This is a genomic window from Paenibacillus sp. Y930 (genome assembly GCF_056786375.1).
The window spans coordinates 288,358-346,028 of record NZ_JBXCIX010000004.1; the positions used below are offsets into that span (position 1 = coordinate 288,358).

60 protein-coding genes and 2 pseudogenes (2 of these 62 only partly in view) are annotated in these 57,671 nt (G+C 40.7%); 55 read left to right on the forward strand and 7 right to left on the reverse strand.

What is annotated here, in order from left to right; translation table 11 throughout:
- The 21 genes from spoIIIAE to spo0A all read left to right on the forward strand — a co-directional run.
- Positions 1–540 carry the 3' portion of a stage III sporulation protein AE gene (gene spoIIIAE / locus AC1TO5_RS13685; protein WP_482063380.1) on the forward strand. 669 nt of this gene lie to the left of the window's left edge, so only the last 540 of its 1,209 coding nucleotides appear in the window; the start codon falls outside the window, past its left edge; it ends in the stop codon at positions 538–540.
- A 580-nt stretch (positions 541–1,120) separates the two neighbouring features.
- Positions 1,121–1,840 (forward strand): stage III sporulation protein AF, encoded by a 720-nt coding sequence (gene spoIIIAF, locus AC1TO5_RS13690; RefSeq protein ID WP_482063381.1) that lies wholly within the window; start codon positions 1,121–1,123, stop codon positions 1,838–1,840.
- A 29-nt stretch (positions 1,841–1,869) separates the two neighbouring features.
- The gene (spoIIIAG, locus tag AC1TO5_RS13695; protein WP_482063382.1) at positions 1,870–2,496 is read left to right on the forward strand and encodes a stage III sporulation protein AG; all 627 of its coding nucleotides are present in this window, start codon (positions 1,870–1,872) and stop codon (positions 2,494–2,496) included.
- A 22-nt stretch (positions 2,497–2,518) separates the two neighbouring features.
- Positions 2,519–3,139, forward strand: coding sequence for a SpoIIIAH-like family protein (locus AC1TO5_RS13700; protein WP_482063383.1), 621 nt, complete (start codon positions 2,519–2,521; stop codon positions 3,137–3,139).
- Positions 3,140–3,296: 157 nt separating this feature from the next.
- Positions 3,297–3,788, forward strand: a complete 492-nt coding sequence (accB, locus tag AC1TO5_RS13705; RefSeq protein WP_482063384.1) for an acetyl-CoA carboxylase biotin carboxyl carrier protein — start codon at positions 3,297–3,299, stop codon at positions 3,786–3,788.
- Between the two features lie 46 nt (positions 3,789–3,834).
- Positions 3,835–5,190, forward strand: a complete 1,356-nt coding sequence (gene accC / locus AC1TO5_RS13710; protein ID WP_482063385.1) for an acetyl-CoA carboxylase biotin carboxylase subunit — start codon at positions 3,835–3,837, stop codon at positions 5,188–5,190.
- A gap of 121 nt (positions 5,191–5,311) precedes the next feature.
- Positions 5,312–5,716, forward strand: coding sequence for an Asp23/Gls24 family envelope stress response protein (locus tag AC1TO5_RS13715; protein WP_482063386.1), 405 nt, complete (start codon positions 5,312–5,314; stop codon positions 5,714–5,716).
- 78 nt (positions 5,717–5,794) lie between these two features.
- On the forward strand, positions 5,795–6,352 hold the full coding sequence (amaP, locus tag AC1TO5_RS13720; protein WP_482063387.1) for an alkaline shock response membrane anchor protein AmaP: 558 nt from the start codon (positions 5,795–5,797) through the stop codon (positions 6,350–6,352).
- A 13-nt stretch (positions 6,353–6,365) separates the two neighbouring features.
- Positions 6,366–6,596, forward strand: coding sequence for a DUF2273 domain-containing protein (locus AC1TO5_RS13725; protein WP_482063388.1), 231 nt, complete (start codon positions 6,366–6,368; stop codon positions 6,594–6,596).
- Positions 6,597–6,695: 99 nt separating this feature from the next.
- The gene (gene nusB / locus AC1TO5_RS13730) at positions 6,696–7,136 is read left to right on the forward strand and encodes a transcription antitermination factor NusB (protein WP_482063389.1); all 441 of its coding nucleotides are present in this window, start codon (positions 6,696–6,698) and stop codon (positions 7,134–7,136) included.
- Between the two features lie 137 nt (positions 7,137–7,273).
- Entirely contained in the window at positions 7,274–8,128 is an 855-nt protein-coding gene (gene folD / locus AC1TO5_RS13735; RefSeq protein ID WP_482063390.1) for a bifunctional methylenetetrahydrofolate dehydrogenase/methenyltetrahydrofolate cyclohydrolase FolD, read from the forward strand.
- A 7-nt stretch (positions 8,129–8,135) separates the two neighbouring features.
- On the forward strand, positions 8,136–9,479 hold the full coding sequence (gene xseA / locus AC1TO5_RS13740; RefSeq protein ID WP_482063391.1) for an exodeoxyribonuclease VII large subunit: 1,344 nt from the start codon (positions 8,136–8,138) through the stop codon (positions 9,477–9,479).
- Between the two features lie 235 nt (positions 9,480–9,714).
- Complete coding sequence (gene xseB / locus AC1TO5_RS13745) at positions 9,715–9,969, forward strand: exodeoxyribonuclease VII small subunit (RefSeq protein ID WP_482063392.1); 255 nt, start codon at positions 9,715–9,717, stop codon at positions 9,967–9,969.
- Positions 9,970–9,973: 4 nt separating this feature from the next.
- The gene (locus AC1TO5_RS13750) at positions 9,974–10,888 is read left to right on the forward strand and encodes a polyprenyl synthetase family protein (RefSeq protein WP_482063393.1); all 915 of its coding nucleotides are present in this window, start codon (positions 9,974–9,976) and stop codon (positions 10,886–10,888) included.
- Between the two features lie 133 nt (positions 10,889–11,021).
- A complete protein-coding gene (gene dxs, locus AC1TO5_RS13755) occupies positions 11,022–12,980 on the forward strand; it encodes a 1-deoxy-D-xylulose-5-phosphate synthase (RefSeq protein WP_482063394.1) in 1,959 nt (652 codons plus the stop codon).
- Positions 12,981–12,994: 14 nt separating this feature from the next.
- Positions 12,995–13,831, forward strand: a complete 837-nt coding sequence (locus AC1TO5_RS13760; RefSeq protein ID WP_482063395.1) for a TlyA family RNA methyltransferase — start codon at positions 12,995–12,997, stop codon at positions 13,829–13,831.
- Between the two features lie 144 nt (positions 13,832–13,975).
- Positions 13,976–14,440, forward strand: a complete 465-nt coding sequence (locus tag AC1TO5_RS13765; protein WP_482063396.1) for a hypothetical protein — start codon at positions 13,976–13,978, stop codon at positions 14,438–14,440.
- Positions 14,441–14,461: 21 nt separating this feature from the next.
- Positions 14,462–14,914 (forward strand): transcriptional regulator AhrC/ArgR, encoded by a 453-nt coding sequence (ahrC, locus tag AC1TO5_RS13770; protein WP_482063397.1) that lies wholly within the window; start codon positions 14,462–14,464, stop codon positions 14,912–14,914.
- 101 nt (positions 14,915–15,015) lie between these two features.
- The gene (gene recN, locus AC1TO5_RS13775) at positions 15,016–16,722 is read left to right on the forward strand and encodes a DNA repair protein RecN (protein ID WP_482063398.1); all 1,707 of its coding nucleotides are present in this window, start codon (positions 15,016–15,018) and stop codon (positions 16,720–16,722) included.
- 89 nt (positions 16,723–16,811) lie between these two features.
- Positions 16,812–18,173 (forward strand): SpoIVB peptidase, encoded by a 1,362-nt coding sequence (spoIVB, locus tag AC1TO5_RS13780; protein ID WP_482063399.1) that lies wholly within the window; start codon positions 16,812–16,814, stop codon positions 18,171–18,173.
- Between the two features lie 248 nt (positions 18,174–18,421).
- Entirely contained in the window at positions 18,422–19,237 is an 816-nt protein-coding gene (spo0A, locus tag AC1TO5_RS13785) for a sporulation transcription factor Spo0A (RefSeq protein WP_482063400.1), read from the forward strand.
- A 205-nt stretch (positions 19,238–19,442) separates the two neighbouring features.
- On the opposite strand, the gene AC1TO5_RS13790 is transcribed toward spo0A, so the two are convergent.
- From AC1TO5_RS13790 to AC1TO5_RS13800, 3 genes are all read right to left on the reverse strand, one after another.
- Complete coding sequence (locus tag AC1TO5_RS13790) at positions 19,443–19,703, reverse strand: hypothetical protein (RefSeq protein ID WP_482063401.1); 261 nt, start codon at positions 19,701–19,703, stop codon at positions 19,443–19,445.
- Positions 19,704–19,764: 61 nt separating this feature from the next.
- Positions 19,765–20,112 carry a hypothetical protein gene (locus AC1TO5_RS13795; protein WP_482063402.1) on the reverse strand — a complete coding sequence of 116 codons (348 nt, stop codon included), beginning with the start codon at positions 20,110–20,112 and terminating at the stop codon, positions 19,765–19,767.
- A 207-nt stretch (positions 20,113–20,319) separates the two neighbouring features.
- Entirely contained in the window at positions 20,320–20,559 is a 240-nt protein-coding gene (locus AC1TO5_RS13800; protein WP_482063403.1) for a helix-turn-helix domain-containing protein, read from the reverse strand.
- Positions 20,560–20,696: 137 nt separating this feature from the next.
- Between AC1TO5_RS13800 and AC1TO5_RS13805 the strand changes: the two genes are divergently transcribed.
- The 18 genes from AC1TO5_RS13805 (at position 20,697) to AC1TO5_RS13890 (ending at position 31,783) form a co-directional block, all read left to right on the forward strand.
- Positions 20,697–21,026, forward strand: coding sequence for a hypothetical protein (locus AC1TO5_RS13805; RefSeq protein ID WP_482063404.1), 330 nt, complete (start codon positions 20,697–20,699; stop codon positions 21,024–21,026).
- A 72-nt stretch (positions 21,027–21,098) separates the two neighbouring features.
- Positions 21,099–21,380, forward strand: a complete 282-nt coding sequence (locus AC1TO5_RS13810; RefSeq protein ID WP_482063405.1) for a hypothetical protein — start codon at positions 21,099–21,101, stop codon at positions 21,378–21,380.
- 340 nt (positions 21,381–21,720) lie between these two features.
- Entirely contained in the window at positions 21,721–22,026 is a 306-nt protein-coding gene (locus tag AC1TO5_RS13815) for a hypothetical protein (RefSeq protein ID WP_482063406.1), read from the forward strand.
- Positions 22,027–22,625: 599 nt separating this feature from the next.
- The gene (locus AC1TO5_RS13820) at positions 22,626–23,213 is read left to right on the forward strand and encodes a hypothetical protein (RefSeq protein ID WP_482063407.1); all 588 of its coding nucleotides are present in this window, start codon (positions 22,626–22,628) and stop codon (positions 23,211–23,213) included.
- Between the two features lie 72 nt (positions 23,214–23,285).
- The gene (locus tag AC1TO5_RS13825; RefSeq protein WP_482063408.1) at positions 23,286–23,447 is read left to right on the forward strand and encodes a hypothetical protein; all 162 of its coding nucleotides are present in this window, start codon (positions 23,286–23,288) and stop codon (positions 23,445–23,447) included.
- A 19-nt stretch (positions 23,448–23,466) separates the two neighbouring features.
- On the forward strand, positions 23,467–24,861 hold the full coding sequence (locus AC1TO5_RS13830) for a TOTE conflict system archaeo-eukaryotic primase domain-containing protein (protein WP_482063409.1): 1,395 nt from the start codon (positions 23,467–23,469) through the stop codon (positions 24,859–24,861).
- A 126-nt stretch (positions 24,862–24,987) separates the two neighbouring features.
- Complete coding sequence (locus AC1TO5_RS13835) at positions 24,988–25,485, forward strand: hypothetical protein (protein WP_482063410.1); 498 nt, start codon at positions 24,988–24,990, stop codon at positions 25,483–25,485.
- A 94-nt stretch (positions 25,486–25,579) separates the two neighbouring features.
- Positions 25,580–25,816, forward strand: a complete 237-nt coding sequence (locus AC1TO5_RS13840; protein ID WP_482063411.1) for a helix-turn-helix transcriptional regulator — start codon at positions 25,580–25,582, stop codon at positions 25,814–25,816.
- Between the two features lie 404 nt (positions 25,817–26,220).
- Positions 26,221–26,424 carry a hypothetical protein gene (locus tag AC1TO5_RS13845; RefSeq protein WP_482063412.1) on the forward strand — a complete coding sequence of 68 codons (204 nt, stop codon included), beginning with the start codon at positions 26,221–26,223 and terminating at the stop codon, positions 26,422–26,424.
- Positions 26,425–26,930: 506 nt separating this feature from the next.
- Positions 26,931–27,122, forward strand: coding sequence for a hypothetical protein (locus AC1TO5_RS13850; RefSeq protein WP_482063413.1), 192 nt, complete (start codon positions 26,931–26,933; stop codon positions 27,120–27,122).
- A 5-nt stretch (positions 27,123–27,127) separates the two neighbouring features.
- Positions 27,128–27,352, forward strand: a complete 225-nt coding sequence (locus AC1TO5_RS13855; protein ID WP_482063414.1) for a cold-shock protein — start codon at positions 27,128–27,130, stop codon at positions 27,350–27,352.
- Positions 27,345–27,761, forward strand: a complete 417-nt coding sequence (locus AC1TO5_RS13860; protein ID WP_482063415.1) for a hypothetical protein — start codon at positions 27,345–27,347, stop codon at positions 27,759–27,761. The genes AC1TO5_RS13855 and AC1TO5_RS13860 overlap by 8 nt, the downstream gene beginning before the upstream one ends.
- 48 nt (positions 27,762–27,809) lie before the next feature.
- Positions 27,810–27,968 carry a hypothetical protein gene (locus tag AC1TO5_RS13865; protein ID WP_482063416.1) on the forward strand — a complete coding sequence of 53 codons (159 nt, stop codon included), beginning with the start codon at positions 27,810–27,812 and terminating at the stop codon, positions 27,966–27,968.
- The gene (locus AC1TO5_RS13870; protein WP_482063417.1) at positions 27,968–28,453 is read left to right on the forward strand and encodes a hypothetical protein; all 486 of its coding nucleotides are present in this window, start codon (positions 27,968–27,970) and stop codon (positions 28,451–28,453) included. Before AC1TO5_RS13865 ends, AC1TO5_RS13870 begins: the two co-directional genes overlap by 1 nt.
- Positions 28,454–28,466: 13 nt before the next feature.
- The gene (locus AC1TO5_RS13875; RefSeq protein ID WP_482063418.1) at positions 28,467–29,126 is read left to right on the forward strand and encodes a hypothetical protein; all 660 of its coding nucleotides are present in this window, start codon (positions 28,467–28,469) and stop codon (positions 29,124–29,126) included.
- A 75-nt stretch (positions 29,127–29,201) separates the two neighbouring features.
- Positions 29,202–30,872, forward strand: a complete 1,671-nt coding sequence (locus tag AC1TO5_RS13880; RefSeq protein WP_482063647.1) for a phage tail spike protein — start codon at positions 29,202–29,204, stop codon at positions 30,870–30,872.
- Between the two features lie 58 nt (positions 30,873–30,930).
- A complete protein-coding gene (locus AC1TO5_RS13885; protein ID WP_482063419.1) occupies positions 30,931–31,434 on the forward strand; it encodes a hypothetical protein in 504 nt (167 codons plus the stop codon).
- Positions 31,435–31,495: 61 nt separating this feature from the next.
- Complete coding sequence (locus AC1TO5_RS13890; protein WP_482063420.1) at positions 31,496–31,783, forward strand: phBC6A51 family helix-turn-helix protein; 288 nt, start codon at positions 31,496–31,498, stop codon at positions 31,781–31,783.
- Positions 31,784–31,958: 175 nt separating this feature from the next.
- Here the strand turns inward: AC1TO5_RS13890 and AC1TO5_RS13895 are convergent, their stop codons facing one another.
- From AC1TO5_RS13895 to AC1TO5_RS13905, 3 genes are all read right to left on the reverse strand, one after another.
- A complete protein-coding gene (locus AC1TO5_RS13895; protein ID WP_482063421.1) occupies positions 31,959–32,546 on the reverse strand; it encodes a recombinase family protein in 588 nt (195 codons plus the stop codon).
- A 388-nt stretch (positions 32,547–32,934) separates the two neighbouring features.
- The gene (locus AC1TO5_RS13900; protein WP_482063422.1) at positions 32,935–33,354 is read right to left on the reverse strand and encodes a hypothetical protein; all 420 of its coding nucleotides are present in this window, start codon (positions 33,352–33,354) and stop codon (positions 32,935–32,937) included.
- Positions 33,355–33,572: 218 nt separating this feature from the next.
- On the reverse strand, positions 33,573–34,607 hold the full coding sequence (locus tag AC1TO5_RS13905) for a tyrosine-type recombinase/integrase (RefSeq protein WP_482063423.1): 1,035 nt from the start codon (positions 34,605–34,607) through the stop codon (positions 33,573–33,575).
- A 150-nt stretch (positions 34,608–34,757) separates the two neighbouring features.
- Between AC1TO5_RS13905 and AC1TO5_RS13910 the strand changes: the two are divergent.
- The 6 genes and pseudogenes from AC1TO5_RS13910 to AC1TO5_RS13935 all read left to right on the forward strand — a co-directional run.
- Positions 34,758–34,895, forward strand: a pseudogene (locus tag AC1TO5_RS13910) (sporulation initiation factor Spo0A C-terminal domain-containing protein); the annotation flags it as partial.
- Between the two features lie 606 nt (positions 34,896–35,501).
- Complete coding sequence (locus tag AC1TO5_RS13915; protein WP_482063424.1) at positions 35,502–36,065, forward strand: sigma-70 family RNA polymerase sigma factor; 564 nt, start codon at positions 35,502–35,504, stop codon at positions 36,063–36,065.
- Positions 36,062–37,099, forward strand: a complete 1,038-nt coding sequence (locus AC1TO5_RS13920) for a DUF4179 domain-containing protein (RefSeq protein WP_482063425.1) — start codon at positions 36,062–36,064, stop codon at positions 37,097–37,099. The genes AC1TO5_RS13915 and AC1TO5_RS13920 overlap by 4 nt, the downstream gene beginning before the upstream one ends.
- A 110-nt stretch (positions 37,100–37,209) precedes the next feature.
- Entirely contained in the window at positions 37,210–37,908 is a 699-nt protein-coding gene (locus tag AC1TO5_RS13925) for a hypothetical protein (RefSeq protein WP_482063648.1), read from the forward strand.
- A 126-nt stretch (positions 37,909–38,034) separates the two neighbouring features.
- A complete protein-coding gene (locus AC1TO5_RS13930) occupies positions 38,035–39,162 on the forward strand; it encodes a DUF4261 domain-containing protein (RefSeq protein ID WP_482063426.1) in 1,128 nt (375 codons plus the stop codon).
- A gap of 177 nt (positions 39,163–39,339) precedes the next feature.
- Positions 39,340–40,506, forward strand: a complete 1,167-nt coding sequence (locus tag AC1TO5_RS13935; RefSeq protein ID WP_482063427.1) for a PD-(D/E)XK nuclease family protein — start codon at positions 39,340–39,342, stop codon at positions 40,504–40,506.
- Positions 40,507–41,088: 582 nt separating this feature from the next.
- On the opposite strand, the gene AC1TO5_RS13940 is transcribed toward AC1TO5_RS13935, so the two are convergent.
- Positions 41,089–42,327 carry a copper amine oxidase N-terminal domain-containing protein gene (locus AC1TO5_RS13940; protein ID WP_482063428.1) on the reverse strand — a complete coding sequence of 413 codons (1,239 nt, stop codon included), beginning with the start codon at positions 42,325–42,327 and terminating at the stop codon, positions 41,089–41,091.
- Between the two features lie 454 nt (positions 42,328–42,781).
- On the opposite strand from AC1TO5_RS13940, the gene AC1TO5_RS13945 reads away from it, so the two are divergent.
- The 10 genes and pseudogenes from AC1TO5_RS13945 to AC1TO5_RS13990 form a co-directional block, all read left to right on the forward strand.
- Entirely contained in the window at positions 42,782–43,108 is a 327-nt protein-coding gene (locus tag AC1TO5_RS13945; RefSeq protein ID WP_482063429.1) for a transposase, read from the forward strand.
- A 234-nt stretch (positions 43,109–43,342) separates the two neighbouring features.
- Positions 43,343–43,546, forward strand: a pseudogene (locus AC1TO5_RS13950) (spore photoproduct lyase family protein); the annotation flags it as partial.
- Positions 43,547–44,097: 551 nt separating this feature from the next.
- Positions 44,098–49,020 carry a rhamnogalacturonan lyase family protein gene (locus AC1TO5_RS13955; RefSeq protein WP_482063430.1) on the forward strand — a complete coding sequence of 1,641 codons (4,923 nt, stop codon included), beginning with the start codon at positions 44,098–44,100 and terminating at the stop codon, positions 49,018–49,020.
- 469 nt (positions 49,021–49,489) lie between these two features.
- A complete protein-coding gene (locus AC1TO5_RS13960) occupies positions 49,490–50,506 on the forward strand; it encodes a LacI family DNA-binding transcriptional regulator (RefSeq protein WP_482063431.1) in 1,017 nt (338 codons plus the stop codon).
- A 171-nt stretch (positions 50,507–50,677) separates the two neighbouring features.
- Positions 50,678–51,556, forward strand: a complete 879-nt coding sequence (locus tag AC1TO5_RS13965) for a carbohydrate ABC transporter permease (RefSeq protein WP_482063432.1) — start codon at positions 50,678–50,680, stop codon at positions 51,554–51,556.
- A complete protein-coding gene (locus tag AC1TO5_RS13970) occupies positions 51,546–52,427 on the forward strand; it encodes a carbohydrate ABC transporter permease (protein ID WP_482063433.1) in 882 nt (293 codons plus the stop codon). Before AC1TO5_RS13965 ends, AC1TO5_RS13970 begins: the two co-directional genes overlap by 11 nt.
- A gap of 98 nt (positions 52,428–52,525) precedes the next feature.
- Positions 52,526–53,854, forward strand: coding sequence for an ABC transporter substrate-binding protein (locus AC1TO5_RS13975; RefSeq protein WP_482063434.1), 1,329 nt, complete (start codon positions 52,526–52,528; stop codon positions 53,852–53,854).
- Entirely contained in the window at positions 53,854–54,570 is a 717-nt protein-coding gene (locus AC1TO5_RS13980; RefSeq protein ID WP_482063435.1) for a histidine phosphatase family protein, read from the forward strand. Before AC1TO5_RS13975 ends, AC1TO5_RS13980 begins: the two co-directional genes overlap by 1 nt.
- Positions 54,571–54,654: 84 nt before the next feature.
- Positions 54,655–55,458 carry a metallophosphoesterase gene (locus AC1TO5_RS13985; protein ID WP_482063436.1) on the forward strand — a complete coding sequence of 268 codons (804 nt, stop codon included), beginning with the start codon at positions 54,655–54,657 and terminating at the stop codon, positions 55,456–55,458.
- 966 nt (positions 55,459–56,424) lie between these two features.
- Positions 56,425–57,671, forward strand: partial view of an extracellular solute-binding protein gene (locus AC1TO5_RS13990; RefSeq protein ID WP_482063437.1) — the 5' portion only. It continues 385 nt past the right edge of the window; 1,247 of the gene's 1,632 nt are visible here — the first part of the coding sequence; the start codon lies at positions 56,425–56,427; its stop codon lies beyond the right edge, outside the window.

Genomic DNA, 57,671 nt, shown 5'->3' on the forward strand with positions numbered 1-57,671 from the left:
TTCTTCTCAGCAGTTTTACATATTGTTAGTGCAATGACAGATCGTTTCAAAGTAACTCAGTTAGCCAATATGTTACGCGGCATTGCAGTTACAGTTTTAGGAGTTCTACTAACGGTGTTTCTTGGAGTCATCTCCGTACAAGGAGCGACCAGTTCCATTACAGATGGGGTTGCACTTAGAACTGCGAAGTTTGTAACAGGCAATTTTGTACCCGTTGTAGGAAAGATGTTCTCAGATGCAGCGGATACTATCCTTTCAGCATCGTTGGTAGCGAAAAACGCGATTGGACTAGCAGGTGTAACTGTTCTACTCATAATTTGCGCTTTCCCTGCGATCAAAATAATTGCCCTGGCCATGATTTATCATATTGCAGGAGCGATTATGCAGCCGCTCGGAGATTCGCCGATTGCCGCCTGCCTGCAAACGATTGGTAAGACAATGCTGTATGTATTTGCAGCACTGGCAGCAGTAAGTTTAATGTTTTTCCTAGCTGTCACAATTATTATAACAGCAGGGAACGCCACCGTGATGGTGCGGTGACTGCCATATTCGCAGTCGAGTAAGCTTAGAGGTCATACATCATAATCACTAGTGATCATGATGAACTACTCAGGTCTTTGCAGAGATGTGCTGATTTGTTGGTGTATGGACATCTGTAGCGCCAAAATTGGTGTTACAAAGCGAGACTAGCAGGATATGGACATCTGTAGCGCCAATTTTGGTGTTACAGACCGAGAGTAGCACGGTATAGACATCTGTAGCGCCAAAAATGGCGTTACAGAGCGAGAAAAGCACGGTATAGACATCTGTAGCGCCAAAAAAGGCGTTACAGAGCGAGAAAAGCACGGTATAGACATCTGTAGCGCCAAAAATGGCGTTACAGAGCGAGAAAAGTGCGGTATAGACATCTGTAGCGCCAAAAATGGCGTTACAGAACGAGAGTAGCACTGTATAGACATCTGTAGCGTCAAAATTGGTGTTACAGAGCGAGAGTAGCACGGTATATACAGCTGTAGTGCCAAAAATGGTGTTACAGACCGAGACTAGCACGGTATATACAATTATGAAGAACAAAGTAGAAACGAATAATTTGAACTACCGATAAGGAGGTGAGGATAATGTGTTAGCTTGGCTTGCAGACTGGCTACAAAGTATTATTGCAGTAGTTTTGTTGGCCGTTATTGTTGAATTAGTATTACCAAACAACAAGATGCTTCGCTATTCGCGATTAGTCATTGGATTAATATTGCTACTCACGATGCTCAATCCGTTATTGAATCTCTTCCAGAAAGATTTTCACTCACAATTGGCGGCAGGCTACTCCTTATGGGATGAACAGTTTCAAGCGGATAAGTTAAATGTCCCCACGCTCGATGAAATTAACGAGCGCGCCTCACAATTGAAAGCGGATCGCGAGCAAGCATCAGAACAATTGACAATACGCGGATTAGAAGAAGCGATGAAGCAGCAATTGCTACACCAAAGTGATGCAAAGGTTCAACAGGTTTCTGTTCAATTAGGCTGGAACAAAGGCAGAGGTGCAGAGCAATCTCCATATATAGCTTCGATTACGGTTACGATTAAGCAAGAGCTAGCCGAGGATCAAGTGGAGGATGTTGCTACGCTAGAAGAGATTGTCGTGAACGATATTCAAGTACAGGTGGAAACATCTGATATTGAAGGTTCCGAAACTACAGAGCAGCAAGAAGTTGAACAATTACCAGAACTACAGCGTGGGTACTATGCAGTTCAAGATGAGCAAGCTATGCAAATCATATCCATCCTGACAGAAGGCTGGAATGTTAATGGAAATCAAATTTACGTACAAGCCAAAAGTTAGCGGTATATCAAATCGGGAGACATAAGGTGGTGAAATGGTTGAAATTTATTGAAAAGTGGTTTGGTGGCGGCCCGGGTGGAGAAAAACGAGTGAAGGTTATTCAAGGATTAGTTATCGTCGGAGCAATCGGCATATTCCTAATGCTTATTAACTCATTTTTCTCACTCGAAAAAATCGATACGGTTGACCAACAACCACCTACCGTTTCTGCTACAGAGGAAGTTTTCCGTAATGGCGATACCGCTGCTTCATCCTTTGCAACAGTTGAGGGTCCATTAGAAGAAAGACTTAAGGAGATCCTTGAGAAAATGGTTGGTGTCGGAAAAGTCAGCGTTATGGTTACGGTTGAATCTACAGAAGAAAAAGTCGTTGAGCGAAATTTGAATACGAGTGAGAGCTCGACAGAAGAAAACGATCGTAACGGCGGAACGAGACATATTACGACAGTAACCTCAGATGGACAGGTCGTATTGTATCAGGCAAGTGGCGGTCAACAGCCTCTCATTACAAAAATTATTAACCCACGCATTCGTGGAGTATTAATTGTAGCAGAAGGCGCAGAGGATGCAGCTGTACGGAAATTGATTATACAAGCTGTTGAAAAAGGAATGAATGTAGTACCGACAAGAATTTCGGTAGTGCCAAGTAAAAAATAATGATCATATGGAGGGTTTCATAATGAATACAAAAAGACAAACAATTTGGTTAGTTTCAATGCTTAGTTTGATGGTGGTATTATCCGCATACTATTTGTTCACACAAGATATTGGTGGGAAAGATCAAGTAACAGATGCTACTAATTTACAAAATGTAGCTGAAGTGAGTACGCCAGAAGATGGACTTGCGACAGAGGTATCAGGAACGAATGAGGACGGTTCTAGTTACATGATAAGTGAATTGGATCAAGAAGTTTTGCAACAATTACAAGCAGAAGGCTATTTTGAAGGTGGTGAGTTCAGTGAATTGCTTACAAAACGCGAGCAGCAATATGAGGCAGAAGAAAATCGGATTATGTCAGTTGTTGCCGATGTAAGTGTAGATGAAGCAATATCTGTCGCAGCATTCGCTGAGTTGGCACAATTGGAAGAGAAAATGGCAAAAGTAAAGCAACTTGAAGATGAACTAATGCTTACGTATGAGGTTGCTCTAGTGTCTGAAGAAATGAATGATAAATATAAAGTAGTCGTAACAAGTGATGTACTAGAGAAGAAGCAAGCTGCGCAAATTATTGATCAAGTCATTACAGTAATGGAAGTAAGACCAGAACAAGTGTCAGTAAAATTTGTTCCGAATCCATAGGGAACGGTAATCACTTCTGTTGATAACTCCAGTATGAAGTGGGTTAAATATGCTTATAATGGAGTTATCTTCAACCCTCATAAAAAAAAATTCGTCTTATCGTCTATTTGTGCTATAATATTAGACGTTATGTGAAAAATGAGGAGTGATTACGTTCATGTTTAAGTTGAGCGAGATTAAAGAAATAATCAAGCTGGTAGATCAAACATCCGTTGAAGAGCTCGAGATCGAAAATGAAGGCATGCGTCTGCATATTCGTAAACCTAGCAAATCTGAAGTGGTTACTGTTCAAACGGCTCCAGTTATGCATACATATACGCAACCAGCTGTTTCGCAGCAGTCTACTGTAAGTCAACCTGTCGTACAAGCTGAAGTAGCTCCTGTTCAAGAGGTAGCAGCTTCCGAACAGCATCACAAAATTACATCTCCAATGGTAGGAACATTCTACAGCTCACCAACACCAGATACTGCTGTGTTCGTTAAAGTTGGCGATCGAGTGAATACGAAATCAGTGGTATGTATTCTAGAAGCAATGAAGCTTATGAACGAGCTAGAAGCAGAAGTTAATGGCGAAATCGTTGAAATTTTAGTAACGAATGGCCAACTGGTTGAATTTGGTCAACCATTGTTCCTAGTGAAAGCGGACTAATCGTTTACACTACAAGAATTTAATGGTTGAAAGGGGTTCGTCATTCGTGAAATTTCAAAAAATATTAATTGCGAATCGCGGAGAAATTGCGGTTCGAATCATTCGTGCTTGTCGCGAATTAGGAATTCAAACGGTAGCCGTCTATTCAGAAGCAGATCGTGATTCATTACATGTGAAGCTGGCAGATGAGGCTTACTGCATTGGTCCAATTGCTTCTAAGGACAGCTATTTAAATCTAACAAATATTATGAGTGTTGCAACAATTACGGAATGTGATGCTATCCACCCAGGCTATGGGTTTCTGGCTGAAAACGCTGATTTTGCTGAAATTTGCGAATCATGCAATATTACATTCATCGGTCCTTCTCCTGAGGCAATTAGTAAAATGGGAGATAAAGCAGTTGCCAAGCTTACGATGAAAAGTGCTAACGTGCCAATCATTCCTGGTTCAGATGGTCTTATTGAAGATATGGATGAAGCTATTATGATTGCCCGTGACATCGGATATCCTGTCATTATTAAGGCTACAGCAGGCGGCGGTGGTAAAGGGATTCGAATTGCTGATGATGAAGATAGTTTGATTACACAAATTTCTACTGCACAACAGGAAGCTCAAAAAGCTTTCGGTAATGGCGGAGTATATTTGGAAAAATATTTGACTGGTATGAAGCATGTTGAAGTTCAAATTATGGCTGATAAGCATGGTAATGCGGTTCATCTGTTTGAACGAGATTGTTCTGTACAACGTCGTCGTCAGAAGTTGATTGAGGAAGCTCCTTGTACTACGCTTTCACCTGAACTTCGTACGAAGATGGGGCAAGCAGCCGTTCGTGCAGCACTTGCAGTTAATTATTCTGGAGCAGGAACATTAGAGTTTCTTCTAGGTCCGGACGATCAATTCTATTTCATGGAAATGAATACACGTATTCAAGTTGAACATCCTGTTACAGAGATGATCACGAATACTGATCTTATTAAAGAAATGATCTCAGTAGCTGAAGGTAATCTACTTTCTCTATCTCAAGATGATCTAAGTATAAATGGTTGGTCGATTGAATGTCGGATCAATGCAGAGGACTCTGAACGTAACTTCATGCCATCTGCAGGTCATATTTCATTCTATTTACCACCTGGAGGAAATGGTGTTCGTGTTGATAGTGCAGTATATCCTGGCTACACCATCTCACCACATTATGATTCTATGATTGCAAAACTGATTGTGTGGGCACCAACTCGTAATGAGGCGATTAGTCGTATGAAACGTGCCCTGCAGGAATTTGCAATTGATGGAATAAAGACAACTATTCCGTTCCATTTGAAAGTGCTTGAGCATGAGAAGTTCATTAGTGGCGATTTTGATATTATGTTCCTTGAGGAATATGATATTAATGGTACTGCTTAAGCCGTCAATACACTATGCAATATAGTTTGTCATAATTCTTACTGAATGTTATAGTATAGAAATAAGTAACGAAGTAAGCAGGACCTTAGGCAGGTATTGATTATTTGGAGGTGTAACCAGCATGAGTATTATTGCTGAATATGAGAAAACAGACATGGGTACAATTCAAATTGCCCCAGAAGTCATTGAAGTAATTGCGGGACTAGCAACGGTTGAAGTTGACGGTATTGCAGGTATGAGTGGTGGCTTAGCTGGTGGTATTGCTGAGCTGCTTGGGAAGAAAAACGTTGCTAAAGGCGTTAAAGTTGAAGTTGGACAAAAAGAAGCAGCAGTTGATGTTTCTGTTATTATTCAATACGGCTATAAAATTCCTGAAGTTGCAAATAATGTTCAAGAAAATATTAAACGCTCCATTGAAGTTATGACCGGACTTTCTGTTGTTGAAGTGAACGTACATGTACATGATGTTCATCTTAAACCAGATGAGAAAGTCGACAATGATGATCAAGCAAAGCGTGTAAACTAGAACAATTAACCCCCTTAGAATTGGGCAGCAGTGCTCGGTAAAGGGGGTTGATTACATTAATCGAGAGGATGAAGAACATTGATCAGAGTAGTAGACAAGCTATTGTTGTTTTTGTACAGCATTGTTATTGGAATCATCTCGGTAGTATTCGTATGTGTAGGCTTCGCTTGGATTAACGAAACACTTTCCGCTGATTTCATTGAAACGCTGTATTCCAATACTAATTATCTTATTGCGCTAGCTATTGTCGGTATCGTAATGTTCTTGATTAGTTTGCGATTTTTTGTAGTCTCACTTTCTCGCAGTACACTTTCTTCCCAATCTGTGGATCAGCGTACTGAGTATGGTGACATCCGTATCTCGATTGAAACAATGGAAAACCTTGCACTTAAAGCAGCTATGAAGATACGTGGTGTAAAAGATTTGAAAGCTAGGGTGAATGCTACAGATACGGGTATGGACATTGTGCTTCGTACTGTTGTGGACGGTGAAGTTTCTATTCCACAATTAACAGAGGAAATTCAAATCTCTGTGAAAAATTATTTGGAAGAAATTACTGGTATCCCTGTGACTAATGTATCTGTATATATAGCGAACATTATTCAAACGAATACGATTAAAAGTCGCGTAGAATAGAGGTGAGCTATCTATGTGGAAGGATTTTTGGCCTGTATATTGGAAAAGAATAATAGGTGCTAGTGTTGGTCTTTTCTTTGGTATTCTTTATTTGCTTGTTGGTTTTTGGGATATGCTATTTGTAGCATTGCTTGTAGCAGTTGGTTACTGGTTTGGAAAAGAGAAGGAATATGCTTCGCATCCACTAGCACCACTAGAACGTCTATGGCAAACTTTCTTAAAGCTATTTAAGCCGTACCGTTAGAGCTGTGGTCTGCTCCGTACTTCGGATATTAATATATTCGGGGCAGGGATGAGATCATAGATTAGATGTTGATTTTCAGCAAATTGTTGTGGAGGGCATATGAAACGTAGATTAGCGAGAGAAATGGTAGTAGCAAGTTTATATCAATTAGAGCTTAACGATGTGCAAGTGTTTGAAGCTTTAGAAATGATTATCGAAGAAATTAAAGCAGACGACGAAGTTAGTGTCAAAGTAAGTGATGATGCGACTAATGAATTTGCACGTAAGTTATTGTTAGGTGTGAATGAACATAAAGTAGCGATCGATGATTTGTTAACGACTCATTTAACAGGTTGGCAGGTTGACCGACTTTCAAAAGTTGATTTACAAATTTTACGACTTGCATGTTTTGAAATGGTATTTAGCAAAGATGCCCCACCGAAAGTAGCAGTGAACGAAGCTATCGAGCTTGCAAAGCATTTTGGTACTGAGGAATCAGGAAAATTCGTTAATGGAGTACTTGCAAGACTACTGCAAAACCTAGATTCAGAAAAAGCATAAGCTTGTCGCGAATGATGCGATAAGCTTCTTTCGTTCTAAGGCATCTATATGAAAAGTTGGAGATAAAGCTTTCGATGTACTTTTTATTAACGAGAAGTATATTAAGAATGTATATGAAAAGTTGGAGGAGATAATTTATGAGTGCACAAATTATTGACGGAAAACAGATTTCTGCTGATATTCGTGGTGAGATGGTTGATGAAGTTGCTGAATTGAAACAAAAAGGAGTAACTCCTGGCCTAGCAGTAATATTAGTTGGCGAAGATGCTGCTTCTAAAGTATATGTAGGCTCGAAAGAAAAAGCTTGCGTACAATTAGGGATGTATTCTGAAGTGCATCGTATGGCTGCTGACAGCTCGGAAGAGCAAGTGCTAACGCTTATCGATAAGCTGAATAATCAAGATTCTATTAATGGTATTCTTGTACAGTTACCTCTTCCAAAACATATTAACGAGAAAGCAATTATTGATGCGATTCGTGTAGATAAAGACGTTGATGGCTTCCATCCTGAAAGTGTTGGTAATCTAGTTATCGGTGATGATAGCTTATTGCCATGCACGCCAGCAGGCGTTATTGAATTAATTAAGCGCAGTGGAGTAGATATTGCAGGCAAGCATGCTGTTGTTATTGGGCGCAGTAATATCGTTGGTAAGCCCGTTGCAATGCTGCTGCTTCGTGAAAATGCGACAGTAACGATTTGTCACTCACGCACTGCTAATCTTGAAGAGATTGCGAAGCAAGCGGATATTTTAGTTGTTGCGATTGGACGAGCTAATGCGATTGATAGCAAATTTGTAAAACCAGGTGCGGTCGTTGTTGATGTTGGTATTAATCGACTTGATACTGGTAAATTAGCTGGAGATGCTGACTTTGAAAGCTGTAAAACTGTGGCTGGACATATAACACCAGTGCCAGGCGGCGTAGGCCCTATGACGATTACGATGTTAATGAAAAATACAATAACAGCTGCCAAAAAAGCAAACGGGATGTGAGACATTCATGAGAAATGAGCCTCATGTTTATACGATAAAGGAAGTCAATAAATATATTCGGATGGCAATGGATGTAGATCCAGTATTGTCTGATGTATGGCTTAGAGGCGAGGTATCTAACTTTACGCATCATTCAAGTGGTCATATGTATTTCACATTGAAGGATAAGGACAGTCGTATCAAATGTGTAATGTTTGCTTCTCATAATGCCAAAATGAAATTTATACCGCGAGAAGGGACGAAAGTTCTAGCTCGCGGTACCATTTCAGTATTTGAGCGAGATGGTGCATACCAGTTTTATGCGAATGCGATGCAGCCTGATGGTCTTGGTAGCTTGTATCTTGCATATGAACAATTGAAAGCTCGATTAGAAGAGGAGGGATTGTTTGCACAGACACGCAAACGAGCACTTCCTCTTTTTCCTAAGAGCATCGGCATCATTACTTCGCCAACTGGCGCAGCAGTTCGAGACATCATTACTACGATACAACGTCGTTATCCGGTAGCGAATATGTTAATAGCACCTGTACAAGTGCAGGGGGAATTAGCAGCTCCATCGATTGTTAAAGCAATCCAAATGATGAATGAAGCTTCGCAATGCGATGTAATAATTGTCGGACGCGGTGGCGGTTCACTTGAAGAGCTATGGGCATTTAACGAAGAAGTGGTTGTAAGAGCGATCGCTACTTCTCGTATACCGATTATTAGTGCAGTTGGGCATGAAACAGACTTCACGATTTCTGATTTTGTTGCTGATGTTCGTGCAGCTACTCCAACGGCTGCTGCGGAACTAGCGGTCCCTCATGTTAAAGAACTGAATGCTATCGTTACAAGACATAATGAAAAGCTTCATTATGCGATGAATACGAAGCTAGAAAGACTGACGGAGAGACTTCGTAGAGCGCAGCAAGCTCCGACATTTATCCAACCCAAAAGATTCTTTCTACAACAAGCAGAAAGAGTAGACTATTTGCAAACGGGACTTAAAGTGAATTTGCGAAAACAATTGGATAGTCATAAACTTAAGCTGTCCGCACAAGAAAGCAAGCTAGCTCGACTACATCCAGAACATCGGATTAAGCTATTAGCACGGAATGTAAATGTGTTAAGAAATCAATTAGATGATCAGATGAAGCGTGTACTTGATGGGAAAAAGATACAAATTATTACGAATATGAAGCAATTAGATGCACTAAGTCCACTTAAAGTAATGGCCCGTGGCTATAGCTTGACCTATACAGATAATGAACAACTGTTGAAAAATATAGATCAGGTTAAAGTTGGGAATCATATTGAAGTGAGATTAGCGGATGGAACATTGAATTGTGAAGTTCAGCAAATTAATAGATGATGTTCAAAAAGCGGACTTTGATAACGAAGTTATACAAGGTGCTTAATCGGCATCGCATCTGAAGTGAATTTTGGTAGTCCGGTACGCATGTACCAAGTACGTACATTTACGTTTCCTCCTACCTAAAATTGACTTCACCTGCTCGATTCTGAAAGCCCGCTTTTTGAACTTGCACTAATAGTTAGTGAAAAAGGACGTTACTGGAATAAGTGAAAAGTCTTGGGAGGGATTCATAATGGTTAAAAAGCAAGAGCAGGAGCAAAGCTTTGAACAGGCATTAGAGCGCCTTGAAACGATAGTCGCACAACTGGAAAATGGTGATGTGCCACTAGAGCAAGCGATTGAATTATATCAAGAAGGTATGTTGCTTTCTAATCTTTGTAACGGTAAATTAAAGCAAGTGGAAGCAAAAATAGAAATGCTGATTGAAACGGACAATGGTACAGAGACGAAACCATTTCCAACTGCTCAATTAGAAAAAGGAGAGTAGTCTAGTGAATGACTCAATTACGATACAAGAGCATGTGAATACAATAGCAAAACAAGTTGGTCAGCAACTTCTATTGTCACTTAACGTACTGGAAGGAGCCCCTTCTACTCTTATAGAGGCGATGGAGTATTCACTAACGGCTGGGGGTAAACGTATTCGTCCTTACCTCGTATTGGCATCTGCTTATGCGATTCGCGGCGAAGCCGACATCTATGAAAAAGCATATGGTGCTGCATGCGCAATTGAGTATATACATACCTATTCACTAATTCATGACGATCTACCTGCAATGGATAATGATGATTTTCGTCGTGGTAAGCCAACCAATCATAAAGTTTATGGTGAGGCAATGGCTATTTTAGCTGGTGATGCTTTACTTACGCAAAGCTTTGGTTTTGTGACGGACATGGCCAAAAAAGGTTATATTAGTGCTGCGGTCGCAATAGATATCATTGATGATCTCGTTAAGTATGCTGGTGCAAAAGGGATGGTTGGTGGACAAGTGGCTGATATTCAAGGAGAACAAGGGATAACCTCGATTACTCAGCTTGAATATATCCATGAACATAAGACAAGTGATCTTATCGTTTGTTCTGTACTTGCAGGTGCAAGAACTGCTGGTGCTAGTGCGTTCCAGATTGAAAAACTAGAATTATACGGTAGAAATATCGGATTAGCTTTTCAAATTCAAGATGATATTCTTGATGTCGTTGGAGATGTACAAAAGCTTGGCAAGCCGGTTCATAGTGATATTGAGCAACAAAAAGTGACTTATCCTTATCTATTAGGATTAGACGAAAGTATTGCTCTTGTTCAGAGGCTTACCGAGCAAGCGAAGACAGCGATTATTGAAGCTAACTTACAGCAACCGAGTCAGTTGCTTGAAATCGCAGATTACTTAGTACATAGAGAGTCTTAATAGAGGAAGTTCAAAACATCCACTTGTGATCACGATGATATGCAAACGTAGCTTAGTCGGCGGCGAATAGGTAGCATAACAGTTACATTTCTGAGCTGCAATTAGGCAGTATTCGATGTATGTGTTATAATATATGGTAATGATTAAAGGGATTGGGTTCACAATCTTTTTTGAAGGCGAGGAAAGCAATGTGCTTTTAGAACATGTAGATGGCCCCGAGGATTTGAAGCATTTATCTATAGACCAATTAGAACAATTGGCGGAAGAAATTCGTCAATTTTTAATTAGTCAATTATCTATTACTGGTGGTCATCTCGCTCCAAATCTTGGAGTTGTTGAACTTACTCTAGCAATGCATTATTTATTTGACAGTCCTAACGATAAATTTATTTTTGATGTTGGACATCAGTCATACGTTCACAAAATTATTACTGGTCGTAAAGATCAATTTGATACATTACGGAAATATAAAGGTTTATGTGGGTTTGTAAAACGCAACGAAAGTGAACATGATGTGTGGGAAGCTGGACATAGCAGTACCTCACTATCTGCAGCGATTGGTATGGCAATGGCACGCGACTTTAAAGGCGAAGATAATCGCGTTGTTGCAATGATCGGTGATGGTGCTTTAACTGGTGGTATGGCACTCGAAGCATTGAATCATATTGGCCATGAGAAGCGTAAATTGATCGTTATTTTGAATGATAATGAAATGTCAATTGCTCCTAATGTTGGTGCACTCCATCAGTATTTAAGCAAGATTCGTACTGGTCGCCAATATCAGAAAGCTAAGGAAGAGGTTAATCAATTGCTCAATAGGATTCCTGCCATTGGTGGGAAGCTTGCTGAAACGGTAGGAAGATTCAAGGATAGCTTGAAATACCTATTAGTGAGCGGCATTCTTTTTGAACAATTTGGGTTATCTTACCTTGGACCTGTTGATGGGCATGATATGGAAGCATTATTAGAAACATTGAAGCAAGCCGATAACATCAATGGTCCTGTACTAGTACATGTCATTACGACAAAAGGTAAAGGCTATAAGCCTGCTGAAAATGATTCTCATACATGGCATGGTGCATCTCCTTATAAGATTGAATCAGGAAAAATGGTCAAAGCAGTTGGACCACCAATGTATACTAAAATTTTCGGTGATGTATTAATTGAGTTAGCTGAAAACGATGATCGTATTGTTGCGGTAACACCAGCAATGCCAGGCGGTTCAGGCTTACTTGATTTTGCAAAACGTTTCCCAACTCGAATGATTGATGTCGGGATTGCCGAGCAGCATGCAGCTACAATGGCAGCAGCACTTGCAATTGAAGGAATGAAGCCTGTCTTTGCAGTGTATTCTACGTTCTTGCAACGTGCCTATGATCAAGTCGTTCATGATATTTGTCGTCAAAATCTTAATGTAATTTTTGCTATTGACCGAGCTGGATTTGTTGGACCGGACGGGGAAACTCATCAAGGCGTGTACGATATACCTTTCTTACGTCATGTACCAAATATCGTTATTATGATGCCTAAAGATGAGAATGAACTACGTCAAATGATGAAAACAGCTGTTGAATATAATGATGGACCGATTGCTATAAGATATCCGCGTATTAATGTTGAAGGTGTTGAGCTACTGCCGGAACTAACAACGCTTCCGATTGGATCTTGGGAAGTGCTGAAAGAGGGAGAATCTGAATTCGCAATATTGGCGCTTGGTCCAATGATTAAAGTTGCGAAGGAAGCAGCAGAGCAGTTGAAACGCGAAGGTATCGATGTTGAGATTATTAATGCTCGTTTTGTTAAGCCGTTGGATCATGAAATGCTTCAGCGACTAGCCAAACAACATAAAAAACTTATTGTTATTGAAGAAAGTGCTGAACTAGGCGGACTAGGAAGCGCAATTCTTGAACATTATTCGCAACAACATATTGATGATATGGTTATTCGTCTGATGGGTATACCTGATCTATTTGTTGAGCATGGAAGTATTGCTGAGCAACGAGATGAGATTGGGTTGAATGCTACAAGCGTTATAAAAGTCGTTCAAGATATGTTGCCAAAGCGTAAGAAAAGTGCTAATTTGCACAATTGATAGGTAGGGATACAATGACAGCAGTTCCAAAGGAACGGATAGATGTATTACTTGTTGAGCTTGGTTACTTTGATAGTCGTGAGAAGGCTAAGAAAGCTTTAATGGCTGGACTTGTCCTTGTCGACGAAGAACCAGTTGATAAAGCTGGTATGAAAGTTGCTCGTTCTTCTGCTATTAAAGTAAAAGGCTCGATACATCCGTATGTTAGTCGAGGCGGTTTGAAATTAGAAAAAGCAATTAAAAGCTTTGAACTAAATATGCAAGATGTAACGATGCTTGATATTGGAGCCTCAACGGGTGGATTTACAGATTGTGCTCTACAGCACGGAGCTTCTTATGTGTATGCAATAGATGTTGGGTATAATCAATTGGACTGGTCACTTCGCCAGCATGAGCAGGTCAATGTAATGGAAAGAACGAATTTTCGTTATCTAACTGTAGATGAATTACAAGGTCCGAAGCCGAATTTTGCGAGCATTGATGTATCATTCATCTCATTGAAACATATTATGCCCACCTTATCTACATTATTCCCAGTTGGCTCTTCAGTAGTTGCACTAATTAAACCACAATTCGAAGCCGGTCGTGAAAAAGTCGGTAAATTAGGTGTTGTGCGTGAGCCAAGTGTTCATAAAGAAGTATTAGTAAAAGTGCTTAGTATGGCTAATGAGATCGGCTACTCACTTAAAAACTTGACGTTTTCTCCGATTACAGGCGGTGAAGGAAATATTGAGTTTCTAGCCCAGTGGACTTGGGAGAATACTCCTAACAGTGAAGAAGTACCTCTTGATCGTATTGAAGAAATCGTACGAGAAGCCAATGAAACATTTAAAGTAAGTTCAAAAAAATAATATACTCCAAGAAGGATGCTAATCGGTAATTATTTATCGTGAGGCATCTTTTCTCTTTACAGGTAGTTAGTCATTAAGATAAACTGTGAATAGAAACAAACGTTCTATTTCATGAAGTTTGGTGAAGGTTAGGAGGAGTTTTAGTTGGCGCCATACGGTGAATGGTTTATTATGATTGTTGCTTCAATTGTATTATTACTCATTGCTTATCGTTGGTTTTATCGGTGGCTACATACTCCTCAAACAATGTCTAGAATTAAGCTAGGCAAAGGTGGTACGATCAAAGAAGATGATCCTAATGTTATATTTCTAAGGAAAAAAGGATATATCGTCATATCTGGACGGCATACGATCCCGATTGCGATTGAGTTAGACGATGTTGTATTGGATAAGGCATCCAATGTATATGTAGACTACGTTGTCGAGAGAAAAAGTCATATGTACCTTGTAAAGTATGAGCGGGAGCGGCATCCGATGGAGTGGACAAATAATGAAATACGTGATCGATTATTGATGTATTCGTTATTAGTTCCTAACATGTCGGGAATAATATATATTAATTATCGAGAAGGAACGCTAAGGAAGATCGCGTTTCATTTCATTGAATAATTCGGAATAGGGGTCTTAAATGTGAAAGGTATAAGACAGTTTAGAATAAAAGAAATTATTACAGATCGAGATGTAGAGACACAGGAAGAATTAGTAGCGGCATTACGCCAAAGTGGCATGCAGGTTACGCAAGCGACAGTTTCTAGAGATATTAAAGAGCTAATGCTTATCAAAATTCTTTCGTCATCTGGAGGCTACAAATATGCAATGCCCGGCGAAAGTCAAAAGCCCAATCCCATTCATAAGCTGCGCAGAGCATTACAGGACCATTTTACACATATTGATTTCTCGGATAATCTTGTCGTAATGAAATGTTTACCTGGTACTGCAAATACGATTGCTGCATTAATTGATGCATTAGATAATTCCGATATTATGGGTACAATTTCTGGTGATGATACCATTCTTATTATTTGTAGATCAAGTACGCAAAGTCAGATTGTAGTTGAGCGCTTTATAGAAATGCTGAATTAATATATTCAATAATAAGTTATATCTTATGCTTACGAAGTTACTTTTTATTTACAAAGAAGCTTATTTATTATCTAATAAAAAGTTTTAGGAGGCGTATGTTCATGCTACATGAACTTTCTATTCGCAACTTAGCAGTTATTGAAGAGGCAAGTGTACAGTTTCATAATGGTTTTCATGTTTTAACAGGTGAAACAGGAGCAGGTAAATCTATATTGATTGATGCATTAAGCTTAGTTGTTGGTGGTCGTGGCTCTGTCGATATGGTGCGGTATGGCTGCGATAAATCAGAAGTTGAAGCGATGTTTGATTTGTCATACGAACATCCTGTTTGGTCAAAATTAGCAGCTCTAGGTATTCAACATGATGCCAATGAAATGCTAATTGTTCGTCGTGAGCTAAGTTCAACTGGTAAAAGTAGTAGTCGCGTTAACGGTCAGCTGGTGACAATTACGATGCTGCGAGAAATTGGTGAAAGCCTTGTTAATATTCATGGTCAGCATGAACATCAATCACTTCTCAAAAACGAGCAGCATCTGGAATGGCTAGATATGTATGGCAGTGCAAGTTTGCTGAATAATAAAAAGGCTTATGCACAACAATATGAACAATTATTACTTATTCGCTCACAATTACATGAATTAGAAAATACTTCTCGGCACAATGTTCAGATGCATGATTTGTATTTGTTCCAAATTGAAGAGATCAGTGCAGCCAAATTAAAACCAGGTGAAGATGAAGAGCTATTAGAGCAACGAAAGATGCTAATGTATGCTGAAAAACGTACTTCATCTGTAAAAGAAGCATATGGTCATCTGAATGATGGACAAGGGCTAGAAGCGTTAAGTCGAGCAATTAATCGCTTAACGGATATTGTTAGCTATGATGAATCTGCACTAGCTCCGATGCTAGAACAGCTGCAAACTGCCTATTATGGTGCGGAGGATGTGATGTACCAGCTTCGGAGTTATCGTGATGGAATTGAAACAGATCCAGAGCAGCTTACTAATGTGGAGGATCGACTTGATCTCATTCGTACATTGAAGCGTAAATATGGTGAGAGCATCGAAGAAATTATTGCTTATTTAGCAAAAATTACTGATGAACGTGATAAGATGGAAAATCGTGATGAACGATTACAGCAATTGAAGGATCAAGAAGAAACGGAATATAAGCAAGCTTACGTTTTGGCAGAGCAGCTATCTATTTTGCGTAAGGAAGCCGCAATTAAGCTTTCTAATGAAATTAAAGATCAGCTTACTGGATTACAAATGGGTGCAGCCAAATTCAAAGTTGAAATTAATCATGCCCTGCAGGATGCTGAAGAACGTATACGCTTAAGTGCTACTGGACTTGATCATGCTGTGTTTATGATGAGTACGAACCCAGGGGAGCCGTTGAAGCCGTTACATAAGGTAGCATCAGGAGGGGAAATGTCGCGTATTATGTTGGCATTGAAATCTATATTTGCGCAAATAGACCAAATTCCTGTACTTATATTTGACGAGGTGGATACGGGTGTAAGTGGACGTGCCGCACAAGCGATTGCTGAAAAATTATCATCACTAGCAGAGAATTGTCAAGTTTTCTCGATTAGTCATTTACCGCAGGTTGCGTGTATGGCCGACCATCATTATGAAATACGTAAGCAATTTGTTGGAGAGCGAACGTATACTTCGGTTACACAACTGATTGGCGATGAACGGATTAATGAATTGGCTCGTATGCTCGGTGGCGTAGAAATAACAGAAAAAACGAAACATCATGCTCAAGAAATGTTAGATTTGGCTCTAGGCTTGAAAGGTGCGTAATGAAAGGAAATTTGGGAATGTTTTTGTGGTCATAAAACTTGTCGCTCGGGGTAACTTATAGGTACGCCATTGGCGATCTACCTATCGTCATGAGATGGAATGACAGGAGCGTGAAAAGATTGGACCCAAAGCAACCTAGACGTATTTTTGGACTAATTCTTGTAATTATGGTTGGTTTAGTCGGGATTTCTACACCGATGCAACAGATTGTAGCTTTTCCCGATGAACTCAGGCTATTTACTGGGCAATTAAAAAACGTACAGTATAGTGCACCTGTGCACGCTCAGCTTACGGTCGATCCAGAAATACTGCAAGTGAACGGTTCAACAGAATCTTCATTATCAGTGAGTTTGAAAGAACCGTTATCATTACACTCTTATCAAATTGGTCAAACTCAGATGAAAGTGAAATTATTTGGTAAAATCCCATTCAAAACAGTCAAAGTAGACGTTGTCCCTGATCTTAAAGTTGTACCTGGTGGGCAAACGATCGGAGTAAAAGTGAATTCAGCAGGTGTATTGGTCGTTGGTCATCATCAAGTTTCTGATGAGACTAATGAAAAACAATCTCCTGGTGAAGTAGCAGGTCTTCGATTAGGTGATCTTATCGTTGCCATTAACAAGGATAAAGTAAGTAATGTAAAGCAGTTAGGCGAATTATGTGAAAAGTATAGCTCTAACAAAAAGCCATTAAACATTACATTTATTCGTAATGGAAAATCGATGCAAACGAAGCTTAAACCAATTTATGATATGGGTGATCAAGCTTGGAGAATAGGACTTTATATTCGTGATTCTGCTGCTGGTGTAGGAACATTAACTTTCTACGCACCGGATCAAGGTGTTTATGGGGCATTAGGACATGTTATTACAGATATGGATACAGGAACTCCGATCACAGTTGGAGATGGAGAAATATTGCAATCAAGTGTAACATCGATTAATAAAAGTCAAAATGGTGATCCCGGTGAAAAACGTGCGATCTTTGTGAAAGAGAAAAGAATTTTAGGTAGTATTGAACGTAATACTCCATTTGGAATTTTTGGTAAGATGAATGAGATGCCTACGCATAGCTTTAATAGTGCTGCCATTCCGGTTGCCTTTGCAGAGGATGTAAAGGAAGGACCTGCACAAATATTGACTGTGTTGAATGGACAAAAGGTTGAGCGATTTGATATTGAAGTTGTTCATGTTGCTAAGCAGTCAGCTCCTGCAACAAAGGGTATGGTGCTTAAGATTACCGATGAACGCTTAATTAGTAAAACAGGTGGAATCGTGCAAGGGATGTCTGGTAGTCCTATTATTCAAGATGGGAAATTAATTGGAGCAGTTACACATGTATTTGTTAATGATCCTACTTCAGGATATGGTTGTTTCATTGAATGGATGCTCCAGGACGCAGGAGTATTATTACATTCTGAAACTGAGCAAGCACAAAATATTGCTTCATAACGATAAAAAGGTCACCATTACATTGAAACATGTAAGGTGGCCTTCTCTTTAATGAGAGTAGCTAATCTTGGTAGCTCATGTCGAATTACTTCGAAGTATGTAGTCAAATATTTATTATATCGAAATACTGAAAAAAAATAAAGAAAAATGATTTTCGACAGAAGGAAATCATATTCATATGTCGAAACTGTAGTTAAGACAGAAAAAATTGACTCGACATTCATATAATTTATAGGGAGGCTTACATCTTGCAAAAGATTGACGTTTTATTGGCAGATGACAACCGAGAATTTACTAACTTGTTATCGGAATTTATTTCTGAACAAAGTGATATGAATGTGTGTGGAGTAGCATTTAATGGAGATGAAGTATTAAGACATTTGGAGAGTGCTAGAAAGTTACCAGATGTATTAATTCTCGATATTATTATGCCTCATTTGGACGGATTAGGAGTACTTGAGAAGATTAGAGAAATGGATCTTAATCCTATGCCCAAAATAATTATGTTGACGGCATTCGGTCAAGAAAATATCACGCAAAAAGCTGTACAATTAGGGGCATCATATTACATACTGAAACCGTTCGATATGGATATGCTTTCTAATCGCATTAGACAATTGGTTGGTGTTCCATCTAGTTCTATGAGTTCTTCAACCTTCAATTCAAGTATGTTTATGAGTAGATCGAACGTAGTTCCGATGGGTAAAGGCAAAAATCTTGATGCTAATATTACAAGTATTATCCATGAAATCGGCGTTCCAGCACATATTAAAGGCTATCAATACTTACGTGAAGCAATTACGATGGTATATAACAATATTGAAATTCTTGGTTCTATTACAAAAACCTTGTATCCAGCAATCGCTGAAAAATTCAAAACGACACCATCTCGTGTTGAAAGAGCAATAAGACACGCGATTGAAGTCGCTTGGACTCGTGGCAACATCGACAGCATTAGCCACCTATTCGGCTACACCGTGAATATTAGCAAATCTAAGCCAACCAATAGCGAATTTATCGCAATGGTGGCAGATAAGCTTAGAATAGAGCATAAGGTCAGCTGAACGCTAGAGCCGTAAGGAATTACGAGGATTTTTACCGTTGAATTTACGAAGAATTTATCGGAATGGTGCGAAAAGGTTCCGACAAACTAGATGCGCGCCATTCCTACTAGCAACGTAAAACGTATTGCGATAAATTGGACGAGTTATTCGGACTACGCCTATACTATAACGTAATACATAAATGAAAACAAGAAGAGCCTTCGGATCAAACCGACGGCTCTTTCGTTATTTCTTCGTTAATGTTCACTACCTCAACGTATGGGAACATCTTCGCGTGTACCTCTCGCATCTTGCTTAACATTTCCGTTAGCGCTGCGAATACTGCAAAGGTTAATACTCCAGTAATCCAAAACGGTAACGCCGTACTAAAACTAAACTCATCGCCGATAAGCGATCCGTAATAAAAACCACCAATAGCTCCAGCAAATAACCCAATAAAAGCGACCCACTTCAATAACTCTACCATTCGGAAACACATCCATTATATATAGTGTATATTACCATTTATATAATAAACTTTAAATGTATTACTGATTCTGAATATAAGGTCCAAGTAACGGACCTAGTTCAATCCATCGCTCAGATGTTTTCGATGGATAACGGTAAAATTTTTGTGATTTGTTTTCTAAGAGGAATGTTCGTGGTATCTGATTATCTATAAGCAATACACCTAAGATAAAGTCAGCATGCACATCCTCGGTTGGTTTTTTTCTAGATACAAATAAGCCTCCACGTTTTTTATCTTGATATATACGTGCAACATTAATTCGGTAGTGATCGCCGTTCACCGGATCAGTCGCAAGGAAATCGTAAGGTAGGTCCATTGGAGATGTATGAACCTTCCAGCCGACGAGCAGTAATGAAATCCGGCCCATTGTTTCTGCATACTCTTTAGTTGTTTGTGTTTGATTTGTGATAATAACGCCTCCTGTATTCGTAATCCTACGAAGTTAGTATCGACAAATACAAACAAAAACTTTAGCACTTTAATGTACTGACGAAGTCTTGACGAATACTTAACGAAGTCTGACGTAACTAAACGATATTGTAAACGTAAAAATAACCCCGTAAATTCTACGAGGTTATTTCGTATGTTCAATCGTAAATAAATCGTTAGGCGTAATATCTAGATAAACACATATTCGTGCGATCAATTGTGTTGGAATACGTTTACTATCGATCTCCTTATTATTAATTAGATCGTTTATAGTAGAACGTCGGTGTTGTATGTCGTTAGATAGTTGTAACGCTGATATGTTTTTTGCTTTAAGTATAAGGCCAAGATTACATTTTATTATCGCCGGTCGTTCTTCCCAATTCATTGAAACACCTCCACACATTAAGTATACAAAATTAATTTTCATTTATCTATTGACCGTTTAACGTTCATTTGATATATTATATACACGAAGAACGTTAAACGTTCACATCGAATGATTATTTTAAGGAGGTTTCATTTATGACTACTGCTCAACGATATTTTAATATTCAAACTTTCAATTTTACGACCGGGGAACTATTACCGCTGACTATCCGCACTATAGGTTACGTCCGCGACGCTCGCACTGGTAATTACATCTTAACGTACGTCAACGATCACATTGCGCCAACTTCACGTTACCGCCGTCAACAGTTAATGGTATTGCCGGAGTTCTTCCTCAAAACGGTTCCAGCCGTTAAATCCGACGTTATCGCCGGCTGTATCGAGATTCTTCCCGCTCAATTCGTGGCACTTGGCTTCATTAATCACAACGTAAAGGAGGTCGGAGAAGATGCGTTTACGGCATAAAAAATGGATTGCACGCGCTATTGGTTCGTTATTAGCTGAATTTACACGCGGTTTTATTGGAGGGTTGGTGTCATGAAGCAGATAACGTTAACTTACACCATTCTCGATAAGACCGTCACTGGCTACTTGATGGACAGTACATACGCCATGCACTACGATGGTCAATTGTGGCTATGTTCCGTAACTCCGACCGCCGATCCTACGATTTACAATGTAGTAGATTACATTGCATTGACGCGTAAGCCCGTCGACTTAATGGAGCTATTCGTAATGCTGCGAGATATGAGCGCTTTAACGTTCATATCCGACTATTTATTCCGCGAACTTGCCGAAATTGAAATGTTTTCCGTCTGATGAGGGGTAGGTAGCTCCTACCCGAAACAGGGGTACGCATAGAGGGCGTAACCTTGTCGCGGATAGCTACTGTTATTTCTGCGCCAACAGTTTTGACGTGTCTATTTCGCATGCTTTTCGTCCATAATCTCGCGGCGGCAACCGTGAGATATCGCCATGTGGGCTATTGCTTTACGTTCGTACTAGTCCGGCTGTAACCGGACTGGATCGGCCTGCGAGCGAGTTTTAACGATCACAGCTGCAAATGTGGTGGTTGTACCTTCGCCGTCATTTCGTTTCCTACGCCAATAGAGGACGAAGTGACGGCGCTACTATTTTAATACGAGGGGATGTTACGAGGATGAAGAAAGTTGAAATCGTTTATTACATGGAGGATTTTATTACCGGAGAAATGGAACGCGACGTCGGGACTGGCTATCTTATAGCGCCAGGTATCGCGGTTTCTACTTGTGTCGGCGGTACATTGTATTTCAATCACGTGAAGCCATCGATTGAAGGCGAAGGCTTATACGATGATTGCGGCATTATGAGTACCGTTGTGTTTCCGGATAACGACATAGACGTTATGGCAATTCCTCCGGAAATTCTAACGGTTGCGTTATGGGTAGCTGGCGAAACGTTGGAGTCGTTTGCAACCGCCGTTTAATTTTTCTTATACCGTATTATACGTATGGAACATATGTTCGGTTTCACTAAGTTTCAAATATTTAGAAATTATTTTTTGAAGTGTAAAACAAGTAGGCTCGTCGACGGCGGCAAACGTTAGGCGAGCGTTTTATTTTATGATAAGTGTGACAAATGGAAATGGCATACGTCTATTAAGTGTGAGGACGATAACGGTCGACTGCTTCAAATACTGCACACCTCGAGATAAGTTTACGTAGAGTGTGCCGAAACAGAACGGGCGGCAACTATAATAGTAGGAGTCAAAATAAATATATCCGAAAGTGTGAGTCCGTAGAATTTCACACGACTATATAAGTGTAGGGCGAAATAAACTTTTGCGAAAGTGTGCCGAATTAACTTCTCATCCGACTATATAAGTGTAAGACGGAAATTTACGAAGCATGTCCCAATTTTCAGATTTCTTGTACTTACTATAGTGAGGGCGCAGAAATAAATTTCACTATCGATGTGAGTATGACGATTGGCCATCGGTATTATATGTGAAGGCGTTGTTCAAGCGGACGAGCTACGATTCTCCGCATGACATAAATAAACCAATTATAAGGGAGACGATGAAGAATGAAAACGATGAATAGTGGATTTTCAGCTTTTCACATTAGCTTATCTGAGGAAGTGGCGGGCGAAGTCGTTATAAGTTCAGAAGAGGGTTTGCGCGTGACGCTATCTCCATCAATCGAAGGGTATGATATGGGTATCCTTGAGCGAATTAGTAACGCTGTGCGAGTTGCGTACGCATTAAACTACGTGCCTTTTGACGTGTCGGATGAAGTAGCAGCTTTATACTACCTTACTGACGCGTCTATATTTGCTCCGAAATTTGTAATAACTTGGGACGGGTTAATGTATTCTGAATCTGAGATTAACAGAGGGACGAAAAATTACCCTAGCAAATATGAGATGCTACTTGACGCATCAAGAATGTTAACTGGCGGATGTACGTTTATGTGGGGAATAGAGGGAGCAATAGAACTACAGCAGGACGGAACGTATAAGATTACGAAATGGACAGGTGAGGTAGGTATCGCTACGAACGATGAGGATGCGTTATTCCTAGCGGGATTCTTTGACGAAGATCAAGAGAAATCCGACGACTCTACCGGGGAATCTTCGGAAAAGGATAATATAGTCCAACTGTTTGATCGTTAATCCGAAATAACCACGGCTCCGTCGTCAACCGGCGGGGCGGCTACGGTCAATCCATACGAAAGGAGGTCGAATATGAAACGTTATTATTTCTGCTATGACGCAAGTATGAGCCGGAAATTGAGGGAAAGGGGATTACGTTATATAACAGTTGCCGTCAATCCGAATACTTGTCGTATGTTTTGGCTTTACGAACAGACGCCGGAATTATCGGAAGCACTCGAAACTATTAAATAGCGGAGGTGTACGTTAGACAATGCAAAAAATAATAGACAAGCTATTCGATTTATACCTTATACAACACTATCATTATTTACTCCAACTAAAGGACGGAAGCTATGTAACACGAAATAGTAGACGTTATCCTCTTCGAATACATCACTTAACGAGTCACCTTTCCGGTAAAAAACCGATAGGAACGTTCGCAGGGTCGTACTTAACGAAGTTCATCTGTTTTGACGTAGACTTCGCGGATCCAGCAATGGCGAAATGGGTTACCTATCGGTTAGCAGACGCTCTCAACTCGTTCGGATTATCCGATTACCTCATTTCATTTAGCGGATCAAAAGGTTATCACGTTGAGTTATTCTTTGATAACGCAATAAGCAACGATTCTGCCCGCCGTTTCTACGAATTAACGTTAGCTAAAGCGGATTTATACGGAATAACTGGCGGTCAAGTAGAGTTCCGACCAACGTCGACGCAAGGCGTTAAGATTCCGCTTAGTCAGCATCAAAAGACCGGTCTATTCTGCGGATTCTGTACGGTGGACAGCGGTCTAACGGTTATGGATCGTGAACAATCATACGCCTATCTATTATCTTCGAAAAAAACGTCATCCGCGATATTACTTGAATTAATATCCGACGAAAACTCCTACGACAATAGAGCCGCGTCCGATATGGAGAACGTTGTCGTCAGTCATAAGCCGTTAGAAATCTACGACCAATCCGAAAGTTACACGTTATCACGCGCTGCTGATCGATATTACACGGGTTTAACTGCGCCTGGTCAACGTCACAAGTCATTTCTACTATTGGCGCGGTTAATGAATCATAACGGCGTCGAACGTCCGGAAGCTTTCGATTTATTAGCGGAGTGGTTTTCGTGGCAAGATCATCGCTTTTACACGTCAGATAGAGAGTTTTGTATGCGAGATTTAAGGGAATGCGTAGATTTCGTATATGACAACGATAAGACGCTATTAGTCGAGCAGAGAGACTTAATAGTTAGTTTCGCGGAGATAGACGCAATAATCCGGCGATGTCCGTTAAAGAGTCAAAAGGCGCTAGTATATGCGCTGCTTATGCATTCTAAACGGTTTGCTGGCGAGAATGGAGTGTTTTATATGACGTTTAAGCAAATGGCGGAAGCCGTCGGGGTAGATGAAAGAACGGCGCGACGGCAGATAAATCAACTAGAAACGATGAGCGTTGTTGAAATAATTAGCCGGAATCAGAGACAGAAAGGGACGCACATAAAAAAGCCGAATTTTTATCGAATGAAATTAGTAGATACGGAAGCCGCGGACGATAGAATATATGCTATTTCGGATGAAACGGATTTACATTCGAGTATACGGTACTTCTATACGGAGAAGGAGATACGGGCATTGTTGCCACGGAGACAGAGTGATGCGGTATTGGCGTAGTCTAGTGACCACAAGGTAATAAATAAACCTATTATAGGACAATACGTACACAAATAACCCATTATCTTTATTAGTCAATAATACACGAAATGAGACCGTAAGTCAATTAAACAGGAGGCGTTAATTTTGGAGAAGATAATGTATAGAGAACCAGGAGCAGGAGCAGTCGCTTACGCTGTAGACATGATTGACCGTATCGACTTATCTGAAATTAACAATCGAAATGATGCGTTAGCAATAATGCACGCAATTATGACGCAGATGCCGGATGATAAGCGAGTCAAGCGATGTATCTATTGTGGTTACGTTTACCGTGACGACAGTTTGCGGAATACAAAAAAGAGATGTAGCGATGAGTGTAAGACCGGAATTAAGACATTACAGAAACGTATGCAGCGAGCGGACAAAGCGCTAATAACCGGCAAAGTACGAAAAGCAACGAAGCGTGAGATTAATTATGTAGATTGGCTTGAATATCCGTTTTGGCTCGATGAATACGAAATGTTAAAGCATTCGTGGAAACATGAAGTTCCAAAAGATGTTGAGTTTCTTTCGTTTATTGAAGCAAACAATCAGATATACGGAGTTGGGAACCGAAGAATTGAACGGAAGGAGGTTGTTTAAGTGGCGACAAATAAGTATAGGTGAGAAGGAGCGATCCTTTGGTATTTTTTTATACTCTCAAAGTAAGGATTTTATAGAAGAAAGGAGTGTTCAGATGAATAGCAATACTATTAAATCTATTCGAATTAGTAAGAACATGTCTCAAGCAGAGTTCGCAAGATCATTAGGAGTCGCAGAATCAACGATAGCAACAGTAGAAAGCGGTCATCGCAAACTATCCGACAATCTACGTATTAGAATAGCACAAAAGTACGGAGGCGATACCGAAGTAGAATCCGCCATTATCAACGCTAGGAAGTTTGAAAGTAAGATTGGAGCGATAGTAAAGTAAAAAACGCGAGACTCGGCGGTTAGGCTTTATCTCGCGTTACGTGCCGCTGGTGCTACTAACCGTCTCTTCGTGGGGAATTGGCGGAAAGTAATAGTATCGCGACAGTTAAACTAAACTGTAGGTCTAACGTTATTATGAACGTTATTTCCACAGGCACCATCTCCTTTCAGTTGGGCAGAATTTCACCGTGGGAGAGTCCCAACCACAGCCACTAGCCATGCAACATACTAGGATTAAGTAAAGTGTACCATTAACTAGAAAAATTCGATAGATAAAAAGCAATCTATTAATTACTTATTATTTCTAAGCGGACGACCTGCTATAATGGCTCGGTCCTGGTAACAGGAAGCGGCAAAAATCGAAGTCAATCGTGACGCACACGGTTGCACCGAGGACGATGTAACATGGATATTATTATCCACGTAAGAAATAACGGAAAAGGGGCGGAAGTACGATATGTTGACGCTGAAACAAGTGCTACCATATACGACATGGTTTTTTCGCCAATAAGCGGAGAACTTAGCGCAATCATCGCCGGTATCGAAAAGATGCATGTGGGACGATACGATAACGCTCGTATTAGTTGGGACGTGAAATACGATGCCTAACGCAATATGGCGTATTGACTCTAATACCCTGGCAATTTATACGGAGGATTTCGAAGTCATTCGTAAGATTCGCCGAAGCTATCCGGACTTTAAGGAAACGTCGCAATATTACCGCGAAGGCGAATTAGTAGCGCGACAATATCTCGTTGATAGTAGGCGAAAACGTCCGGCAATGCGCTTGCTCGGATTAAGCAAAATGACCGGCTAATTAGACGTTAAAGGCGCGGAAGGTATAAACACCTTCGGGGCATCTTTGGCGTGCCTAAAATCAAGGGAAAACGCAGGAATACGTACCAACTGTGTATACTTTTTCGGAGGTGAACGATTACGAACGAAATGGCGGATAGAGCGTCGGCGTATTGCGATATGATACGACCCGACCGTACATGCGCGATTATGATTGCGCTAGATTCTGAAAGTGATCCACGTTGCAAGTATTGGCGGGACGAACCGGTAGATTGCAGATACTTTTCTTTGCACCTAATGAAAACGAGGAGGCGACGATAATGTTATTCGTTAGCGCAATCGAACCGATTAACGCCTACACGAAGCGAGTTATAGTCGCCGATACCGATTCACCTTTCGTTGGCGAGATTATTTTCGGTGAATACGTTACCGATGAGCAAATACTGTTACGAGCGGTTGGTGCTATCGAGACTACCATAGCTTATAAAAAATACAAACAAAAAGGGAGATAGAAAATATGAATAACGGAAAAGTAAAATGGTTTAACGGTGAAAGAGGATACGGATTTATTGAGCGCGGTGAAGGCTACGGAGAAGTTTTCGTTCACTGGTCATCTATTCAAATTGACGGATATAAAACGTTAGAAGAGGGTCAAACAGTGAGCTTCGATATTGTTACGACGCCCAAAGGACTCGAAGCGAAAAGCGTCAATATCGTATGGGAATCCGGCGAAATTGAATAACGTAACTTACGTCGACGTCGCGCTTACTTACGAAGATCAACGAATCTACGGCGGTGTTGAGATATTACGGAAGAATGAATCGGAGCTAGGCGTTACTTACGAGCCATATCACGTAATATCGTACGCGGCTCCGGTCAATCTACCGTCGATCAAGCGAGTCGTTCCCGTACTGTTATCCGAAGCACTATCGTACGTTGATCCAGCGCACAATGTCGTGATATTCCGTAGCTTCAACCGTGCGTTTCAGCGGTCAACGGAATTAGAGCAAGCGGTCGGAATGGGACGAGACGTTACAGTTAAGCTTGTCTACGTTCCCTATGATAAATTTACGAGACGGCACGGTACAAATACGTTATTACTAGCTAATGACGCGATTAAACGGGGCGAATCGTTAAGCGTGGAAGTATAAGCGTAGCAAGGTTACGATTTCGAAATTAAAAATTAGGGGGAAATAATTATGAGAAAAATGACTGAGAAAGACGCGCTTTCTTTAGATAGTAAACTAGGCGGTGGAGACCTCAAAGTAGGTACATTATTACGCGAGATGCAAACGATTATTGAAGCGCTAGTAATCAAAGCTGACCTTAAGGAATCTCAACAAGGGGCTGGTAAGTAATGCATTATACATTATACGTTGGAGTAGCTGCCGATGATAAACGCACCGCTTATTCGTGGTTATTAATGAACCATACGGGAGTAATCGCGAGCGACGTTTATCTGACGCAAGGTGAACGTAAATTTGACGAGAACTATTGCGGACATATCGCATTACAACGTGCTATCCGTAAAGTCGCGCAGCAGGAGGGCGTTATTCAGCTTCGTATTTCGTTAGATGATACCGTCGTTGAGGCGATAGGATACGAGATATTAGACGTAGGATCAGCGCTATATCCGACGTTACTTCGAACAACTAAGCGAATATTACGTAGATTCGATAAATACGAATTAGCTTCGTTTACAAAGAATGAAGCAGACGCGGCGCCTGGTGAAATAGCGGTAATTGACGACGCACTCGACGCGTTGGAGCGCGCGAATACGTGGGGCGGTCGTTTCGAATTGTGGCGTCATAACGTATTAGGTTCACAAAAAATTATACGATAAGGGGATACGATAAATGAGCGAATTAAAGTTACCGAAAGTAGTCGCGGATGCAATAGCGGCGTATCAAGTGTTAGAGAAAACGGCCGGCGAGCGCGCGGAGAACGTAGAGAAACGTAAAGAAGAAATAACGCAGGAACTGGCGGAGGCACAAGCGGAATTAACCGCGGCAATGGACGAAACGCTGGCGAATCCAACGGTTGCGAACGAACAGAAAGAGCTAGAATCACGTAGGAAAGTCGCGGAATTGACGTTATCCCTCGCAGGCAGCGACGATCGATCTCAACGTGCGTTTACGCTAGGCATGGGCGAAAGGGAGCGTTTAGCAAGGGAAGCTATTGCAACGGGTAAGGCGGAGGCTGAACGTTACTTTTACGATAATATCGACGAGAAGTTAGCGGCAGTACGTGAAGCAAAATATGCGTATCTGAAAGCGCTAGTCGATGCACACGACTTAAAAGTGGACGCTCACCAATATTGGTTTGAAGCAGCTCAACAAACAAACGCAAACTACTCAGAGCAGACAAATAGTCCGAATCTGCGTACTGATTTGTTAATCTTACCGTTGTCGACTCCATTCCACGGTATGAATGAAATGGAAATTACTCGAGCAGCGAAACACGGTATTATTTATCCGAGAAGTTGTGGCGTTGAGCGTGCAACAGAGCGTCAATAGATAGAGGGGCCGGCGGCTAATCGCTGGCATTTTTATATTAATCGGAGGTGTATTTATATTAATCACTTATCGTTAATAACCGGAACCACCGCTCACACACTCGCCGCCGCATCGGAAGTCCGCGTAAAGGAAACGTTAAACGGTGCGTATTTCGTTAACTTTACGTATCCACGTCGCGGCAACGATCTCGCCCGATACGCCGCGTTAATCGAACGTAACGTCGTCGAGTTTCCGTCGGACTTGCCGGATATAGGACTAGCGGGTCAGCGCTTCGTTATCAAATCGGTATCTGAACGCCGCGACGGACTCCGAGTTACGAAATCGGTCGAAGCGCATCACATCGCGTTCGATCTCAATCGTTATTTCCTCGACGATTACGTTGATTTCGCCGCGAATCAGCCGCCGGATTATCCGTTAGCGCTAATCGGAAACGGAACGCCGTATACGCTAGCCACCGCCGGAGATTTCGCTAGTATGGATATCTTCGAATTTGGCGAAACGTACAAATATACGTTGCTAACCGAAATGGCGAAGCTGTACGGCGGTGAACTCGCGTACGATAACGAAGAAATAACGCTAACTAAACGTAAAGGCGCGGACTATGGCGTTGAAATCCGTTACCGTAAGAACCTCACTGGCATCACGCGGAAATCGTCCGAGATGAACCGGATCACGCGGCTTTATGGCTACGGTAAGAACGGATTGACCATCGAAGGTTTCGATATCCACAACGTAAAATACATCGACTCGGCGTACATCGATCCGGCGCATATCTACGAAGGCTCCATCAGCTTTCCGGATATCGAGGATAAATCCCGTTTACTCGCGGCGATGAAGAAGCACCTCGCGACCGTCGAGTTACCGGAAGTCGTCTACGATGTGGACTACGTTCAGCTCGAAAAAGCCGGTCGACCGATTGATCTCGTAGCAATCCGCGGCGTCGGCGATACGATTACGGTTATTGACGAAGACCTCGGCTATAACTTTTCCGCCCGCGTTACGGATTACGAGCGGTATCCGTTTGAACCGAAGCGCGCCCGTATAGCACTCGCCAACTTCAAGGAGTTAACGACGGCTGATTACGTTTCGGACGCGTTATACTCCGGACAGAAAGCGATTATATATACGTCGAAAAACGCGGTACTTAAAGGTATCAAGTACGACGATTCGATTACGCTAGTTGACGGAATGGGTATCGCAGTATCGGACGACCTCGACCGTATCCGCGTCCGATTAGGACAAGTTGCCGCCGGTGAGTACGGAATTACGGCATATAACAAAGCCGGGCGGCGGACGTTTTGGCTCGACGCTACTACGGGCGATGCGCGGTTTAGCGGGCGAATAGAAGGTTCCGATTTCATAACGAATCCCGGCGCATATCCACGCGTAGAGTTGACGTCGGAAAGTAACGTATTTAAGGCGGCTAAATCACCGACAAGCTACATCGAAATCGTAGCGAATCCATCTTCGGGCGCGTCTCCGATTATCCAGCACGTTGATGACGGATTGTTATCGGTCACTGGATCGCAGGCGGGCAGTTACTTTTCGCTCGTTGCCGGAGGAAATTACAATATCAGCGCGCAGGATGGTACGTTACGTTTAAGCGGTAAGAATATCATATTTAACGCAGACACAATAAGCGGAATACCTCAGTCGGCAATAACGGGATTGTCCGGTACTATAAATACGTTAAATTTAATGTACCAAACAATGGACTCGCGCATATCGGCATTAGAATCAGCGTAATATTGTGAAACCTCTTTGTATCTATAAATGGTACAATATAGAAAAAGGAGGCGATACTATGAAAAAGTTTCTATCGATTTTACTAGTAGTTTCTATGCTAGGCGGAACTGCCGTATTCGCAAGTGGTTCGTCCCTCGTCGGTAAAAAGGTACAATCGGAGGTCGTCGTTAAACTTGATGGAAATACGCTCGGTAACGCAATAGTCATCAATAAAACAGCATACGCGCCGGTTCGCTTAGTTGCGGAAGCTTCCGGTCTTGGAGTTTTGTATACGAAAGGAGAAGTAACGTTAATATCCGATCTAGAAACATATAGGACTCCTAAAGAATTAAGGGAGGAAAGAAGTCTATTGCTAATGCGTGCGGATTCTTTACGTAATGATATCGTAAGTGCGGAATATTTGATATCAAGTTATCGCGAGGAACTCGTTCAAAGAAATAAAGCAGTCGTTGACTTTTTCGTAGACTTGATAATACAAGTTGATCACGAGTACGTTGAATCTACTAATCAGCTTGCGTGGACTGAAGCACGACTTGCGGAAATAGACGAACTACTTAAATAGGATTACGTAGACTACGGCGCGCAGCTGTGGTCTTTTTTATTTACGGAAGGAGGCGCTGTAGATGGCGCGTACTACCGAACCACTTAACGTTAAGCATCGGAAAGCTATTGCTATGTTAACCGCATCACCTCGTATAAGTCGCGATACGATAGCGAGACAATTACGTGTTAGCCGCATGACGTTATGGCGTTGGCAGCAGCGCCTGGACTTCGCATCGGAAGTTAAACGGATAGAGGACGAACGGAAGCGAAAGCTGACTGCGCCAGTTAAACGTCGGTTTACGTACAGCTCGCGTAATATCGGCGAAATCGAACAGATACTACGATTGACGGGGTTTTTACCGCAATAATTAACGTTACATCTTACGACTTTAGCCGATTTTTTACGGAATAATCAGCACGGAGGAAGATACGGACGCCTATCGGAAACTTTTCGGTCGGCTTCCGTTAGCTTCCGTATATCAGAGGCTGGGCGGCTCTGACCGGATGCCCTTCGGAATCTCACGGGGGTTACAAAAAAGACGCCTATTTAGCGCCTTCTTTACGTCTATTCAATTCACGGTATAACGCTGGCTTAGATACACCGGCTATCTCGGTAATCTGCGGTACAGAGTGTTCACCATCGTTATATAAGCGTACAGCATAGTCGAGCTTATTCGCATCAGTACGTGGGCGTCCGCCTACTCTACCACGAGCGCGTGCTGCTACGAGTCCAGCCTTCGTACGTTCTACGATCATATCACGTTCAAGCTCCGCAAAGATTCCGATCATCTTAAACATCGCGCGTCCAGTCGGAGTTGTCGTGTCCATTCCGTCAACGATGCTATGAAGCTTAACGTTGTTCTTCTCTAACGTATCAGCAACGTCTATCAGCTTACGTGTAGACCTCGCTAGTCTATCGAGTTTATATACAACTAAGATATCGCCAGGTCGTAACGTTCGCATGACTTCCGCTAATACTATTCGTTCGTCCTTCGCGCCGCTCGCCTTCTCTTCGTATATATCCTCACGTTCACAGCCCGCCTTTAGTAGCGCATCTATCTGCATATCTAACGATTGATCAGCAGTAGAGACGCGAGCGTATCCAATCCGCTTATTAACGTTATTTTCCATAATATCACCTCATTAACAGTATACTATCGAAACACCGTTAATGCAACGGTTATCTATTAATAGCTACGTTTGATTTCGTACTTATTAATGAAACGATTGACGGCTATATTATCGTTAATTTAATGTGAAATAACATCGAATGGGGTACGTACATACTAGTGCGTGGATCGTATCGTTAATTATCGTTAATGAAACGGTAGAGGACGGGGCAAAGCGAAACCCCCAACGGGGTAGTCCGAAGGGGGCGCGTTAGGTGTTCGGAATTTACGCGCAGCGAAAAAACCTCTTGGGGTTAACGTGATCACAAAAAAGAGACGCTTTCTAGCGTCCCACTATAACGAAAAGTTTTCGTATGTTTCGTCATTCTTGGTTTTTTAGTTAATAGAAATTATTTAGTTCTTTTTTGAAGAATTTCATTTAATTTTTGTTCTATAGCGCTCAATATATAACTATTGAGAGATAATGTGTTATCAACTAATCTAGCTTTTATTTTTGAATAAGATTCAAGATCATTAACATCTGATCTTACTATATTAATAATCTCAGCAAGAGTTAAAGTAGTAGTAATAGGATGATTGTTATAAGGTTCTGATTTATATACCACGTTAATTATCGCAGAGTATTCTAAGGAGTTTGGATTTACTTCAATCTTAATACCTCTAAATAAAGGAGATAAATTCTCAATAGAACTAATAAAATTATCGAACAAAAACTTGCGACTTTCTATTTCTTCGGAACTAGTCACACTTTTACTTGTGATTTCAAAGACTATTTGCTCAATACTTTCAAACAAATGAGATTGCGACATAACTCTAATCACTCCTTAATATGTTTTTAATTACATGAACTTAATTTAACAAAAGTTAGTTCATAATTAATATTTTACCAAAATATAGAGATTATACAATGAATTTTTTCGTTCAAAAATACTAATCGAAATAATGTTCGGGAGGCGATCGGTAATTTGTAAGATATTACCGATGAAACCGTCGAATAATGAAATTACGTTAATCGACGGTTTTTTGATTACTTAAATCTCACGTTACCGCGCTTCTTTTCGTTCCCCTTATCAATAATTGCCGTAACAGGCGATGCTAAATCGTGCTGCTCCCGTAAATCCGATCCGACGAATCTAACGTATACTTGCGTCATTTCTAGCGACGAGTGTCCGAGAATACGCGCTAATGCTATAACGTTGCCGCCTTCGCGTAGAAACTTGACCGCGAAATAGTGACGGAAAGTATGCGGAGAGACACGTGGGCCGACAACGCCGACTCTCTTAGCGTACAATTTCAGCATTTTACCGAAGGAGTCTCCGAAATACCGCTCGCCGAATTGCGTTAACCATAGAGGATCGTTTGGTTCAACGTTCATAAACGATATAAGTTTTTCTAACTCTTTAGCGGTTTTAAGTGAGATAGGTACGATTCTTGTCGTGTTGTTTTTCGCGATGTCTGCGGATATTGCGATTGTGCGTAAATTAAAGTTGATATCGCGAACTTGTAAACTAGTCATCTCCGTAATCCGTAAGCCACAATCTACCAAAACAAGCATCATACAGAAATCCCGCTGTCCCGTGTATGTTCTTCGATTAGGTGCGGATAGTAGCTTTTCTACGTCCTCATCCGTAAACACTTCGAACGTATCTTTCGCTTGCACCTGGTACGAAATATTGTCCATAGGATTGGTGTTGATAATCCCCTCATTTTCTAGGTGATTAAAGAAAACGCGAAGAATCCGTATAGCATTATTAACCGTCCGTGCAGATACGCCGACTTTCGTAGAGTGATTCGTAGGATGATCGTCCCATTTCGTTTTTTCAGCGGTTAGATAATGAATGTATGAACGTATTACATCCGTATTCAGTATTGACTGCTGCGAATCATCGTACCAACGTCTGAATTGTTCTAACGCTTGAAGATACGTTCCCAGCGTTTTCAGCGAGCGGCGACCGATACGTTTAATCTCGATAAACCGGTCAATCTCGGCTTGGATGTCGATATTAATATCGGGTTTCTTACGGGATACAAACGTGTACTTCGGATCTTTTCTTACGGTCATTTCGGACACTTCCATTCCAATGAATTCTATTCGTAGTGTTCCGAATAACTACCGTCCAGTTTATGGGCGTTGCGATAAACTATTATAGCGATGAATTTGCGTTGAATTTGCGTAAATGGTAACGTAGCAATCTCCGTAATCCCTTACTCCGCTTGGACTCGTGGCAACATCGACAGCATTAGCCACCTATTCGGCTACACCGTGAATATTAGCAAATCTAAGCCAACCAATAGCGAATTTATCGCAATGGTGGCAGATAAGCTTAGAATAGAGCATAAGGTGTCTTGAAAGGATGAGGAGTAGGGGTTTGCGAGGATTGTTAAGCCAACCGATACTTGGAATTGAGTATGGAACTCCTTACTTTGAGCCAACTAATACCGTTATTTATTGGGTTTGAAAACTCAATGAAGGGCGGTATTTTTTTATGACTGATTTAGAATTTCAATTAGACAATTTTATACTTTATTGTTCATCAAAAAAACTTTCACGAAAGACACAAGCAAGTTATGAGCAAACATTGAAATTGTTTAATTCATTTTTACAGACTGAGATGTAAAGTAATAATTCGTTGAACAATGACACTTCTTAAAATTTTTTAGGGAGTGGTTTTTGAGTGATATTATTGTTTTAATAAAAAGGATAAAAGTAGCAATCCTGATAGGTAAAGTGATACATTTAAGTGGACAATCCATTAAATATAAATTCGATTTTTTATAAGTGTAAAATTACAAATTATTATATCAATAACAATTATTACGCAAACTAAATAACTTCAAGAAGACTAGAACTCAATGCATCTGTTTGAGTACTAGTCTTTTTTGTTGAGAATAAAGTTTAGTGAGTTTCGTTGTACAATATGAAAAAGCTTTTTCTAAAAATGAAGGAGATATTAATATGAAAAGTTCTTCTGGAAATTTTATAGTAAGGTTAAAAAAACAAAGAGAAGATGCACTTGAGTACATCATTGATAGGTATATGCCACTCGTTAAAGTTATTGCAACTAAAATTTTGTATACTTCGAATCCATCCGCTATAGATGAATGTATTAATGATGTGTTTTTAATGGTGTGGAACAACGCTTATCAGTTTCATGGTGATGCCAACGATTTTAAAAAGTGGATTGGGATCATCACGAAATATAAAGCGATTGATCGTTATCGTCAGGCTGAAAAACGAATGGTACGTGAACAGTCACATGACAAGTTTATACAAAAAGAAAGTACACTAAAAACAGAAGAGAACATTTTGAAACAGGAAGAAAGAAATATATTATTAATGGCTCTTAGTCAATTAGGCGAATTAGATTGTGAAATTTTTGTAATGAAATATTATATGGAGTTTTCCAATAGTGAAATTGCTGAGCAGTTATGCTTATCGAAAGCTGCCGTAGATAACCGACTATATAGAGGGAAAAAAACTCTTGCATCAAACACGACATTAAAGGAGTTATTTATATGAGTATGAATGAATGGGTCAATATAGATATAGACAGTGTAGAGCTGTTAGAGGTCACTGAAATCGAAAAACAGCGGGTGAAGCACTATGTGTTGAATAAGCATAAAAAGCCATCGCTGTGGAAAAATATCGCTATTATTGCTGTCCTTATGGCTGGTATTACGACTGTTACAGGATTTGCATTTCCGACTATAGCGGCACAAATTCCAATTGTTAATAGTTTAATGAGTTATATAAAAGACGATTTCAATCGCTTCACTAAATTTGAACAATTTTCTAATGATATTGCTCTTGTTCAATCGAGTAATGGTATCACAATCATGATTGATAAAGCTGTATATGACGGTAGAAATATTACTGTATCTTATATTGTTGAAACGGAGATAGATTTTGATACTGATTTAGCACCATCTAGTTTAAATTGGTTTATTGTAAATGGTGCTAGCTTGAATATTGGAGGTGGAAGTATAAGAAGTATTAGCGATACACAATATGGTGGTTTGATTAACTACATACCACTCTTTCCTGATGATGAGTTTCCAGAAACAGTACAGATTACGATGAACCCAGATTATTTTTACAGTAGTACACATAATTTAGTTGTAAATGGAGACTGGTTATTTGAATTTTCGTTAACGCGTTTAGATAGTGATATAAAGTTAATGAATGAAACAACGATGCATCCAGAAGTGGATTTTACAATCAAATCGCTTGAATTCACTGATGTATCTACAATTATGGAATATGAGCAACTCGTTACACCCGAGTTACTAGCGCGTTGGGGGACTGTATTCCCTACTTTTCAAATTTCAGATAATCTTGGTCATGTGTATATGGATGGAATAGAAGAATCAGGTGGGGGTATTACAGTTAAAAATGAAGTATTGCATACAGGAACGACCTCTTTCGGAGCAGTTGATAAGCGGGCGAGCCAGCTTATTATTAAACCGATTTCCGTTCAGAGTATTTTTAATAGTGAAAGCAAATCTAAAATAGAACTGGAACCGATTGTAATTGAGTTTGAATTAATCGACTAATTAGGTTCTAATGTAGGGACATAATGTTTGACGTGATACGAAAAAAAGATTCCAACATATGGTATTATTAACTGACCAGCACAAATTTCAAAATAAATGGAAGGTAGGAAATTATATTGAAAAAACGAATTGGATGCTTACATGCTCATTACTCTAATATAGAGTATATAGAGCAATCACTGTCTGCATACGAAGTTGAATTACTCCATTTTGTAGACCCTGCTTTAGTATTGCGAATATCATCTGATGATAATTTTAGCTTGGAACAAGCACAAGAAAAGGTTAAGGAACAGATTGAATGGATTGCTGGGAATAAGGTTGATGCAATTCTAATTACTTGCACGAACTACATTGCGTTACTCCAAGAAAATCAGCTAACAACATCAGTTCCGATCATTAAGATTGATGAACCATTCTTTAATTACATTTGTAATCATGAGAAACCTCAAATACTAGTTTTTACAAATGCTGCAACTGTTGAAGGAACAATGAAGCGACTTTATAGCTTTGCCCATACTTACGGAAAATCGCCATTAATCGAAACTCAAGTCATTGACAATGCTTTTGAATTAATAATGCAGGGTAAGAAAGCGGAATATCTTAATGTACTTTCCCAATACATTAGGAATTTAATAGAATCAGATTCAAATAAGTTAAAGTCTATTTCTGTAGCCCAATTATCAATGGTTGATGCTGTCAGGAATATTTATAAAGAAATCAATGTTAGTGTCGGTAGTCCATTAGAGCCATTGGTATCTTACATTGAAGAAATCTTACAATTACAAAAGAAAATGCCACTCCATAATTAGGAGAGGCATTTTCTTTATATGCTGATATAAATCATATAGTCAAAATTTTGAATACTAAGTCTGATTCCTTATACCAGAGGGTAATAGTATAATTTATAAAAACATACTTTTTAAGGAGAGAAATTAATGAAAGTTCAACAACAAGCAGCAATGCAATCTATGATTGACTGGCTGGCAGATGAACACGAACTCGGGCGACAACCCAATAAAATAGAAATTGCAGGAGAATTTGATTTACATGATATGCACTACTACATATTCAGATATAAAAAAACAATGCTCGGAGCATGGCTCCTTGGTGTATGCGGAGGCTATGATAATCCGTCTGATACCGAGCATTGCGGACATGTATTCAGCGAGATGCAACGTTATGAGCCTGCGACTGCAGAACAAGAAGCTGTTAAGATGGTAGAAATGATCCGTGAGTACTGGATGGAGCAGGCTGCAGCTTATGAAGCTGAGCAATCCCAAGGAGACCAGACGGCAACGGAGGATAATGAATCTGGTATTTTTAACGGGTTCGTTTTGTTGAACTCCGCAGAATGTGATCTTGATCAGATAAAAGCCAACCTTCTGAACGACTGGAATATCTCCTGCTCGCCGGCAGAGGATGAGGAAAGCTCCGAAGAGACAAAGGAAGGAATTCTGGTCTTTGAAGTGGACGGCTACATGTTAGCGGCAAGCTTTGTCAATGCTCCCATACCAGACGGTGAGGCAGAGCATTATGCAGGGGGAAACTACCTGTGGAAGGAAGCAGTGGAAGTTACTCGAACTCATGTATCTCAAATCATTCTGGCTGTATTTACCCGTTCAGGCACCCTGCTGGACAGCGGCAGGCTATATACGAAGCTGGCGGCCAGTTGTCTGAAGCTTCCTAACGCAATAGGGATCTATACATCTGGTACTGTATTTCAGCCTGAACTTTTTCTAGATATGGCTGAACTTATGAAGGATAAAGATATGTTTCCTTTACTGAATCTGGTTTACTACGGTCTGGTTGGGACGGAAACTGGGCTCAATGGTTATACCTATGGGCTAAGAGCCTTTGGTAAGGATGAAATCGAAATCCTGGACAGCCAAGCATCCCCTGCCGATCTGCGTGACTTCCTGATTACTCTTTCTGGATATATTGTAGAAGAGAACGTCACTTTAAGGGATGGAGAAACGATCGGCTTCTCAGCAGAACAAAAGCTGTCGATTTCCCGTTCCGAGGGCGTCTATGTCGATGGGGATACTCTCAAAATTCAATACTAAACGCATTCCAAAAAGGCACCGTAGCAGGTGTCTTTTTTTGCTCTATGTAAATAGAAAGTTATCTATTAAAAAAAGTTATTCTTTAGTAAAATGGAAATAAGACCCACCATCTACGATAGTAACTATATCTATCGTTTTCCCTAACTTAACATATTTATTATAAAAGGAGAGCTTACCATGAATATATTTAAAGTTTTATCATCCAACGATGGTTCTATTAATGAACCAAATTTAACATCATTCGTAGCATACTTGTTAGATCCTAATGAAAATCACGGTTTAGGATCCAAGTTCGTTGAAAAATTTCTAACACCGATTGTACTGAGAAATAGAGAGCAGTATAAAGATCTTATTTATCATAATAAGATACGTGATTTGTCTAGAAATTCAAAGTATGAAGTAAGAGTTCAAGCAGAAGTGAAAGTAATAAGCTCAGAAAGATGGCTTTCAAAAAAGACAAGAGATATCGATATTGTTATAGAGCTATATGACAAGTTATTTTCTGAAAACGTTCCTAGATATTCTTTTTGTGTTGAGAATAAAATAAATGATGGAGCCATTCAACATGGAGACAATCAACTTTTAGAAGAAATCATTGGATTAGATAATTACTACAAAGGCTTGTTATTGGAGAAAGAACAGCCTTTAATTTCCTTTATATTTTTAACCCACAGTGGGAGTAAGCGGGCGATAAATGAATTTAAGGAACTATTGTCTGCTTTGGAGAAAGAAAATTTGTTAGTACCTTGTTTTCACTTATTCTGGGGGGAAGAAGAACAAGATGATGAAATAGAGATTACTATCGTTCATTTGCTAATTGGGATTCTTACAGAAGAAGCGGTTGGTAAGATTGAACCTATCTATGACTATACTAAGCATACAATCAAGTCATTTATTTCCTTTATTTATTCAGGATTTAAATCCTATAAGGAAGAAAAGAATCTGTTAATTGAGAAATCGAACTATGGTAAACCAGTTATTCAATACATCGCTGATTTTTATGATATTACAGAATATGAGAAAGATATAGATTATGATGAATTAAAAACCTGGGTAAGTAACAAAGTGAAAGAAAGATCAGGAAAAATATTAAAAAGCGCAAACTTTGATCGTTCGTATATTGTTAACGATCGAAATAGAAAACATTATGGAGTTACTAGTCCGTTTAAAGTGGAGAAAAATCTATTTTACTATCCTAATGAGAATAATAAAAAGGTGATTAGAAAGTTAGACCTAGCCAATACACCTGAAAATGTGATGATTTATTGGAAGAAGAATAATAATCCAGACGGCACGGGTTCTGCTTTACTAACAGAAGTATATGCTGATAGCGATGTAAATTAATTATATAACGAAAGGCTATTAGAATTGTTTGTAGAATAATTAGCCTATAAAGTAAGTTCAGCAATATTACTTTATAAGAAATCGGCGGAAATAAAGAATATCGACATAGAGGAGTACAAAGATTTGAAACCAATTAAAATTATTATAAGTGTGTTAATGTATGTTATTATTTTTTTGATTTATTCGATTATTAGTTATATGTTTTTGAGTATAAATCTGGGTCACCTATTTAAAGAACTGATAGAAATGAACATGGAAAATTTTGCTTTACTTATGCTGATTATCGGATGTGTTATCTCAATTGTATTCTGTATATTCCTTGGCTGGATAAGAAGGAAAAACATAAAAATATTTTATATTATGTTTTTAGTGCATATTTGTTTGTTAGTTTATCTTATTAATTTGTTCACTTCCGATTTAGGAGGACCTGTGAGGATTAATAACTAATATATATAATACAAATGAATAATACTTTAGTAGAATCGAGGAAGTCGCCGACATCTTATAACTTAGTATTCACACATCGGGCTAGCGCCCGATGTGGTTTTTCTACTGTCCTTAGAATAGGCTATAGTTCAGGGACTACCTTATAATTAAAACAGTTTGTGAAGCATTGTCCCAGTATACTTGTGATCCTAATGCTTCGGCTACAAACCTGATAGGAACCATGGTGCTGCCATTGATAACAGCAGGCTCAACGGATAGAGTTACTTGTTCCCCGTCAATATAGGCAAGCTTGGAACCGATCTGAAGAGTAATTTCTTTGTTGCTTCTAGTTGCAGTTACCGTACTTGTTTTCTGATTCCACTTAATGTCAGCTCCTAAAGCTTCGAAAATATCTCTCATAGGAACACTAACACTGCCCTTTTTCAATACAGGCGGTTGTTTGACTGCCAGTCCTTGTCCATCAATGGTAACCATAATGCCGTCGCGCTTTTTAATTTCATTCTTTCCTGTTTCGTCATAAAACTTAAGATCGACTCTGTTCGCACTTTTATCATTGACTACCATTTTCAGATCATAAGTAGAATTGCTGAATGCTAAGCTTGATTTTGTTAGAATGTCTAATTCTTTTCCATTGGCGGTGAACGGAGTTACTTTGGACATGATCTGCTGCGACTTGTCACCATTCTTTAAAACGGAAGTGACGATCAGTTTTCCATCTTTTATGTATGTTCCATAATCAACCAAATAGGTCTGATCATCAACGAGCACGAGAAACTGTACTTTAGCGATATCATTAACGGCTTCAAGTTTAATCTTGTAAATTAGAATAGTTTGATCAAATGCATGACTTCCGGTTCCTCTAACTTCAACGACCTTACCATTTTTATTAATCCCCTTGGCAACTATATTCATTTTTTGTGACATAGGTCCGTTTTTTACAGCGACCACAGCTTCCACATGATCTTTGTGTGTAATAGTGGTTTGGGCTAAGATTTTATAAGGTTCTTCAGTCGCTCCTAGAGCCTGAATGTCAACATTGTCGAGCTGCTCTCCGTTGTCCATGGTCAGTTGGAATACGTGCGTATTGCCACCGAATATGTGAGTACTAGTCTGTTTGATTTCGATAATGTTGCCGGATTTATCATAACCAATGACTAAGAGCGAAACTTTCTCACCTACTTGAACTCGCACGTCAGCGGTTACTTTCATTTTACCATCGATTATCTTGTAGTCGGAGCGTAATAATTCAACATTTTTTGAGTCGACGTTAGGAGAGGAATTTGCCATTCCAGGTGTCGGATATACCAGCATCAGTAGGACAAATAAAACGATAGTTAGGCTTATTACTATGCTCTTATTTTTGCTTATGATCATTTTGATACTTACCTCCAGTAATTACTAGTTATTAGATATTATTTATAATTGTTACAAAAATCTAATCATTGGTAAATAGAAAGAAAGAACTAATTAATAAATACTTTAATACCAAATATAGAAAAATGCGTATTTATTACAAATACAATTCTATAATTTGAGCAAGATGAGCCCTGAATCCGTGACTTTAGACGGAACTAATGAGATTAAAAGACGAAAAAAAGTTACTACTTAAGTCTCCTAAAAAAAGTAAGAAAATCGAAAAGAAAACGATGCATCATGCGTTAGTGAGCGTGGAAGACACGATTCGAAACGCGCTGCGTCATAAACCTGTCATCCTGCCGAATAGAAGGCAAAACACAAGATCAAGGCATGGTATCTTTTTAGCCCCGTAGGAGACTTGGACAGTACACCCCTTAATCCGATACAATATTAGTAGACGGAGGGGAACGTTATGAAGCGAGTACAGTATGATCTTGAATTTAAGTTAGAGATCCTTAGAAAAGGAAAAGAGATGGGCAATATCACAGCCGTAGCCAGACAGCATGAATTGGATCCTAAGATGGTCCTGCGGTGGGCTAAACAACTGAATCGTAAAGATGTGGATACGTTAGATGGAGCCAGTAAGAGACAAGCTGCATTTATCCCCACCTCTGATGATTACAAACAGCTGGAGCATGAGAACGAAAAACTGAAGAAGCTACTTGCGGAACAAGCTCTGGAAAGAGAAATTCTCAAAGACCTATTAAAAAAAACGAACCCAAGCTTGCGGATAAAATAGAAATTGCCCATGTGAACAAAGCTGAATGTCCTTCGTCGGCAACGTAAGCTACTCGTATAGTATCCTAGAGTCCTGGCTAACAATCGGATAATCACAGGATCCAATCAGCTCTGGGAAACCGATATCAAGTATGGCTGGATCGATGGAGATCATCGTTTTTTCTTCATCATGTGTATCATAGTTGTGTCTCTAACGGAATGATCCATGAGCGCATACCACCGAAGACGCCAAATAAGAATGTTGAATTTTGATACTTCAAAGCCATCTGCTGAGTACGCCATTCCCTTTGCAACGAGCTGTATGGGTCATTGTCATTACTGTTATTTACAAACAACTATAGGAAGTCAGCCGTATAGTTGTACCTATGTTAACCTTGATGATATCTTTGAAGCTGCCGATCAATATGTGAAAGAAAGAGCACCTAAGTTTACAAGGTTTTAAGACGAATAAGAGCACTCGATTATATAAACAAGCGAGAGATCACAGTCTCTCGCTTATTTGTATTTAAAATGGATATTGTAATGGGGATGTACGCTGGCATCGGAAGGATACAAAAAAATAGCAACGTGGCAAAAAAGTGTTCATGCTAAATGAGTAGTTACTGTACATTTTACGTGAGGGGTCATCGAATCATGCCTATTTACGATAGTACTCCTAATTCTGCTTCTGTCTGTCACATTTGATACATTATCAAATGTGACAATGACTATCAATACTCATGATTTACGGTGAGTTCAGCGTAGGGCTATAATTGAGACGCATTCTTGCCAGTGTACAACATCCTAGTATTCACATCTGTAATCGCATCATCTGACGATGTCCCTGTATAAGAGAGGTGATGATCAAACAATTGAAAGCGCTTCAATATTAATATAAGCGTTGTATATCATTGTATATCAGGGGGCAAGAAGTTGAGCTTTTACGCGGCGAGACTAGAAACTCTACGGATTGCGAGGAGTGAAATGATGAAGAGAAGGCTTAAGAAGTACATGTCTATACTACTCACAGTTTCTATGGTAATTATGTTGATGCCCACAGTGGTTTTGGGTGCAGAAGGTAGTCCTAATGTTTCTCCAAGTACACCTACATTTCCAATTGATTTGACATTAATAGGCGAGGTATTAGATTTTGAGAATGGTGAACTAGTAGGAACTGTAACTGGGGCGGAAAATTCTGGTCCTGGATCAGTTACGATAGCAGATTTTGATTCCAAACAACTTCGTATACAACCTCCATCCAGTGGAGGAGCAAGTTTTTGGTGGGATCTACCGCTTGATAAAGGTGACTATAATCTTAATGATCATGATTGGGTTGAAGTAAGCTTCAGCTGGTGGGCTGATATTACTCGTCCAGGTGCAAATTCACTTGATGTTCGTCTCAACAACGGTGAGGATCAAGTAATAACGCTTCGAAGTAATGGTGGTGGAACAGCAGCAAACTCACCAGCGAACATATCCTATTATACTGGCAATAGGGGGGATAATAATGCTCCGGCAATAGGTTCTGCGGTTACTGCGTTGACTAATGTGCCACGACTTACAAGGCTTTTCGCAACGATTAGCGTTGATCTTCACGTGCAAGAGGCATCAATTACTGTTACTGACGGCGCATCAAGATCATATAGTTCGCCTCAGCCGATCGCGATAGGCTCCGGTAAGTTAACCAGCTTGAGCATAGGTGCGAGTCGTGCCAATGGTCAGAACTGGGCAAGATTTAACGCGGTAGAGGCTGTTGAATGGGATGAAGATACCTATGGTATGCGCGTTGATAATCTAACAATTAAAGCTGCTTCATCTGGCTTAGAAAAGCCGAGCATTAATCCAAGTGTAGTAACCGTTTCTCCAGGAGTTGCTAATCTGGAGTATGGTGAAGGCTCACTTGCAGACAAGCATTCAGCTACATTCAGAGCGGTTGTATTACCGATTAATGCAACGAACAGAACGTTTACATGGGAAATTAGCGACGATGAAATTGCTTCAATCGTTGTCAATGAAGATAACACTGTAACGGTTACAGGAGTTGCCGAAGGTGAGACGACGCTTACCGCCATGTCTAATATGGACGATTCCATTGTAGGCAGCGTGCCGATCAAAGTTGCATATATTCCACCGATTGCTGAACCTACTCCGGACTTCACCGACCTCCTGGATGATGGTTATACCCAGGCGTTCGGTAGCAATTTTGCTGGTGATGGTGAAGTTCCGCTATGGATATTTGCTGGTGGCACATACCATTCACCTGCTAGAGAAGATGCACCTAAGATTAATAATTATTTTAGATTTGACGCTTCCGGTTCTGGGAACCGTGGTGGTCAGGGACATTTACCAAGTGCTATATTCGGTAGCAAGGTTTACGCTCACTTTGATTGGAAAGTGCCAGCGGTTTCTACTGAGAGAAACACGTTTAATGTAAGCATCCAGGATGGAGCCAACGTACTGCTTAGCTTAAGAACAGGCACACATAGCAACGCGAGAACAATTGGTGCATTTTCGGGAGCTTTACCAGGACCAACGGGTGAGGACCCAACTTATTTTTGGAGCAGCGATCGTTACGAGGCCTTTTCTTATAACGCTGTAGAAACATGGTATACGGTTGGCGTAGAATTTGATTTTGAAGAGATGATTGCTACAGTTTCGCTTGTTCCCAGAGACGATGCCACTGCAGTACCATCAGTACTCGAGGTTCCTTTTAGTGGAAGTCAAATAAGCTCAGTCGTTCTTACTGGAGAGCGTGCAGGAGGAAACAATATCAACGTTGTTGATAACGGCATTGATAATATGTATTTTTTCACAAAGCCTCTTTCAGCAGACACAATAACAGATGTGCTGCCATATGACTTCTTGCCAGAGCTCCCCGCAACGGCGGACAATAATATGTGGCAGAGCTGGACGAAGACTGTCTATATTAGCGATATGAAGAGTGAAGATGACCTTGATCTACCAGAAACTATAGAGGTTAAAGTAGCAGACGGAAGCACTCAATCGGTAGCTGTTGATTGGGAATTAAAAGAAGTTCCTTGGTCAAAAGAAGCTTTAGCGCTTGTGTATGATCCTAAAAAACAGGGTGTATACACCTATGTGGGGACGATTATTAATGATCCAGGCATAGCAGTTAATAGAATGGCAGTTCAGCCGAAGCTTTACATTGAGAATCGGCATAAAACAAAAGTTACTAATAAACCTTATTCCTTGGAGCTACTCGATCGTGGAGTAGTAGCTGTTCCAGTGAGTGACGGTGAAGGAAACCTTGTTACTTGGCGCTTACTTGCTACAGAATATAACAAAGGCTTAACGTTCAATGTGTATAGAAACGGCGAGTTGGTCAATGAGGAGCCTATCTCTATACTCAATTATGTTGATGCAGACGGCGAGGCTGGCGATAGCTACGTGATAGAAACCGTAAGCACCCGCGCGAAGAGCAAGCCTGCAATTGCGTTGGAGGATAACTTCATCGATATTCCATTGCAACGTCCGGCCGATCGTCCGATCCCTGGGCTAGCAACCAACGATGAGACAACCGATGAAGAGGAATCCGATACTGAGACAACCGAGGTTGAGAAAATTACTTTCACGGCTAACGATATGTCAGTAGCAGATGTTGATGGTGATGGACAGTATGAAATTCTTGTGAAGTGGTCTCCATCTCAGGCGCAAGACCCCGGTCTTGCTAATAGACATACAGGCGAGACAATCTTCGACCTGTATACGCTTGATGGGAAGCTGCTATGGAGAATTAACTTGGGAATCAATATCGTGTCTAGTGCGCATCATAGTGCATTCAACTTCTATGATCTAGATCAGGACGGAAGAGCTGAGTTCTCTGTTAAGACGGCCGATGGAACTAGAGGCTATCTTCCTAAGCAGGACGGTACAATTAATGACCGGACTGATACACCAGCTTGGGTATTAGGTGACCCTGATGCGGTATGGGTGGGAGGACTTCGAAACCCAGCACGCGATAATGAGGTGAATGATTGGGCACTTGGCAGAGTTGCCGACGGTCCAGAGACGTTAACCGTATTTAATGGAAGAACAGGAAAACCGATCGACACAGTTCCATACTTTGCGCCTTATAGTATTAATCCTAACTGGGGTGATAATAACAATAACCGAAGTGATCGCTTCAACGGAGCAGTCGCTTATATGCCGAAAAATGGCGTTAGTGGCGCAGTTCCTTATCCCACGGTAATTGAGGTGCGCGGACACTATGGACCACACTTTACTGCTGCTTATCAGTTGATTAATGGGAAAATCAAAAAAATATGGGATTTCAAGCTAGCAGATTGGGGAGCTGGCAGCAATCAAGGTAACCATAATTTGAAGGTTGCAGATGTGGATTTTGACGGTTATACCGAGGTAGTGCTTGGCGCTATTACACTAGATCAAGATGGTACAATTCTGTATAGCTCTAACGGAACAAGAGGGACAGTAGCTGCAGGCCATGGTGACGCGTTGCACGTAGGAGCAATGGTACCTGATAGTGACGAAATCTATGTGTTCCAGCCTCATGAATCTGGTCCTCCGAACAACGTGACTTTAGTCCGTGGTTCCACTGGGGCGCCTGTGTGGACGTACTCAGCAAACCTAGGTGACGTGGGGCGCGGTGTTGCCGCTAATGTTACTCCGTTGCCAGGCTACGAGGTTTGGGCAATTCAGACACCGATGTATAACGTTGTGAGTGGTGAAGTCATTACCACTGATGTCGGTGGCATTGGTTTTGCTAGCAAGGCTCCTGTTAACTTTGTATTGTATTGGGATGGAGATTTACTAAGTGAGTTCTTTGATGGCCCAGATAACTTTAACTCAACGGATGCACCATCCATTACGAAGTTTAACTACGATGTTGAAACAAAAGAAAGTGAGCTTATAACGCTTCAAACCTTAACTGGATCTTATTCAAACAACGGAACGAAGGCGAATCCAGGTCTGATTGCTGATATATTCGGTGATTGGCGTGATGAGGTTCTTGTTCGGACTAGCGATAATGAATCACTACGAATTTATACGACAGATATTCCAACTGAGCATGTCATTTACACGCTGATGCATGATCCACAATATCGCTTGGCGGCTAACTCACAAAACGCGATGTATAATCAGCCTGCACATTTAGGGTTCTACCTAGGTGAGGACATTCGTGAGAAGGTTCAGGAGATGCAGCTTCCAGTGCCAAACCTATATTACGGTAAGCCAAGTTCGTCCCAAGGTCCAGGATTTATTCCAGGTCCTGAGACTGAACTAGAGGAAGAGACAGAACCTGGTACTGAAGAGCCAACACCAACTCCGCAGAAGCCGGTACTGAACAGCTCTATCGCAAGTACAGAGCAGTTAAAGGCTAATGTACAGCAAGCACTACAAGGAAATGAGCCGATCAATTTCACGGACGTGTCCGATACACATTGGGCAGCTAAAGCAATCCAATATGCTTCACAGCTTCAGATTGTTGAAGGCTTCCCTAATGGGGATTTCCAAGGTGCGAAGCAGGTAACAAGAGCTGAATTCGCTGCGATGATTGTTCGCTCGCTTGGCATTGAAACGACAGGTAAGGGAGGCTCCTTCTCTGACACCGATGGTCACTGGGCGGATGCGCTTATTGGCGCATTGCATGACGCTGGTGTTGTGAACGGTACAGGCAATGGAAGATTCAATCCTGACCAAGCGATCACGCGTGCTGAAATGTCTGCCATTCTGGCCCGTGTGTTGAACATGAGTTCACCTAGCGGAACATCAACGTTCTCAGATATTAGCGGTCATTGGGCTGCAGACGATATCGAGCAGCTTAATCAAGCTGGCATTGTAAACGGTGTTGATGCTAGTAAGTTTGCACCGAACGATAACGCAACACGTGAACAATCGGTTGCCATCATCGTACGTATGCTGAACATCGTACTTGATCTTGAGCTTGATCTGTAAATTGTAAGCCAGCAATATATGTAACAAGTAGGCCGTCTCAAAGTCAAATTTGACTTAGGGGCGGCTCTTTTTCTAATTAAATGAGCTGTAACAGAACGCTGACTAACAACGGTGAAAAGGCTGTTTGTAGCCGATAGATGCTCCCTCTAGTTGAACTTCCTTAGCGTCTGTGGAGTACACTTACTCGATTACTTCAACCGCTAATTTTGGTTTTGAGCCTTTTATTAATGGTGTAAATTTACAAAGGATTAACTATCATTTGGAATGTTAGATATGATACAACTTAATTACCACTTGATTATTCATTTGGCATATGTTAAAAATTTGTTTGCGCATACGAATGCGTAAATGCGTGAAGACTAATTCATGCGAATAATTAATAACATACGAAGTTTTACGCATACGTATGCGTAAAGATCTGCCACAAAGTGTACTTGTGGAAAAGATGTGTATGTGAAAGGAGATCTTTATGCCAATAACATCAAAAGAGCTAGCAAAGCTCATTGGCGTTTCACAATCTACCATATCGCGTGCTCTTAACGGATCCAAGCAAATATCAGAGCGCAGAAAGCAAGAAATATTAGAGTTAGCAAAAAAACACAATTTCGAGTTCAATATGAATGCTAGAAGTCTACGCACTCAAACTTCCAATTCAATCGGAATACTGATGCCTACATATTTCCGTAGCTTCATGGAAGACGATTTTCGGGCCCTTCAATTCAGCTATCTTCAAGCTGAACTGTCTAAGCACGATTTCGATCCGATACTTCTGAGAGACGTAGCTTTGTCCGACGATGTAGCCGCGCTTGACAGGATGATCAAAAAACGGCAATTGGCGGGCTTGGTCCTCTCCCGTAGAATCGAGAATGACGAAATGATCGAGTATTTAAAGAGCCTTTCCATACAATTGTTCTCCATTACGAGATGCAACGAGAAAATGCAATTCATCCCTAGTGTCTCTTTTGATAGCTATAAGATGGGGTATCTGGTAGGCGAACATTTCGCAAAGCGTAAATTCAAAAATATTGCGTACATTCGTATCCCAAACCATCAGTCGGGTGAATTAACTATGAAGGGCCTAATGGATGCTTTATCTTCACAAGGTATACAGATATTGGAAGAAAACATCTACTACACTAGTTTTGATTTCCAATCCAGTTATGATACTGTCGTTGCCAATCTGAATCGAATGCGTCAATACGATGCTATATTTGCCCTGAATGACACGATGGCCCTTGCGGTTATTAGCGCGTTGAGAGATCACGGAATTTCGGTACCTGAGCAAATATCTGTAGTAGGTAATAATGATATCCCAATGGCTCACTGGTTTTCTCCGCGACTTACTACAGTACGTACCTTTGTAGATAAGCACTCAAAAGTCGCCAGTGAACGAATCATTTCCATGATCAAAAATGGCTACGACCCCAGCCCAGAGAAACATTACATCATAGAGCCAGAACTTATTATTCGTGAATCTTCTCCGTAGACGGTTAAGTCAGATTGCGAATAGAAGAGATTCCATTCGCTTCACCAATAAGATACCACCGTTACTTAAACCAGTACTTGTACTCGTCCTCACCATTTCATTTTTTCACTTCAACTAGAGAAATTCATGAATTATTCAAAGGTCAATTCGGTTTAGAACGGAGGGGAATTATTGAATAAAGGAGCATTGTCTATTAGGTCGATTAAACCGTATCTGTACATATTGCCCATGGTAATTATCTTTGGGGTGTTCAGTGTCTATCCCATGCTACGAACCGTATATCTGTCTTTTATGGATACTAACGTCAACTTTACTCAAATGCAATTTATCGGTCTTGGAAACTATGAAACGATTAACCAGGATCGACACTTCTGGCGTATTGTCGGAAATACAGCTATCTACGGCTTTGCCCAGGTCATTCTTACTGTGGGACTAGGGTTGTTGTTTGCCGCGATAGCCAACAGCAAAGCCGTTAAATTCCAAACACTTTTCCGAATGTCGGCATTTTATCCCTTTGTGTTACCAATCGTGGTTGCCGCTATGGTGTGGATTTATATGTACAATCCTTCCCGTGGCGCCATTAATCTGCTGTTAGACCAGCGTATTCCGTGGTTGAATAGCTATGAATACTCCCTTTTAGCACTCATCATTGTCTCGGTATGGAAATCATTGGGATTCAGCTTTTTATTGATTCTTGCAGGGATGCAGAACATCTCTCAAGACTATTATGAGGCCGCCGCCTTAGAAACAAACAACCATATCAAGCGCTATTTCAAGCTCACGCTACCTATGCTAATGCCTACGCTGTTTGTAGTCTGTCTTCTAGCCATTACAAGTAGTTTCCAATCTATGGATCTCGTCGCTATTATGACCCAGGGTGGCCCAGGCCATTCATCCAATGTACTGATGTATTACATCTATCAGGAAGGGATTATTAATCGACGTATTGGTTACGGAAGTGCCATGAGCACATTATTTCTAGCCGTTCTATTTATCTTTACGATTATCTATCTACGACTTGGAGAGCGGGGTGTAGAATATGAACGCTGAAACAAGAAAATTCGAGATGGATAAAAATAGTATATCAGTTAAGCGCAAGAAGATAATCTCCAGCATAGTACTTAACACGATTATTTTGATTGCCTGTGTTGTGTTCCTATTTCCCTTAGCTTGGATCTTTATCACAAGCATGAAGGGCCAAGTAGACGTTCTTAAGAATCCGCTTTCTATCATTCCATCGGAGTTCATGTTCATCGAGAACATGAAGGAAGTGTTACGCCGCGCTCCTTGGGATATCTTTTACAAAAACACCATCATTGTTGCAGTGGGAGTTTTAATCGCACAGATCTGTATCAGTATACCGACTGCCTATGCTTTCTCCCACTTCAAGTTTAAGTTTCAAAGCTTCTTTTACATGTTTGTACTGGCGCGACTACTGGTTTCACCAGAAAGCCTACTGTTGCCAAACTACCTTATCATCAACGGGCTGAACCTATACAACACCCTGCTGGGCATTGCACTTCCTAGCTTTGCTTCAGCAATCGCTATCATCTTATTCCGAGGGGCATTTATGGAGATACCGACCGCACTGCGAGACAGCGCACGCATTGACGGATGTGGTGATTTCAGATACATGCTGTTGATTGGTATTCCTATGATAAAATCTCGCATTGTTGCATTTTCAATAACATCACTAGTTTATCAATGGGACTCTTATTTCTGGCCTATGGTGATTACCGAGTCCGTGGATATGCGCACACTTGCAGTTGGTATGGCCTACTTTGGTATTCAAGCAGAGAGCGCCTCAGAATGGGGTCTGACAATGGGGGCAGCAATTTTGGTCATTGTACCGCTCTTAATCGCCCTAGTATTTTTCCAACGTCAAATGGTGGCAAGTTTCGTCACCTCAGGCATCAAATAGGCGGCCAATTTCTAACTTTGGATCCGCGATGCCTATCACTTCTTAATTACACACGATATTCGTCTGTAATAATATATTAAATGGAGGAATTTATCATTATGAAAAAAAACAAACGCTTTGCCAAGATCAGTACAGTGTTATCTCTGATTCTCGTTTTACTTGTCGGTTGTAGTGCAAATTCTCCTGCTCCGTCTAATTCACAGCCCCCTGCAAAAGACTCTACACCGGCCAATACAGACGAAGTAGTTAAGTTGGTCTATTATTTCCCAACTCAAACTTCAGGTCCCTTAGCTATTGCAATGGAGGAAATCGTGAAGAAATTTAATGAAACTAATAACGGTATCCACGTAACTGCTACTTTCACAGGCAACTATGATGATACCTTGCAAAAAACAATAACAGCCATCTCTGGAGGCAATGCCCCTAACGTGGTACTAAGCGGGTACAATCTCTCTAACTTGTTAAGCATTGACGCACTAGTAGATATGAACACTTTAATTGCCAAAGAATCTGCTGATTTCTTAGACGATTATGTACCAGGCTTCTTCACACTGTTCGAATACCCTGAAGATAAACTTTACGGTATGCCTTTCCAGCATAGTGCCACTGTTCTTTATTACAACAAAGATATTATGGCTGCCGCTGGTCTAGATTCTGAGACCCCTCCAACTACTTGGAGTGAATTAAAAGCGGTTACCGAAACACTGAAAGCTTACGATTCCAAAATTGTTCCATTTGAATTTATGGGCGACGTGTGGATTACCGAGGCTCTATCACTGTCCAACGACGGGGGCATCCATGTGGATATGGACACCATGTCTCTCGACAATCCGAACCTTATCGAAACTGTCAGCTACTTTAAGGGACTTATGGACGCAGGCTTAGCCATGGATAATACTAGCTATGGCGGCGTAGCCGAGAACTTCCTAGCAGAAACTACTGCAATTATGACAAATTCAACTGGATCTTTGGGTAATGTGTCCAACACTGCTACTTTCGACTGGGCTATCGCTCCTCTTCCTGCTGGTGACGGTAAAGACGCTGCTTCCCTACTAGGTGGCGGTGGCTTCCTTATCCTTGACGAGCACGCTCAAGAGGAAATCGACGCTAGCTGGGAATTTGTAAAATATATGACTAGCCCAGAAGTTTCAGCTGAGTGGATGATTGCTACTGGATACTTCGCGGTACGTCACTCTTCCTATGATTTGCCAGAGATTCAGGCTTTGTTCGCCGAGAAGCCGCAATATGCGACGACAGTAGAGCTCCTTCCGCTCCTGCAGAGCCCTTATATGGTCAGTCAAAATTTTGGTGATGTATCCAATGTTTTCAAGTTGGCGTTGGATGAAATTTTCCTAAACAATAAAGACATCACCACTACTTTACAGCAGGCACAAAAAGAAACTCAAGCCTTATTGGACAACAAATAATGAGGATACACGTTATTAGACATGGCGATCCAGACTATGAGAATGACAATCTGACGGACCTAGGCAAAGTAGAAGCACAGGCTCTAGCTCAGCGTATGGAGCAGCTGCCTCTAGTCCAAATCTATTCGTCCCCTTTGGGTCGAGCGAAGGCCACCGCAGGCTATACCGCCGAGAAAACAGGACTACCTGTACAAATCTTAGAGTGGATGCGAGAGATGGGGGATTTGACAGTCAGTTCCAATTCAACTGTACCTACGGACCCAGGCGTGGTCTGGAATCTACCAGCGCATCAACTACGTCAGGCAGAGAGCAAGGATGGAAGAAACGATGATGTGCATAGCGATATTTTTCCTCAACCTCTTACCACAGAGCGTTTTCAAGAATTGCGTAGTGGTTGGCTAGAATGGTTAAAGCAGTCTCATATTCAGGTGACTGACACTGGCTGGACGACGGATACCCAACTTGTAGACAAAGATGTAGCGATATTCTGCCACCATGGCGTCGGACTAGCGTTGTTGTCGCTGATTATGGATATTCCAGTGGCCGCGCTCTGGCGTTCAATATGGCTGTCACCTACCTCGGTGTCCACCATATTATTAGAGGAATATGATCAAAATCGGATTAACCCGAGGCTTATCTGCATTGGAGATACCTCACACTTGTATTCACTAGGTCTGAACAATAATACTAGCGGCTTACTCTATAATTTCCGTTGACGGGAAACTAGCCCCGAAATATCGGGGCTAGTTTTATTGTTATTTACGGCTCAATTACTAACCTATGACCGGAGGAGCATTGAGATGGAACATTTCAAATTTGGTCTGATGACAGACATGCATTATGCTGACCGCCCCATGCGGATAGGGCGTTATTATCGAAACACCCTAGAGAAAGCGAAGCAATGTATTGAAGTTTTCAACGATGTGCCTGTGGATTTTTGTGTACATATGGGAGACCTCATCGATTGGCCCGGTCAACCAGACAAGGGTCGAGAGGCTCTAGCAACCATCATGCCAATTATGCGTCAGTTTAACGGCCCCATGTATTATCTACTAGGCAATCACGATGTAGAATCAGTTCTTCGTAGCGAGCTTGCCGAACTTTGGGAGATGCAAGATGGAAATACCTGGTATTCATTTGACCACAAGGGTGTTCATTTCATTGGGCTAGACTGTAACTTCTACTCCGATGGTCTACCACATGAGCCCGGAAACGGAAAGTGGGACGATTGCCACGTTTCCCAAACCCAATTGTCCTGGCTCGAGTCCGATCTTGCGACGACACAGTCTGAAGTTGTAGTGGTAATGGTTCACGCACTTTTGGATGACATCGAGGACCCTCATGTCATTCGAAATGCTCCAGCAGTAAGGAGCATCCTCGAAAACAGCAAAAAAAGCGTAGTTGTACTTCAAGGACACATGCATAGCGGGCATAAAAGCGTGAAGAACGGCATTAGTTATCATACCTTGCGATCAGTGGTGAACGGGCGAACACGGACTTACTTTTGGGTGATCGAAGCAGGACCTAGCGGTATAACCGCTGCCGTATATGACAGTACCCGAAACCATGGTCGCCCCACCAAGAGGGTATTACTAAAGCTATGAGAAATTAGAATCATACCGAAAATATCGTTCAGCATTCCATATTCATAAAAAATGAACTCCTCCAATCCAAATCAACAGAAAAAATTGTATACAAGGAGAATGTAATCATGTATAAGAATCGGTTGATCTCCATATTTCTAACTGGGGATTTATCAGTAAGGCGGATACACGAACACCAGCAACGAAACTGTTGCACAGCGCTGGTGGATTGTTCAGAACGGTACAACTCTGGTAGCGTAAATGGCATTAACTTCATCTTGAAACGGACATGATTATTAACGGGATTTTTACAAACTTGAACTCTCCCTAACACGTAGATCTATAAAAAACATTAGACGGCCTTCATCCTAAATTCCATAGGACAATGCCGTCTAATGTTTTTTTAACGTTAACTTTATATTAGCTTCTTCCACGTTATCTTATCAATAGATAACGTAATAGTTCCCGTCTTCTTCAATATGAAATCCACTGAATTTCGACAAATCCGTTATTACAATCACTTTATGATTCAGCTCAGATACTTGAGAGATATGAAGCTCATTCATTGTTATTACTTAGCTCTCCTAAAAAAAGTCAGCAAATTAAAAAGCAAGCGATAGTCTTCGTAAACAAACTGTTATTCAAACGTCCACAATTCTGTAACTATCCATTATGATATTGATTCAAGTATATTATTTTTTTGAAAATGGGGTAAGCGCTTAACTTGTCAGGCGGAATTTTGTATAATGTTCACATGTACAACTATATTTTTCAAGGAAATTAGACGTGCATGCAAATTTCAAGAATCCTTGATTTACAAGGGTTTCAGCTCGTCAACCTAGAGAAATGTATGGTGGGTGAATCAAGTATATTGCTTGATTGTTAACTGGGAAAGTATGATAAAGGCGTACCACAAAACAAGGAAAGTGCAGCTAAGAGGTATCATTTTCTAATTCCACATCAAAACAAAAAGGGAGAGGTTAGCAAATGAAAACGCTTAAAAAGATGGGTTCAATTATGTTTTTACTTACACTATGTTTCACATTGGTAGTTGCTTGTAGCAGTAATTCTAACACGAATAAAAATTCTGGTGGCACAAGTACGAACTCAGGAGGTAGTAGCGAAAGTAACAATAAGGGTGATGACTCTAACGCACGAAAAGAGCGAGTTACTCTCAAAGTTGAAGTATTCGATCGTGGTAATTCTCCTGAAGGTTCTACAGTAACGAACAATGAAATGACGAAATATGTACAAGAAAACTTCGGTGATCCTAATAATATTGATGTTCAATTTGTAGCAATTCCGCGTAGCGAAGAAATTAACACACTAAACGTTCAGATGGCAGCGGGTACAGCTCCTGACTTAATCTTTAGTTATAATGAAGGCGCTATTTATAGCTGGGCGCAGCAAGGTGGTCTTACAGATCTAGCTCCTGCAATTGAACAATATGGTCCAAATCTAAAAGAATACTTGAAAGATTCTTTGCAATACGGTGTATTCGATGGTACACAATATGCGGTTGTAGCTCGTCGTGTTAACCAAGAGAAATACTCTAGCTTTATTCGTCAAGATTGGCTAGATCAACTTAAGCTAGAAATTCCTACAACAACGGATGAAACATATAACGTCTTGAAAGCATTCAAAGATAATAATCTTGGTGGAGCTCGTACGATTCCTCTAGGTTTCTCGTTAACTCCAGATTCATATGAGCCAATAATCTGGTCATTCATTAAGGAGCAATCTGACGAAGCTCGGTACCTACGTGCGATTACGATTGGTTCTCGTGAATATCCAATTCTTCTAGATGGCCATAAAGATGCATTGCAATTTTTAAATAAATTATATGGCGAAGGTTTACTAGATCCGGACTTTGCACTAGATAAAGACAGAAAGAAAAGAACTGAAAACTTTGTAAACGGTTACACTGGTATGTTTAGTGCTGACACTGGTACTTTCTACGGTGGAGAAGCTGCTATGCCAATTACACTAGAGAAGAATGTTCCTAGTGCAAGCGTAAATAACGTAATCGCTTGGACAGACTTTGAAGGGAAAAGCTATCAACCTAAATACAATCCGAGTGGTATGTATTTAGCCGTTCCAGTATTTAGTGAACGTGTTAACGAAGTTATCCAATACTTGAACTGGATGGCACAAGATGAAGTTATTCAATATATGGCATTTGGTGAGGAAGGCGTTCATCATGAGCTAGTTGATGGATATCCGATCCGTAATGG

Coding starts and splice junctions, on each gene's coding strand:
- AC1TO5_RS13700 (WP_482063383.1), top strand. CDS start 2,519: ATGAATACAAAAAGACAAACAATTTGGTTAGTTTCAATGCTTAGTTTG.
- accB (WP_482063384.1), top strand. CDS start 3,297: ATGTTTAAGTTGAGCGAGATTAAAGAAATAATCAAGCTGGTAGATCAA.
- AC1TO5_RS13715 (WP_482063386.1), top strand. CDS start 5,312: ATGAGTATTATTGCTGAATATGAGAAAACAGACATGGGTACAATTCAA.
- AC1TO5_RS13725 (WP_482063388.1), top strand. CDS start 6,366: ATGTGGAAGGATTTTTGGCCTGTATATTGGAAAAGAATAATAGGTGCT.
- nusB (WP_482063389.1), top strand. CDS start 6,696: ATGAAACGTAGATTAGCGAGAGAAATGGTAGTAGCAAGTTTATATCAA.
- folD (WP_482063390.1), top strand. CDS start 7,274: ATGAGTGCACAAATTATTGACGGAAAACAGATTTCTGCTGATATTCGT.
- xseA (WP_482063391.1), top strand. CDS start 8,136: ATGAGAAATGAGCCTCATGTTTATACGATAAAGGAAGTCAATAAATAT.
- xseB (WP_482063392.1), top strand. CDS start 9,715: ATGGTTAAAAAGCAAGAGCAGGAGCAAAGCTTTGAACAGGCATTAGAG.
- dxs (WP_482063394.1), top strand. CDS start 11,022: ATGGTAATGATTAAAGGGATTGGGTTCACAATCTTTTTTGAAGGCGAG.
- AC1TO5_RS13760 (WP_482063395.1), top strand. CDS start 12,995: ATGACAGCAGTTCCAAAGGAACGGATAGATGTATTACTTGTTGAGCTT.
- recN (WP_482063398.1), top strand. CDS start 15,016: ATGCTACATGAACTTTCTATTCGCAACTTAGCAGTTATTGAAGAGGCA.
- spoIVB (WP_482063399.1), top strand. CDS start 16,812: ATGAGATGGAATGACAGGAGCGTGAAAAGATTGGACCCAAAGCAACCT.
- AC1TO5_RS13790 (WP_482063401.1), bottom strand. CDS start 19,703: ATGGTAGAGTTATTGAAGTGGGTCGCTTTTATTGGGTTATTTGCTGGA.
- AC1TO5_RS13795 (WP_482063402.1), bottom strand. CDS start 20,112: ATGGGCCGGATTTCATTACTGCTCGTCGGCTGGAAGGTTCATACATCT.
- AC1TO5_RS13800 (WP_482063403.1), bottom strand. CDS start 20,559: ATGAATTGGGAAGAACGACCGGCGATAATAAAATGTAATCTTGGCCTT.
- AC1TO5_RS13805 (WP_482063404.1), top strand. CDS start 20,697: ATGACTACTGCTCAACGATATTTTAATATTCAAACTTTCAATTTTACG.
- AC1TO5_RS13810 (WP_482063405.1), top strand. CDS start 21,099: ATGAAGCAGATAACGTTAACTTACACCATTCTCGATAAGACCGTCACT.
- AC1TO5_RS13815 (WP_482063406.1), top strand. CDS start 21,721: ATGAAGAAAGTTGAAATCGTTTATTACATGGAGGATTTTATTACCGGA.
- AC1TO5_RS13820 (WP_482063407.1), top strand. CDS start 22,626: ATGAAAACGATGAATAGTGGATTTTCAGCTTTTCACATTAGCTTATCT.
- AC1TO5_RS13825 (WP_482063408.1), top strand. CDS start 23,286: ATGAAACGTTATTATTTCTGCTATGACGCAAGTATGAGCCGGAAATTG.
- AC1TO5_RS13830 (WP_482063409.1), top strand. CDS start 23,467: ATGCAAAAAATAATAGACAAGCTATTCGATTTATACCTTATACAACAC.
- AC1TO5_RS13840 (WP_482063411.1), top strand. CDS start 25,580: ATGAATAGCAATACTATTAAATCTATTCGAATTAGTAAGAACATGTCT.
- AC1TO5_RS13845 (WP_482063412.1), top strand. CDS start 26,221: ATGGATATTATTATCCACGTAAGAAATAACGGAAAAGGGGCGGAAGTA.
- AC1TO5_RS13850 (WP_482063413.1), top strand. CDS start 26,931: ATGTTATTCGTTAGCGCAATCGAACCGATTAACGCCTACACGAAGCGA.
- AC1TO5_RS13855 (WP_482063414.1), top strand. CDS start 27,128: ATGAATAACGGAAAAGTAAAATGGTTTAACGGTGAAAGAGGATACGGA.
- AC1TO5_RS13865 (WP_482063416.1), top strand. CDS start 27,810: ATGAGAAAAATGACTGAGAAAGACGCGCTTTCTTTAGATAGTAAACTA.
- AC1TO5_RS13870 (WP_482063417.1), top strand. CDS start 27,968: ATGCATTATACATTATACGTTGGAGTAGCTGCCGATGATAAACGCACC.
- AC1TO5_RS13875 (WP_482063418.1), top strand. CDS start 28,467: ATGAGCGAATTAAAGTTACCGAAAGTAGTCGCGGATGCAATAGCGGCG.
- AC1TO5_RS13885 (WP_482063419.1), top strand. CDS start 30,931: ATGAAAAAGTTTCTATCGATTTTACTAGTAGTTTCTATGCTAGGCGGA.
- AC1TO5_RS13890 (WP_482063420.1), top strand. CDS start 31,496: ATGGCGCGTACTACCGAACCACTTAACGTTAAGCATCGGAAAGCTATT.
- AC1TO5_RS13895 (WP_482063421.1), bottom strand. CDS start 32,546: ATGGAAAATAACGTTAATAAGCGGATTGGATACGCTCGCGTCTCTACT.
- AC1TO5_RS13900 (WP_482063422.1), bottom strand. CDS start 33,354: ATGTCGCAATCTCATTTGTTTGAAAGTATTGAGCAAATAGTCTTTGAA.
- AC1TO5_RS13905 (WP_482063423.1), bottom strand. CDS start 34,607: ATGACCGTAAGAAAAGATCCGAAGTACACGTTTGTATCCCGTAAGAAA.
- AC1TO5_RS13915 (WP_482063424.1), top strand. CDS start 35,502: ATGAAAAGTTCTTCTGGAAATTTTATAGTAAGGTTAAAAAAACAAAGA.
- AC1TO5_RS13920 (WP_482063425.1), top strand. CDS start 36,062: ATGAGTATGAATGAATGGGTCAATATAGATATAGACAGTGTAGAGCTG.
- AC1TO5_RS13930 (WP_482063426.1), top strand. CDS start 38,035: ATGAAAGTTCAACAACAAGCAGCAATGCAATCTATGATTGACTGGCTG.
- AC1TO5_RS13935 (WP_482063427.1), top strand. CDS start 39,340: ATGAATATATTTAAAGTTTTATCATCCAACGATGGTTCTATTAATGAA.
- AC1TO5_RS13940 (WP_482063428.1), bottom strand. CDS start 42,327: ATGATCATAAGCAAAAATAAGAGCATAGTAATAAGCCTAACTATCGTT.
- AC1TO5_RS13945 (WP_482063429.1), top strand. CDS start 42,782: ATGAAGCGAGTACAGTATGATCTTGAATTTAAGTTAGAGATCCTTAGA.
- AC1TO5_RS13955 (WP_482063430.1), top strand. CDS start 44,098: ATGTCTATACTACTCACAGTTTCTATGGTAATTATGTTGATGCCCACA.
- AC1TO5_RS13960 (WP_482063431.1), top strand. CDS start 49,490: ATGCCAATAACATCAAAAGAGCTAGCAAAGCTCATTGGCGTTTCACAA.
- AC1TO5_RS13970 (WP_482063433.1), top strand. CDS start 51,546: ATGAACGCTGAAACAAGAAAATTCGAGATGGATAAAAATAGTATATCA.
- AC1TO5_RS13975 (WP_482063434.1), top strand. CDS start 52,526: ATGAAAAAAAACAAACGCTTTGCCAAGATCAGTACAGTGTTATCTCTG.
- AC1TO5_RS13980 (WP_482063435.1), top strand. CDS start 53,854: ATGAGGATACACGTTATTAGACATGGCGATCCAGACTATGAGAATGAC.
- AC1TO5_RS13985 (WP_482063436.1), top strand. CDS start 54,655: ATGGAACATTTCAAATTTGGTCTGATGACAGACATGCATTATGCTGAC.